Origin of the sequence: Streptomyces sp. NPDC126499, from assembly GCF_040302485.1 — a bacterium.
Classification (GTDB): domain Bacteria; phylum Actinomycetota; class Actinomycetes; order Streptomycetales; family Streptomycetaceae; genus Streptomyces.
The window spans coordinates 112,950-168,504 of the sequence record NZ_JBEOUO010000010.1 but is presented as its reverse complement, the minus strand read 5'-3'; the positions used below and the strand labels follow the sequence as shown (position 1 = coordinate 168,504).

At 72.3% G+C, this 55,555-nt stretch carries 54 protein-coding genes and 2 riboswitches (2 of these 56 only partly in view); of the genes, 21 read left to right on the top strand and 33 right to left on the bottom strand.

Annotation, left to right across the window (positions count from 1 at the left end; genetic code table 11):
* On the bottom strand, positions 1–302 hold the 5' portion of the coding sequence (locus ABTZ91_RS17445) for a hypothetical protein (RefSeq protein WP_352078026.1). It extends 40 nt beyond the left edge of the window; only the first 302 of its 342 coding nucleotides appear in the window; it begins with the start codon at positions 300–302; the stop codon falls past the left edge of the window.
* A gap of 53 nt (positions 303–355) precedes the next feature.
* Positions 356–468: riboswitch (TPP riboswitch) on the top strand.
* On the opposite strand from ABTZ91_RS17445, the gene thiO reads away from it, so the two are divergent.
* From thiO to ABTZ91_RS17415, 6 genes are all read left to right on the top strand, one after another.
* Entirely contained in the window at positions 466–1,629 is a 1,164-nt protein-coding gene (thiO, locus tag ABTZ91_RS17440) for a glycine oxidase ThiO (protein WP_352078025.1), read from the top strand. (Overlaps the previous riboswitch by 3 nt.)
* Positions 1,626–1,862, top strand: coding sequence for a sulfur carrier protein ThiS (gene thiS / locus ABTZ91_RS17435; RefSeq protein WP_352078024.1), 237 nt, complete (start codon positions 1,626–1,628; stop codon positions 1,860–1,862). The genes thiO and thiS overlap by 4 nt, the downstream gene beginning before the upstream one ends.
* A gap of 5 nt (positions 1,863–1,867) precedes the next feature.
* Complete coding sequence (locus tag ABTZ91_RS17430; RefSeq protein ID WP_352078023.1) at positions 1,868–2,662, top strand: thiazole synthase; 795 nt, start codon at positions 1,868–1,870, stop codon at positions 2,660–2,662.
* Positions 2,663–2,866: 204 nt separating this feature from the next.
* Positions 2,867–4,762, top strand: coding sequence for a Stk1 family PASTA domain-containing Ser/Thr kinase (gene pknB, locus ABTZ91_RS17425; RefSeq protein WP_352078022.1), 1,896 nt, complete (start codon positions 2,867–2,869; stop codon positions 4,760–4,762).
* Positions 4,763–4,768: 6 nt separating this feature from the next.
* Entirely contained in the window at positions 4,769–5,617 is an 849-nt protein-coding gene (locus tag ABTZ91_RS17420; RefSeq protein ID WP_352078021.1) for a deoxyribonuclease IV, read from the top strand.
* A gap of 91 nt (positions 5,618–5,708) precedes the next feature.
* Positions 5,709–6,263, top strand: a complete 555-nt coding sequence (locus ABTZ91_RS17415) for a DUF4396 domain-containing protein (RefSeq protein ID WP_352078020.1) — start codon at positions 5,709–5,711, stop codon at positions 6,261–6,263.
* A gap of 38 nt (positions 6,264–6,301) precedes the next feature.
* Here ABTZ91_RS17415 and ABTZ91_RS17410 read toward each other — a convergent pair whose 3' ends face one another.
* Complete coding sequence (locus ABTZ91_RS17410) at positions 6,302–6,946, bottom strand: sulfite oxidase-like oxidoreductase (protein ID WP_352078019.1); 645 nt, start codon at positions 6,944–6,946, stop codon at positions 6,302–6,304.
* A 188-nt stretch (positions 6,947–7,134) separates the two neighbouring features.
* Here ABTZ91_RS17410 and bfr point away from each other — a divergent pair, with 188 nt between their 5' ends.
* Entirely contained in the window at positions 7,135–7,611 is a 477-nt protein-coding gene (bfr, locus tag ABTZ91_RS17405) for a bacterioferritin (protein ID WP_309549481.1), read from the top strand.
* Positions 7,612–7,667: 56 nt separating this feature from the next.
* Here the strand turns inward: bfr and ABTZ91_RS17400 are convergent, their stop codons facing one another.
* Positions 7,668–7,952 (bottom strand): (2Fe-2S)-binding protein, encoded by a 285-nt coding sequence (locus tag ABTZ91_RS17400; protein ID WP_352078018.1) that lies wholly within the window; start codon positions 7,950–7,952, stop codon positions 7,668–7,670.
* Positions 7,953–8,074: 122 nt separating this feature from the next.
* Complete coding sequence (locus ABTZ91_RS17395; RefSeq protein WP_352078017.1) at positions 8,075–9,427, bottom strand: class II 3-deoxy-7-phosphoheptulonate synthase; 1,353 nt, start codon at positions 9,425–9,427, stop codon at positions 8,075–8,077.
* Between the two features lie 58 nt (positions 9,428–9,485).
* Between ABTZ91_RS17395 and ABTZ91_RS17390 the strand changes: the two genes are divergently transcribed.
* Together ABTZ91_RS17390 and ABTZ91_RS17385 are read left to right on the top strand one after the other, a co-directional pair.
* The gene (locus ABTZ91_RS17390; protein ID WP_352078016.1) at positions 9,486–9,584 is read left to right on the top strand and encodes a trp operon leader peptide; all 99 of its coding nucleotides are present in this window, start codon (positions 9,486–9,488) and stop codon (positions 9,582–9,584) included.
* 114 nt (positions 9,585–9,698) lie between these two features.
* Positions 9,699–11,660 carry an anthranilate synthase family protein gene (locus ABTZ91_RS17385; RefSeq protein ID WP_352078015.1) on the top strand — a complete coding sequence of 654 codons (1,962 nt, stop codon included), beginning with the start codon at positions 9,699–9,701 and terminating at the stop codon, positions 11,658–11,660.
* A 3-nt stretch (positions 11,661–11,663) separates the two neighbouring features.
* On the opposite strand, the gene ABTZ91_RS17380 is transcribed toward ABTZ91_RS17385, so the two are convergent.
* The 5 genes from ABTZ91_RS17380 to ABTZ91_RS17360 form a co-directional block, all read right to left on the bottom strand.
* Positions 11,664–12,662 carry a 2-hydroxyacid dehydrogenase gene (locus tag ABTZ91_RS17380; RefSeq protein WP_352078014.1) on the bottom strand — a complete coding sequence of 333 codons (999 nt, stop codon included), beginning with the start codon at positions 12,660–12,662 and terminating at the stop codon, positions 11,664–11,666.
* 68 nt (positions 12,663–12,730) lie between these two features.
* Complete coding sequence (locus ABTZ91_RS17375; RefSeq protein ID WP_352078013.1) at positions 12,731–13,720, bottom strand: ATP-dependent 6-phosphofructokinase; 990 nt, start codon at positions 13,718–13,720, stop codon at positions 12,731–12,733.
* Positions 13,721–13,911: 191 nt separating this feature from the next.
* Positions 13,912–14,559, bottom strand: a complete 648-nt coding sequence (locus ABTZ91_RS17370) for a response regulator transcription factor (RefSeq protein WP_352078149.1) — start codon at positions 14,557–14,559, stop codon at positions 13,912–13,914.
* Between the two features lie 92 nt (positions 14,560–14,651).
* Positions 14,652–15,878 carry a MacS family sensor histidine kinase gene (gene macS / locus ABTZ91_RS17365; RefSeq protein ID WP_352078012.1) on the bottom strand — a complete coding sequence of 409 codons (1,227 nt, stop codon included), beginning with the start codon at positions 15,876–15,878 and terminating at the stop codon, positions 14,652–14,654.
* 29 nt (positions 15,879–15,907) lie between these two features.
* Positions 15,908–16,639 carry a lysophospholipid acyltransferase family protein gene (locus ABTZ91_RS17360; RefSeq protein WP_407077969.1) on the bottom strand — a complete coding sequence of 244 codons (732 nt, stop codon included), beginning with the start codon at positions 16,637–16,639 and terminating at the stop codon, positions 15,908–15,910.
* Positions 16,640–16,865: 226 nt separating this feature from the next.
* On the opposite strand from ABTZ91_RS17360, the gene ABTZ91_RS17355 reads away from it, so the two are divergent.
* Together ABTZ91_RS17355 and ABTZ91_RS17350 are read left to right on the top strand one after the other, a co-directional pair.
* A complete protein-coding gene (locus ABTZ91_RS17355) occupies positions 16,866–17,648 on the top strand; it encodes an alpha/beta fold hydrolase (protein ID WP_352078010.1) in 783 nt (260 codons plus the stop codon).
* Positions 17,641–18,477: a hypothetical protein gene (locus tag ABTZ91_RS17350; RefSeq protein ID WP_352078009.1), complete on the top strand. Its 837-nt coding sequence runs from the start codon at positions 17,641–17,643 to the stop codon at positions 18,475–18,477. The genes ABTZ91_RS17355 and ABTZ91_RS17350 overlap by 8 nt, the downstream gene beginning before the upstream one ends.
* A gap of 14 nt (positions 18,478–18,491) precedes the next feature.
* Here ABTZ91_RS17350 and ABTZ91_RS17345 read toward each other — a convergent pair whose 3' ends face one another.
* From ABTZ91_RS17345 to ABTZ91_RS17320, 6 genes are all read right to left on the bottom strand, one after another.
* Positions 18,492–19,235, bottom strand: a complete 744-nt coding sequence (locus ABTZ91_RS17345; RefSeq protein WP_352078008.1) for an endonuclease/exonuclease/phosphatase family protein — start codon at positions 19,233–19,235, stop codon at positions 18,492–18,494.
* A 99-nt stretch (positions 19,236–19,334) separates the two neighbouring features.
* Positions 19,335–20,276, bottom strand: coding sequence for an ROK family glucokinase (locus ABTZ91_RS17340; RefSeq protein WP_345489138.1), 942 nt, complete (start codon positions 20,274–20,276; stop codon positions 19,335–19,337).
* Between the two features lie 112 nt (positions 20,277–20,388).
* The gene (locus ABTZ91_RS17335) at positions 20,389–20,886 is read right to left on the bottom strand and encodes a DUF5304 domain-containing protein (RefSeq protein ID WP_352078007.1); all 498 of its coding nucleotides are present in this window, start codon (positions 20,884–20,886) and stop codon (positions 20,389–20,391) included.
* Positions 20,887–20,937: 51 nt separating this feature from the next.
* The gene (locus ABTZ91_RS17330; RefSeq protein WP_352078006.1) at positions 20,938–22,149 is read right to left on the bottom strand and encodes an ArsA-related P-loop ATPase; all 1,212 of its coding nucleotides are present in this window, start codon (positions 22,147–22,149) and stop codon (positions 20,938–20,940) included.
* A gap of 1,125 nt (positions 22,150–23,274) precedes the next feature.
* A complete protein-coding gene (locus ABTZ91_RS17325) occupies positions 23,275–23,718 on the bottom strand; it encodes an SRPBCC family protein (protein WP_352078005.1) in 444 nt (147 codons plus the stop codon).
* 129 nt (positions 23,719–23,847) lie between these two features.
* A complete protein-coding gene (locus ABTZ91_RS17320; protein ID WP_352078004.1) occupies positions 23,848–24,615 on the bottom strand; it encodes a metallophosphoesterase in 768 nt (255 codons plus the stop codon).
* A 255-nt stretch (positions 24,616–24,870) separates the two neighbouring features.
* On the opposite strand from ABTZ91_RS17320, the gene ABTZ91_RS17315 reads away from it, so the two are divergent.
* Together ABTZ91_RS17315 and ABTZ91_RS17310 are read left to right on the top strand one after the other, a co-directional pair.
* Positions 24,871–26,667 (top strand): AMP-dependent synthetase/ligase, encoded by a 1,797-nt coding sequence (locus ABTZ91_RS17315; protein WP_352078003.1) that lies wholly within the window; start codon positions 24,871–24,873, stop codon positions 26,665–26,667.
* 193 nt (positions 26,668–26,860) lie between these two features.
* Entirely contained in the window at positions 26,861–27,385 is a 525-nt protein-coding gene (locus ABTZ91_RS17310; RefSeq protein WP_352078002.1) for a hypothetical protein, read from the top strand.
* A gap of 196 nt (positions 27,386–27,581) precedes the next feature.
* On the opposite strand, the gene ABTZ91_RS17305 is transcribed toward ABTZ91_RS17310, so the two are convergent.
* Positions 27,582–28,727, bottom strand: a complete 1,146-nt coding sequence (locus tag ABTZ91_RS17305; protein ID WP_352078001.1) for a glycosyltransferase family 4 protein — start codon at positions 28,725–28,727, stop codon at positions 27,582–27,584.
* 89 nt (positions 28,728–28,816) lie between these two features.
* Between ABTZ91_RS17305 and ABTZ91_RS17300 the strand changes: the two genes are divergently transcribed.
* Positions 28,817–30,139, top strand: coding sequence for a glycosyltransferase 87 family protein (locus tag ABTZ91_RS17300; RefSeq protein ID WP_352078000.1), 1,323 nt, complete (start codon positions 28,817–28,819; stop codon positions 30,137–30,139).
* Here the strand turns inward: ABTZ91_RS17300 and ABTZ91_RS17295 are convergent.
* The gene (locus tag ABTZ91_RS17295; protein WP_352077999.1) at positions 30,079–31,488 is read right to left on the bottom strand and encodes an MATE family efflux transporter; all 1,410 of its coding nucleotides are present in this window, start codon (positions 31,486–31,488) and stop codon (positions 30,079–30,081) included. The two genes, ABTZ91_RS17300 and ABTZ91_RS17295, sit on opposite strands and share 61 nt — an antisense overlap.
* Positions 31,489–31,595: 107 nt before the next feature.
* Here ABTZ91_RS17295 and ABTZ91_RS17290 point away from each other — a divergent pair, with 107 nt between their 5' ends.
* Positions 31,596–32,135, top strand: a complete 540-nt coding sequence (locus ABTZ91_RS17290; protein ID WP_352077998.1) for a PadR family transcriptional regulator — start codon at positions 31,596–31,598, stop codon at positions 32,133–32,135.
* 16 nt (positions 32,136–32,151) lie between these two features.
* On the opposite strand, the gene ABTZ91_RS17285 is transcribed toward ABTZ91_RS17290, so the two are convergent.
* The 5 genes from ABTZ91_RS17285 to ABTZ91_RS17265 all read right to left on the bottom strand — a co-directional run bounded on the left by ABTZ91_RS17285 (position 32,152) and on the right by ABTZ91_RS17265 (position 37,562).
* Entirely contained in the window at positions 32,152–33,393 is a 1,242-nt protein-coding gene (locus ABTZ91_RS17285) for a hypothetical protein (RefSeq protein WP_352077997.1), read from the bottom strand.
* 23 nt (positions 33,394–33,416) lie between these two features.
* Complete coding sequence (locus ABTZ91_RS17280) at positions 33,417–34,433, bottom strand: NlpC/P60 family protein (protein ID WP_352077996.1); 1,017 nt, start codon at positions 34,431–34,433, stop codon at positions 33,417–33,419.
* Between the two features lie 182 nt (positions 34,434–34,615).
* The gene (locus ABTZ91_RS17275; RefSeq protein ID WP_352077995.1) at positions 34,616–35,644 is read right to left on the bottom strand and encodes an NlpC/P60 family protein; all 1,029 of its coding nucleotides are present in this window, start codon (positions 35,642–35,644) and stop codon (positions 34,616–34,618) included.
* Positions 35,645–35,911: 267 nt separating this feature from the next.
* Positions 35,912–37,276 carry an NYN domain-containing protein gene (locus ABTZ91_RS17270; protein WP_352077994.1) on the bottom strand — a complete coding sequence of 455 codons (1,365 nt, stop codon included), beginning with the start codon at positions 37,274–37,276 and terminating at the stop codon, positions 35,912–35,914.
* 46 nt (positions 37,277–37,322) lie between these two features.
* Positions 37,323–37,562 (bottom strand): hypothetical protein, encoded by a 240-nt coding sequence (locus ABTZ91_RS17265; RefSeq protein ID WP_352077993.1) that lies wholly within the window; start codon positions 37,560–37,562, stop codon positions 37,323–37,325.
* A 149-nt stretch (positions 37,563–37,711) separates the two neighbouring features.
* On the opposite strand from ABTZ91_RS17265, the gene ABTZ91_RS17260 reads away from it, so the two are divergent.
* Positions 37,712–38,446, top strand: coding sequence for a rhomboid family intramembrane serine protease (locus ABTZ91_RS17260; RefSeq protein WP_352077992.1), 735 nt, complete (start codon positions 37,712–37,714; stop codon positions 38,444–38,446).
* Positions 38,443–38,724, top strand: coding sequence for an Lrp/AsnC ligand binding domain-containing protein (locus ABTZ91_RS17255; RefSeq protein WP_345489108.1), 282 nt, complete (start codon positions 38,443–38,445; stop codon positions 38,722–38,724). The genes ABTZ91_RS17260 and ABTZ91_RS17255 overlap by 4 nt, the downstream gene beginning before the upstream one ends.
* A gap of 82 nt (positions 38,725–38,806) precedes the next feature.
* Here ABTZ91_RS17255 and ABTZ91_RS17250 read toward each other — a convergent pair whose 3' ends face one another.
* The 6 genes from ABTZ91_RS17250 to ABTZ91_RS17225 all read right to left on the bottom strand — a co-directional run bounded on the left by ABTZ91_RS17250 (position 38,807) and on the right by ABTZ91_RS17225 (position 45,914).
* The gene (locus ABTZ91_RS17250; protein WP_352077991.1) at positions 38,807–40,171 is read right to left on the bottom strand and encodes an aminotransferase class V-fold PLP-dependent enzyme; all 1,365 of its coding nucleotides are present in this window, start codon (positions 40,169–40,171) and stop codon (positions 38,807–38,809) included.
* Between the two features lie 175 nt (positions 40,172–40,346).
* Positions 40,347–40,464, bottom strand: a riboswitch (SAM riboswitch).
* A 75-nt stretch (positions 40,465–40,539) separates the two neighbouring features.
* Positions 40,540–41,604, bottom strand: a complete 1,065-nt coding sequence (gene trpD / locus ABTZ91_RS17245; protein WP_352077990.1) for an anthranilate phosphoribosyltransferase — start codon at positions 41,602–41,604, stop codon at positions 40,540–40,542.
* Between the two features lie 134 nt (positions 41,605–41,738).
* A complete protein-coding gene (locus ABTZ91_RS17240; RefSeq protein ID WP_345489102.1) occupies positions 41,739–43,364 on the bottom strand; it encodes a cytochrome bc complex cytochrome b subunit in 1,626 nt (541 codons plus the stop codon).
* Entirely contained in the window at positions 43,361–44,413 is a 1,053-nt protein-coding gene (locus ABTZ91_RS17235; protein ID WP_352077989.1) for a Rieske 2Fe-2S domain-containing protein, read from the bottom strand. Before ABTZ91_RS17235 ends, ABTZ91_RS17240 begins: the two co-directional genes overlap by 4 nt.
* Complete coding sequence (locus tag ABTZ91_RS17230) at positions 44,410–45,219, bottom strand: c-type cytochrome (RefSeq protein WP_352077988.1); 810 nt, start codon at positions 45,217–45,219, stop codon at positions 44,410–44,412. Before ABTZ91_RS17230 ends, ABTZ91_RS17235 begins: the two co-directional genes overlap by 4 nt.
* A gap of 74 nt (positions 45,220–45,293) precedes the next feature.
* Complete coding sequence (locus tag ABTZ91_RS17225; protein ID WP_352077987.1) at positions 45,294–45,914, bottom strand: heme-copper oxidase subunit III; 621 nt, start codon at positions 45,912–45,914, stop codon at positions 45,294–45,296.
* 187 nt (positions 45,915–46,101) lie between these two features.
* On the opposite strand from ABTZ91_RS17225, the gene ABTZ91_RS17220 reads away from it, so the two are divergent.
* A complete protein-coding gene (locus ABTZ91_RS17220) occupies positions 46,102–46,506 on the top strand; it encodes a hypothetical protein (protein ID WP_352077986.1) in 405 nt (134 codons plus the stop codon).
* 140 nt (positions 46,507–46,646) lie between these two features.
* Here the strand turns inward: ABTZ91_RS17220 and ABTZ91_RS17215 are convergent, their stop codons facing one another.
* The 4 genes from ABTZ91_RS17215 to coxB form a co-directional block, all read right to left on the bottom strand.
* A complete protein-coding gene (locus ABTZ91_RS17215; protein WP_352077985.1) occupies positions 46,647–47,906 on the bottom strand; it encodes an Ig-like domain-containing protein in 1,260 nt (419 codons plus the stop codon).
* A 119-nt stretch (positions 47,907–48,025) separates the two neighbouring features.
* Entirely contained in the window at positions 48,026–48,424 is a 399-nt protein-coding gene (locus ABTZ91_RS17210; RefSeq protein ID WP_352077984.1) for a cytochrome c oxidase subunit 4, read from the bottom strand.
* The gene (ctaD, locus tag ABTZ91_RS17205) at positions 48,421–50,157 is read right to left on the bottom strand and encodes a cytochrome c oxidase subunit I (RefSeq protein WP_352077983.1); all 1,737 of its coding nucleotides are present in this window, start codon (positions 50,155–50,157) and stop codon (positions 48,421–48,423) included. The genes ABTZ91_RS17210 and ctaD overlap by 4 nt, the downstream gene beginning before the upstream one ends.
* Positions 50,154–51,119 carry a cytochrome c oxidase subunit II gene (gene coxB, locus ABTZ91_RS17200; protein ID WP_345489086.1) on the bottom strand — a complete coding sequence of 322 codons (966 nt, stop codon included), beginning with the start codon at positions 51,117–51,119 and terminating at the stop codon, positions 50,154–50,156. Before coxB ends, ctaD begins: the two co-directional genes overlap by 4 nt.
* A 368-nt stretch (positions 51,120–51,487) precedes the next feature.
* Between coxB and ABTZ91_RS17195 the strand changes: the two genes are divergently transcribed.
* Positions 51,488–52,870: an aminotransferase class V-fold PLP-dependent enzyme gene (locus ABTZ91_RS17195; RefSeq protein WP_352077982.1), complete on the top strand. Its 1,383-nt coding sequence runs from the start codon at positions 51,488–51,490 to the stop codon at positions 52,868–52,870.
* 63 nt (positions 52,871–52,933) lie between these two features.
* Here the strand turns inward: ABTZ91_RS17195 and ABTZ91_RS17190 are convergent, their stop codons facing one another.
* Positions 52,934–53,908, bottom strand: a complete 975-nt coding sequence (locus ABTZ91_RS17190) for a carbohydrate kinase family protein (RefSeq protein ID WP_352077981.1) — start codon at positions 53,906–53,908, stop codon at positions 52,934–52,936.
* 132 nt (positions 53,909–54,040) lie between these two features.
* Here ABTZ91_RS17190 and ABTZ91_RS17185 point away from each other — a divergent pair, with 132 nt between their 5' ends.
* Entirely contained in the window at positions 54,041–54,247 is a 207-nt protein-coding gene (locus tag ABTZ91_RS17185; RefSeq protein WP_352077980.1) for a hypothetical protein, read from the top strand.
* A 108-nt stretch (positions 54,248–54,355) separates the two neighbouring features.
* Positions 54,356–55,555 carry the 5' portion of a hypothetical protein gene (locus ABTZ91_RS17180; RefSeq protein ID WP_352077979.1) on the top strand. 207 nt of this gene lie beyond the right edge of the window, so the window shows 1,200 of its 1,407 coding nt (coding positions 1–1,200); it begins with the start codon at positions 54,356–54,358; its stop codon lies off the right edge, out of view.

Below are 55,555 nucleotides of genomic sequence, written 5' to 3'. Positions count from 1 at the left end.
TCCTGGGACTCCCATGCCCAGCTCTCCTCCAGCCGGAGGCGCCCGTCCGGCAGCTCCACCACGGTCGACACACAGTGCCCGGAAGAGGTGGATCCGTCCTGCTTCAACTGGACGTAGCGGAAGTCGAGCCGGTCCCCCGCGCGCGTGCCGACGAGACTTCCCCGGACCACGTCCCCGCCGGCGTACTCGGCCCAGATCCGGCCGTCCTCCTCGTGATACGTGAACCGGGTGCGGGTACCGACCTGGCCGGGGGCCTGGTCGGCGACGGGGGCGAAGACCAGTCCGTCGAGGGATCGCGCCACGTGGAGGCTCCCTTACGGGGTGTCGGGGGCGGGGGTTAGTCTGACCGTCAACGTAGAGCACTCGCGGGAGCCCGGACGCACCGGGCTGAGAGGGAGGCTGACCGGCCTCCGACCGTACGAACCTGATCCGGGTCATGCCGGCGAAGGGAGGGGCTGGACGCCCATGTCGCGTACACCGAGCACGTCCGACGTCCTCGTCATCGGGGGCGGCGTCATCGGTCTGGTCACGGCGTGGCGGGCCGCGCAGCGCGGGCTGCGCACCGCCGTGGCCGACCCCGAACCGGGCGGCGGGGCCGCCCGGGTGGCGGCGGGCATGCTCGCCGCCGTCACCGAGCTCCACTACGGCGAGGAGACCCTTCTCGGGCTCAACCTCGCCTCCGCCCGCCGCTATCCGGACTTCGTCGCCGAACTCGCCGAGACCACCGGCCACGACGTCGGCTACCGCGCGTGCGGCACCCTCGCCGTCGCGCTCGACGCCGACGACCGGGCCCACCTGCGCGAACTGCACGCCCTGCAGACCCGTTGCGGACTCGCCTCCGAGTGGCTGACCGGCCGCGAGTGCCGCCGCCTCGAACCGATGCTGGCCCCCGGCGTGCGGGGCGGGCTGCGCGTGGACGGCGACCACCAGGTCGATCCGCGCCGGCTCGCCGACGCGCTCGTGACCGCCTGCGAGCGGGCCGGGGTGGTCTTCCACCGTTCCACGGCGGAGCGGCTCACGGTGGTCGGCGACCGGGCCCGCGGCGCGGTCCTGGCCGACGGGACCGAGCGGGCGGCGGACCAGGTGGTGCTGGCCGCGGGCAGTCTGAGCGGCCGGCTCGCCGGCGTACCGGCGGACGTGCTGCCGCCCGTACGGCCCGTGAAGGGGCAGGTGCTGCGGCTGCGCGTGCCGCCCGCGTACGCGCCGTTCCTCTCCCGGACGGTCCGGGCGGTGGTGCGCGGCAGCCATGTCTACCTCGTCCCGCGCGAGAACGGCGAGCTCGTCGTCGGCGCCACCAGCGAGGAGCTCGGCTGGGACACGACCGTCACCGCGGGCGGGGTGTACGAGCTGCTGCGCGACGCGCACGAACTGGTGCCCGGCATCACCGAGCTGCCGCTCACCGAGACCCGCGCCGGGCTGCGGCCCGGCTCACCCGACAACGCGCCGCTGCTGGGCCCGAGCGCCCTGCCCGGACTGCACCTGGCCACCGGCCACTACCGCAACGGGGTGCTGCTCACCCCCGTCACCGGCGATGTCATGGCGGAGGCGCTCACGACCGGCACGCTGCCGGACGAGGCGCGCCCGTTCACCGCCCTTCGCTTCTCCTCCGCGCATCTGGAGCACGCATGAACGCATCCGTGAACACGTCCGCCGACGCATCCCTCACCGTGTCCGTCAATGGAGAGGCCCGCGTCCTGGCGGGCCCGGTCTCCCTCGACGCCCTCGTCGCCACCCTCACCACGGCCTCGGCCGGAGTGGCCGCCGCCGTCAACGAGACCGTCGTGCCGCGCGGCCGGTGGGCCACGACCGTGCTCGGCGACGGCGACCGGATCGAGGTCCTCACCGCGGTACAGGGAGGCTGAGCGCGATGTCCGACGACGTCTTCCTGCTCGGCGGTACGGAGTTCTCCTCCCGCCTGATCATGGGCACCGGCGGGGCGCCCAGCCTCGACGTGCTCGAACGCTCCCTCGTCGCCAGCGGCACGGAGCTGACCACCGTGGCCATGCGCCGCCTCGATCCGAACGTACGCGGCTCGGTGCTGTCGGTCCTGGAACGGCTGGGCATCCGGGTCCTGCCGAACACGGCGGGCTGCTACACGGCGGGCGAGGCGGTCCTGACGGCCCGGCTGGCCCGGGAGGCACTCGGCACGGAGTGGGTGAAGCTGGAGGTCATCGCCGACGAGCGGACCCTACTCCCGGACGGCGAGGAGCTGCTCGCGGCGGCGGAGACGCTGGTGGACGACGGTTTCATCGTCCTGCCGTACACGAATGACGACCCGGTGCTGGCCCGGAAGCTGGAGGACGCCGGCTGCGCCGCGATCATGCCGCTGGGTTCGCCCATCGGGTCCGGCCTCGGCATCCGCAACCCGCACAACTTCGAGCTGATCGTGGAGCGGGCGGGGGTGCCGGTGATCCTGGACGCGGGGGCGGGGACGGCGTCCGACGCGGCGCAGGCGATGGAGCTGGGGTGCGCGGCGGTGATGCTGGCCTCGGCCGTGACGCGGGCGCAGGAGCCGGTGCTGATGGCGGAGGCGATGCGGCACGCGGTCGAGGCGGGGCGCCTGGCGTACCGTGCGGGGCGCATCCCGCGCCGCCACTTCGCGGAGGCGTCGTCCCCGCGCGACGGCCGCGCCCACCTGGACCCCGAACGCCCGGCCTTCTGACCGACGGGTCTCCTCCCCCGCCCCCTTCCCGGGGGTGGGGGCGTTTCCCGGGGCTCCGCGGCCCGGCCCCCTTGCCAGGGCCGCCCCCTGGCCCGGCCCCTGGCCCCGCGCCAGGGCGGTCTCCCGCCGAGGCCCGCGTCACAGGTGCGCTGCAACCCCACGGGGGCGGGCCGGGAGGGTGGCCCGCCCTCGTAGACTCGACGGGTGGACACGACCCTCCAGGACCCCCTCGTCGGGCGGCTGCTCGACGGCCGCTACCGCGTCGAGGCGCGGGTGGCCGTCGGTGGGATGGCCACGGTCTACCGGGCCGTGGACACCCGACTCGACCGGGTGCTCGCGCTCAAGGTGATGCACCCGGACCTGGCCACGGACGCCGCGTTCGTGGAGCGGTTCATGCGCGAGGCCAAGTCCGTCGCGCGGCTCGCGCACCCGAACGTGGTCGGGGTCTTCGACCAGGGCGCGGACGGGGCGTACGTGTACCTGGCGATGGAGTACGTCGCCGGATGCACGCTGCGCGACGTGCTGCGCGAGCGCGGTGCGCTCCAGCCCCGTGCGGCGCTGGACGTGCTGGAGCCGGTGCTCGCCGCGCTGGGGGCCGCGCACCGGGCCGGGTTCGTGCACCGGGACATGAAGCCGGAGAACGTCCTGATCGGGGACGACGGCCGGGTGAAGGTGGCCGACTTCGGGCTGGTGCGCGCCGTGGGCTCGGCCACGGACACCACCGGTGCCGTCCTCGGCACCGTGTCGTACCTCGCGCCGGAGCAGATCGAGCACGGCACCGCCGACACCCGCGCCGACGTGTACGCGTGCGGTGTCGTCCTCTACGAGATGCTGACGGGCGCCAAGCCGCACTCCGGGGACACCCCCGCCCAGGTCCTGTACCGGCATCTGAACACCGACGTCCCGGCGCCCTCCGCCGTCGTCCCGGGCCTGCCCGCGGAGCTGGACGAGCTGGTGGCGAGCGCCACCGCGCGGGACCCCGAGGCCCGCCCGTACGACGCGGTCGCGCTGCTGGCCCTGACCCGTGAGGCGCGCGCCGCCCTCAGCGAGGAGCAGCTGGACGCCGTACCGCCGCAGGCCCGGGACGGGGCACGGAGCCACGCGGAGGACCGGACCAGCGTGATTCCGCGGATCCGTCCGCTGCCGGTCGAGCACACGAGCCGGCTGCCCGCTCCCCCGGTTCCCGATCCGGCCCCGGGCCCGGTCGCGGCGCCCCGCCGCCGGGCGTTCCTGGTCGTCGCCGCCGTCCTGCTGGCCCTCGGCCTCGGGACGGGTGTCTGGTACATCAACTCGGGCCAGTTCACGCGCGTCCCCGCCGTCCTCGGCCAGACCGAGGCGCAGGCCACGCAGCGGCTCGCCGACGCCGGTCTCGACGTCGGCACCACCGAGCGCGCGTACAGCGACGTGTACGAGCGCGGCACGGTCATGGCCGTCGACCCGGCGCCCGGCGAGCGGATCCGCGGCAACGACACGGTGACGCTCACCCTCTCGCGCGGGCCGAGGATCGTGAAGGTGCCGAACCTGAAGGGCACACCGCTCGCGGAGGCGAAGAAGACGCTGGCCGAGGAGGGCCTGGCGCCGGGCGTGATCACGTACGCCTTCAGCCCGTCCGTCGCCCAGGGCGCGGTGATCGGCTCCGATCCGGAGCCCGGCACCGAGCGGAGCCCGGACTCGGCGGTCGCCCTGGTGGTCAGCAAGGGCGTGCCGATCGAGATCCCGGACGTCACCGGCGAGTCGGTGCCGGACGCCACGGCCACGCTCCAGGCGGCGGGCCTCAAGGTGGCGGTGGCGGCGGAGCGGATCCACTCCCCGGAGGACCCGGGCGCGGTGGCCGCGCAGTCCCTCGCCGAGGGCAGCCGGGCCGCCAAGGGCGACACGATCACCCTGACCGTGTCCAAGGGGCCCCGGATGACCGAGGTCCCGGACGTCGTCGGCATGAAGACGGACGAGGCCCGCGGCGAGCTGGAGGCGGCCGGCTTCCAGGTGAAGGTCGAGAAGACCTTCCCGTTCCTCGGCGACACCGTCACCGGCCAGTCCGTCGAGGGCGGCTCGGACGCCGCCGAGGGCTCGACCATCACCATCACGATCAAGGGACTGTAGAGACTCATGCGCAACCCCGTCGGCGGCCATGTCCCCGTGGCCGGCGGCCTCGCCAGAACCGGTCTCGGCTACGCACGCGAGCTCGGGGCCGAGGCCGTGCAGGTCTTCGTCGCCAATCCGCGCGGCTGGGCCACCCCGGCCGGCAATCCGGCCCAGGACGAGCTGTTCCGGGCCGGCTGCGAGGCCGAGGGGATCTCCGCCTGGGTGCACGCCCCGTACCTGATCAACTTCGGCTCCCACACCGAGGCGACGGTGGACAGGTCGGTGGAGTCGCTGCGCCACTCGCTGCGCCGCGGCCGGGAGATCGGCGCGAAGGGGGTCGTGGTGCACACCGGTTCGGCGACCGGTGGCCGCCCGCGCGCGGAGGCGCTCGCGCAGGTGCGGGAGCGGATGCTGCCGCTGCTCGACGAGCTGACGCACGAGGACGACCCGTATCTGCTCATCGAGTCGACGGCCGGGCAGGGTTCCTCCCTGTGCTCGCGGGCGGAGGACTTCGGCCCGTACTTCGACGCCCTGGAGCGGCATCCGAAGCTGGGCATCTGCCTCGACACCTGCCACATCTTCGCCGCCGGCCACGACCTGACGGGCCCGGACGGCGCGACCCGCACCCTCGACGAGCTGGTGGAAGTGGTCGGCGAGGGCCGGCTGAAGCTCATCCACGCCAACGACTCGAAGGACGTCGTGGGGGCGCACAAGGACCGGCACGCGAACATCGGCGCGGGGCACATCGGACAGGAGGCCTTCGGGAACCTGCTGGGGCATCCGGCCACCGCGGGCGTCCCGTTGATCATCGAGACGCCGGGCGGGACGCAGGGGCACAAGGCGGACGTGGAGCTGCTGAAGAAGCTGCGGTGACGGACCGCGCGGAAAACCGCGTTGAGGAATACCCTAGGGGGGTATAAGTTCCTGCGTACGGAGGAACCGCTACCCGAACTTGGGGGCACCCATGCAGCACGACGCGCACGCCCACCACCAGCAGCACACCCCGGAACACCACCAGCAGCACCAGGGCCACCACCAGCACCACGGACACGGCGACGGACACGGACAGGGACACGGACACGGCCCCGTCTCCTGGGCCATGGCCGCCAAGGCCACCCTGCACTGCCTCACCGGCTGCGCCATCGGCGAGGTGCTCGGCATGATCATCGGCACCGCGCTGGGCTGGGGCAACGCCCCCACCATGGCGCTCGCGATCGTCCTGGCGTTCTTCTTCGGCTACTCGCTGACCCTCTGGGCGGTCGTACGGGCCGGACTGACCCTGAAGGCCGCGATCGGCGTCGCCCTGGCCGCCGACACCCTGTCCATCACCGTGATGGAGATCGTCGACAACGGGGTCCTGCTCCTCGTCCCCGGCGCGATGGACGCGCACCTCTCGGACGGGCTGTTCTGGGGCGCCCTGGCCTTCGCCTTCCTGGTCGCCTTCCTGGTCACGACCCCCGTCAACAAGTGGATGATCGGGCGCGGCAAGGGCCACGCCGTCGTCCACCAGTACCACTGACCACCGTCACCGCGACGGCCCGCTGGAGCGACGGCCCGCTAGAGCTCGGGGCCGTCGCCCGGCTCCTCCTGGTACGAGTAGCGCTGCTCCCGCCACGGGTCACCGATGTTGTGGTAGCCGCGCTCCTCCCAGAAGCCGCGCCGGTCGGCGGCCATGTACTCCACGCCCCGGACCCACTTGGGCCCCTTCCAGGCGTACAGGTGCGGCACCACGAGCCGCAGCGGGAAGCCGTGTTCGGCGGTGAGCAGTTCGCCGTCCTTGTGGGTGGCGAAGATCGTCTGCTCGGAGGCGAAGTCCGCGAGGCGCATGTTGGCGCTGTAGCCGTACTCCGCCCAGACCATCACATGGGTGACGCCGGGAGCGGGCGGGGCCAGCTCCAGGATCGTCCGGGCCGGCACTCCGCCCCATTCGGCCCCCAGCATGCTGAACTTCGTCACGCAGTGCAGGTCGGCCACGACGGTGGCGAAGGGCAGCGCCGAGAACTCCTCGTGGTTCCAGCAGTGCTTGTCGCCGTCGGCGGTCGCCCCGAAGACCCGGAACTCCCAGCGCTCCGGCTTGAAACGCGGCACGGGGCCGTAGTGGGTGACCGGCCAGCCGCGCTGGAGCCGCTGCCCCGGCGGAAGTTCCGACGCCGCCGACGCTGCTGCTTCGCGGCGTGCTCCGCCCTCCTCCGGCTGACCCATGTCATCCATGGTGACAGACCGCGAGGGGTGGTCATGACCAGCCATGCCCTGTTCATCCCGGCGATATTCTGACAATTAAGGCAACCCACAGTAAGCCTGCACTTACTGGACGCCACCCATGCGCGCTGCAAGGATGCGGCCATCCTGCCCAGTGGCGGCACCGACATGCGTGGAAGGATCCTGAAGCTATGCAGGGCGACCCCGAGGTCCTCGAGTTCCTCAACGAGCAGCTGACCGGCGAGCTGACGGCGATCAACCAGTACTGGCTGCACTACCGCATCCAGGACAACAAGGGCTGGACCAAGCTCGCGAAGTACACCCGCGAAGAGTCCATCGACGAGATGAAGCACGCGGACAAGCTGACCGAGCGCATCCTCATGCTCGACGGTCTGCCCAACTACCAGCGGCTCTTCCATGTCCGCGTGGGCCAGACGGTCAAGGAGATGTTCGAGGCCGACCGCCAGGTCGAGGTGGAGGCGATCGACCGCCTGAAGCGCGGGATCGAGGTCATGCGCGCCAAGGGCGACATCACCTCGGCGAACCTCTTCGAGGAGATCCTGGCGGACGAGGAGCACCACATCGACTACCTCGACACCCAGCTGGAACTCATCGAGCAGCTCGGTGAGGCGCTCTACTGCTCGACGCTGATCGAGCAGCCGAGCTAGACGGCCCCGGCGAGGCGGCCGCGGCCGCTCGGCCGGGCGGCTAGGCAGCCAGGCGGCTAGGCGGCCTCGGAGAGATCCTCGGCGAGGTCCTCCGCGGGGGCGAGGTCCTCCACGGTGAGGAGGTCGGCGCCGAGGGCCGGCATGCCCTGGTCGACGAGCTCGCGACGCGGGCAGTTGCCGCGCCCGAGAATGGCCTGAATGCGTCGTACACACGAGCCGCAGTCGGTGCCCGCCTTGCAGGCGGACGCGATCTGGCGGGGCGTACAGGCGCCGGCTTCCGCGTGCTCCTTGACCTGCTTCTCCGTCACTGCGAAGCATGAGCAGACGTACACGCGGTTCACCTCCCGCCGAGATCGATTAGGTTTACCTAACCTTACCCGGCGCCGGGTAGGCGCAAAAGTCCTGGAAACGACGATGGGGTGCGGATCACATGGATCCGCACCCCATCGTCGTAGGAAGCCACTTACTGATCGCGGTACATCTCCGCCACCAGGAACGCCAGGTCCAGCGACTGGCTGCGGTTCAGCCGCGGGTCGCAGGCCGTCTCGTAGCGCTGGTGCAGGTCGTCGACGAAGATCTCGTCGCCGCCGCCCACGCACTCGGTGACGTCGTCACCGGTGAGCTCGACGTGGATGCCGCCGGGGTGGGTGCCCAGCTCCTTGTGCACCTCGAAGAAGCCCTTGACCTCGTCGAGCACGTCGTCGAAGCGGCGGGTCTTGTGCCCGGAGGCGGCCTCGAAGGTGTTGCCGTGCATCGGGTCCGTCACCCAGGCGACGGTCGCGCCCGAGGCCGTGACCTTCTCGACCAGCTCGGGGAGCCGGTCGCGGACCTTGTCGGCGCCCATGCGGACGATGAAGGTCAGCCGGCCCGGCTCACGGTCGGGGTCAAGCCGGTCGATGTACGTCAGCGCCTCTTCGGCGGTGGTCGTCGGACCCAGCTTGATCCCGATCGGGTTCGCGATCTGCGCGGCGAACTCGATGTGGGCGTGGTCCAGCTGACGGGTGCGCTCACCGATCCACACCATGTGGCCGGAGGTGTCGTACAGCTTGCCGGTGCGCGAGTCCGTACGGGTCAGGGCGCCCTCGTAGTCGAGGAGCAGCGCCTCGTGGGACGCGTAGAACTCCACCGCGCGGAACTCGGCCGGGTCGGTGCCACAGGCCTTCATGAAGTTCAGCGCGTTGTCGATCTCGCGCGCCAGCTGCTCGTAGCGCTGACCCGAGGGGGAGGACTTCACGAAGTCCTGGTTCCAGGCGTGCACCTGGCGCAGGTCGGCGTAACCACCCGTGGTGAAGGCGCGGACCAGGTTCAGCGTCGAGGCGGAGGCGTGGTACATCCGCTTCAGGCGCTCGGGGTCCGGGACACGGGCGGCCTCGGTGAAGTCGAAGCCGTTGACGGAGTCGCCCCGGTAGGTCGGGAGCGTCACGCCGTCGCGGGTCTCGGTCGGCTTGGAGCGGGGCTTGGAGTACTGCCCGGCGATGCGGCCGACCTTCACGACGGGCACGGAGGCCGCGTACGTGAGGACGGCGCTCATCTGGAGCAGGGTCTTCAGCTTGGCGCGGATGTGGTCCGCGCTCACGGCGTCGAAGGCCTCGGCGCAGTCGCCACCCTGAAGCAGGAACGCCTCGCCACGGGCGACGGCTCCCATCCGGGCGCGCAGCTGGTCGCACTCGCCGGCGAAGACGAGCGGCGGATACGACTCGAGGTCCGCGATCACATCGCGCAGAGCCTCGGCATCGGGGTACTCGGGCTGCTGCGCCGCGGGCAGGTCTCGCCAGGTCGCCTTGGCGACGGCGTGGGTGTCAGCGTTCACGGTCACGCCACCACAGTACGTGGCGAAAACAACCGTCCACGACAGTGACCGCGTACTGAGACGAATGAGACGCGTTCCACCGGTTCCGTGGGCTACGATCGGCGCCATGTTCGCGCAGACGACCCAGTACTGGTGGTGGACCGCTCATCCGGCGGCCCACTGACTGCGCGTACCCGAACACACGCGAAGGCCGCCCGAGGGGCGGCCTTTCTCGTACCCGGAGCTCACGCCCGGCAGGCCGTTCCTCTCCGAACCCCACGGAAGGAACACCGAACCCATGGACCTCTCCACACTCCTCCCCCGTCTCCTCGACGACTCCTGCCCGCCCTTCGCGCTGCTGCGCCGGCGCACCCCGGGCCGGGACCACGACACCGTCGAGGTGCTGATCGGCGCGGTGCACGAGGCCGGGCGGCTGGCCGAGCTGCCGGTGGGCGACCGGCCGACGCTGGCCCTGGTGCCGTTCCGGCAGATCCGCGAGCGCGGCTTCGACGTGCGCGACGACGGCACCCCGCTGTCGGTGCTGGTCGCGAAGGAGACGTACGAGCTGCCGCTCGCCGACGTCCTCGGCGGGCTGCCCGCCCATGACGTACGGGTCGAGGACGGCGGCTTCGACGTCTCCGACGAGGAGTACGGGCGGATCGTGCGGCGGGTGATCGACGAGGAGATCGGGCGCGGCGAGGGCGCCAACTTCGTCATCCGCCGCACCTACACCGGCACCGTGCCCGGCTTCGGGCGGGCCGACGCGCTGGCCCTGTTCCGGCGGCTGCTGGCCGGCGAGCGGGGCGCGTACTGGACCTTCGTGGTGCACACCGGGGAGCGCACGCTGGTCGGGGCCAGCCCGGAGGTGCACGTGCGGATGTCGGGTGGGAGGAGCGAGCGCGAAGCGCTCTCGGTCGACGGCGGTGGCGGTGGCGGGGGACGGGTGGGCGGCACGGTGGTGATGAACCCGATCAGCGGCACCTACCGCTACCCGGCGGGCGCGGCGCCGACGCCCGAGGACCTGCTGGCCTTCCTGGCCGACCGCAAGGAGACCGAGGAGCTCTCCATGGTGGTCGACGAGGAGCTGAAGATGATGTGCACGGTCGGCGACATGGGCGGGGTGGTGATCGGGCCCCGGCTGAAGGAGATGGCGCACCTCGCGCACACGGAGTACGAGCTGCGCGGGCGTTCCTCGCTCGACGTGCGCGAGGTGCTGCGCGAGACGATGTTCGCCGCGACCGTCACCGGGTCGCCGGTGCAGAACGCCTGCCGCGTCATCGAGCGGCACGAGCCCCTCGGACCGGACGGGGTCGGACGCGGCTACTACGCGGGGGCGCTGGCGCTGCTCGGCACGGACGCGAACGGGGCGCAGACCCTGGACTCGCCGATCCTGATCCGTACCGCCGACATCTCCGCCGACGGCCGGCTGCGGGTCCCGGTGGGCGCGACCCTGGTCCGGCACTCCGATCCGGCGTCCGAGGTCGCCGAGACCCACGCCAAGGCGGCGGGCGTGCTGACGGCCCTGGGGGTGCGGGAGGGCCGGCCGGACGGTGAGCCTTCGGCGCCGGCGGTCCGGCTCGCCGACGACCCCCGGGTGCGGGCGGCGCTCGACGCGCGCCGGGCGGACCTGGCGCCGTTCTGGCTGAAGATGCAGGTCCGCTCGGCGCAGCTGTCCGGGCACGCGCTGGTGATCGACGCGGAGGACACCTTCACCGCGATGCTGGCGCACCTGCTGCGCTCCTCGGGTCTCGAGGTGTCGGTGCTGCGCTACGACGAGCCGGGTCTGCGGGAGCTGGCGCTCGCGCACGAGGGTCCGGTGGTGCTCGGGCCGGGGCCCGGCGACCCGTCGGACGCGGCCGACCCGAAGATGCGCCTCCTGCGCGGGCTGACGGCCGAGCTGCTGCGCGGGCACCGGCACGGCCTGCTCGGGGTGTGCCTGGGGCACGAGCTGATCGCGGCCGAACTGGGCCTGGAGATCGTCCGCAAGCGCACGCCGTTCCAGGGGGCGCAGGTGCGGATCGACCTGTTCGGGCAGGAGCGGACGGTCGGCTTCTACAACAGCTTCACGGCGCGGTGCGACGACCGTACGGCGACGGAGCTGGCGCTGCACCGGATCGAGGTGAGCCGGGACGCGGAGTCGGACGAGGTCCACGCGCTGCGCGGCCCGGGGTTCGCGGGCGTGCAGTTCCACCCGGAGTCGGTGCTGTCGCTGGACGGGGCGGCGCTGACCGCCTCGCTCCTGGCGGGCGTGCTGGTCTGACCTCTAGCCCGCCCTCGGTACCAGGACGTTCTCGCTGCGCCGCCCCGCGAGGTAGTCGAGGACGTTCTGGACCGTGGTGTCGACGATCTGCCCGACCGCCTCGGCCGTGTAGTACGCCTGGTGGGAGGTGACCAGCACGTGGGGGAAGGTCACCAGGCGGGCCAGGGTGTCGTCCTCGATGCCCGCGAGGGACTTGTCGAGGAAGAACAGGCCCGCCTCCGCCTCGTAGACGTCGAGCCCGACGCCGGTGAAGCGGCCGGCGCGCAGTTCGCGGACCAGGGCCTCGGTGTCGACGAGGCCGCCGCGGCTGGTGTTCACCAGGATCGCGTCGTCCTTCATGGAGCGCAGGGCGGCGGCGTCGATGAGGTGGTGGGTGGCCGGGAGCAGCGGCACGTGGAGGCTGACGAGGTCGGACTCGGCGAGGAGCCGGTCCTTGTCGACGTACTTCATGCCGAGGGCGGCGCAGGCCGGGTTCTCGGTGAGGTCCCAGCCGAGCAGGTGCATGCCGAAGCCGTGGGCGATCCGGGTGAAGGCCTCGCCGATCTTGCCGGTGCCGAGGACGCCGACGGTGCGGCCGCGCAGGTCGCGGCCCATCAGTCCGTCGAGCCGGAAGTCGAAGTCGCGGGTGCGGCCCGCGGCGCGGACGATCCTGCGGTTGACGGCCATCGCGAGGGTCCAGGCGAACTCGGCGACCGCGTACGGGGAGTAGAAGGAGACCCGGGCGACGGTGAGGCCGAGGCGCTCGGCGACGTCGAGGTCGATGTTGTTGAAGCCGGTGGAGCGCTGGGCGATCATCCGGGTGCCGCCGGCGCTGAGGATCTCCAGGACCCGCCGGTCGAGGGCCGCGTTGACGCTGGTCGAGACGATCTCGTGGCCTGCGGCGATGGGGGCCGTGTCCTGGTTGAGGAAGACATCCACGCAGCGCACGTCATGGTGTCCCGCGAAGGCCCGCTCGATCAGCGGCCGCTCGTCCGCCTGCACACCGAATGCCAGGATTTCCACGGATTTCCCCTTATCAGGCAGTGTCCGTCCGGATGAGGGCGAATATACGGCCCGTCGGGTGCGGGCGCTCAGCCGAAGAAGACCCCGGCCTCCGCGTACAGCGCCGGGTCGACCGTCTTGAGGCGGTCGGTCGCGGCGGCCAGCGGGACGCGGACCACGTCGGTGCCGCGCAGGGCGACCGTGGTGCCGTACGCCCGGTCCCGTACGGCGTCCACGGCGTGCAGCCCGAAGCGGGTGGCCAGCCAGCGGTCGAAGGCGCTGGGGCTGCCGCCGCGCTGGACGTGTCCGAGGACGGTGGTACGGGCCTCCTGGCCGGTGCGCCGCTGGATCTCGCCGGCCAGCCACTCCCCCACCGAGCCGGGCACGGGCGCGCCGTCGCTCGGCCGGGCGCCCTCGGCGACGACCAGGATCGGGGCGTAGGTGGCCTCGAAGCGGGAGGCGACCCAGGCGCAGACCTGGTCGAGGTCGAAGCGCTGTTCGGGGACGAGGATGACGTTGGCGCCGCCGGCGAGTCCGGCGTGCAGCGCGATCCAGCCGGTGTGCCGTCCCATGACCTCGACGACGAGGACCCGGCGGTGGGAGTCGGCGGTGGTGTGGAGGCGGTCGATGGCCTCGGTGGCGATGCCGACGGCGGTGTCGAAGCCGAAGGTCCAGTCGGTGGCCGGGAGGTCGTTGTCGATGGTCTTGGGCACGCCGACGCAGGGCACGCCGTGTTCGGTGTGCAGCCGGGCGGCGATGCCGAGGGTGCCGCGGCCGCCGATGACGACGAGGGCGTCGGTGCGCTGCTTGGCGAGGTTCTCCTTCAGCCGCCGGACGCCGTCGGGGACGGCGAAGGGGTCGGTGCGGGAGGAACCGAGCACGGTGCCGCCGCGCGGCAGGATGCCGCGGACGGCCGGCACGTCGAGCGGGACGGTGTCGCCGTCGACGACGCCGCGCCAGCCGTCCCGGAAGCCGGTGATGGTCCAGCCGTACTCCTGGACGCCCTTGCGGACGACGGCGCGGATGACCGCGTTGAGTCCGGGGCAGTCTCCGCCACCGGTCAGCACACCGACGCGCATGGGCACTCCTTCGCCGTACGAGGGGTGCGGCCCACGCTAGTGGTGACCGGGGTCACTCCGAGACAGCGAAGAGAGTGAATCAAGGGTCGCGTCGATCAGCCGTGGAGCCGATCAGCCGTGGAGCCGATCAGGCATCACGTCGATCAGGCACGGAGCCGACAAGGCGTCGCGTCGAGCAGGCATCGCGCGCGTCAGGCGTCGTCGAGCCCGCGTTCGATCGCGTAACGGACCAGCTCGACGCGGTTGTGCAGCTGGAGCTTGCCCAGGGTGTTCTGGACGTGGTTCTGCACGGTGCGGTGCGAGATGACGAGCCGTTCGGCGATCTGCTTGTAGCTCAGGCCCTTGGCGACCAGCCGCAGCACCTCGGTCTCGCGCTCGGTGAGCTGCGGGGCCTTCGGCTCGTCACGGCCCGCCGCCGGGGCGGGCTCGGAGGCGAGGCGCCGGTACTCGCCGAGGACGAGGCCGGCCAGGCCGGGCGTGAAGACGGGGTCGCCGACGGCGGTGCGGCGCACCGCGTCCAGGAGTTCCGCCGTGCTGGCCGACTTCAGCAGGTAGCCGGTGGCACCGGACTTCACGGCCTCCAGGACGTCGGCGTGCTCGCCGCTCGCCGAGAGCACGAGGACCCGCAGCCGCGGGTTGGCGCCGACGAGTTCCTTGCAGACCTGGACGCCGGGCTTGAGCGGCAGGTTCAGGTCGAGGACGAGGACGTCGGGGTCGGCCGCGGCGGCGCGGCGCACGGCCTGCTCGCCGTCGCCGGCGGTGGCGACCACGTCGAGGCCCGCCTCGGCCAGGTCGCGGGCGACCGCGTCCCGCCACATCGGGTGGTCGTCGACGACCATGACCCTGATCGGCCCGCGCGGCCGGCCGGCCGGTCCGTCCTGGCCGCCCTGGCCGCCCTGCTCGTGCTGCCCCTGCTGCCCGTGCTGCTCGTTCACTTCGCTCCTGCCTTCCCCCGCCGTTCCCGCGGTGTGCGCGGGACCTTCAGTTCCACTTCGGTGCCCTGGCCGGGGACCGAGACGAGTTCGGCGCTGCCGCCGAGGTCCCGCAGTCTGCCCCGGATGGACAGGGCGACGCCCATCCGGCCCTCGCCCTCGGCCTGGGCGAGCCGGCCCTCGGGGATGCCGGGGCCGTCGTCCCGTACGGTCACGATCACCTCGTCGCCCCAGTCCTCGACCAGGATCCACGCACGGGCTCCCTCACCCGCGTGCACCCGCACATTGTCCAGGGCGGCGCCCACCGCGGCGGCCAGTTCGCGGGCGGCGGGAGCCGGGAGGAGGACGGGGGTGCCCGGGTCGGAGAGGGTGACCCGGGATCCGGCGCGCGGGGCGAGCAGGGTGCGCAGGTCGACGTCCGTGCCGTCGTCCTCGTCGGGGACGTCGACGACCCGGACGACGGCGCCCTCGGACTCGTCCTCGGAGACGTGCGAGGGCCGGGTGAGGCCGCCGGCGACCAGGGTGCGCAGGGCGACCTCCTGCTCGCCGGCCATCCGGCCCAGCTCGGCCGCCTCGCCGCCGAGGGCGGTGCCGCGCCGCTGCACCATGGCGAGGACCTGGAGCACGCTGTCGTGGATGTCGCGGGCGAGGCGTTCCCGTTCGCGGGTGGCGGCCTCGATCTCCAGGGCGCGGGCGAGGGTGCGCTCGGAGGCGCGGGCGACCTCGACCACGTAGCCGATGGCGATGGAGGCGACCCAGACGAGCAGCACGTTGTGCAGGGTGTCGCGGCTGGGGTGGCCGCGCTCGATGATGTTGGCGACGGCGACCAGGGAGGAGGCCAAACCGGCCCAGCGCCAGCCGCCCTTGATGGCGTACGCGAGGACGGCGCCCGCGGTCCATATCGACGGCAGGGTGGGGTGGTCGACGGACTGGGCCTGGTGGTCGGCGAGCGGGGTGAGCAGGATGCCGGTCAGCGCGAGGGTGAGGTCGGCGACGAGGAAGCGCTTGGTGCAGCTGGCGGCGTTCGCCACCTTGGGGAGGGTGGCGAGGGTCCACACGCAGAGGACGGCGAGGAAGGCGACGGCGATCCAGGGCCGTTCGTAACCCTGGCGTCCGAAGAAGCCGAGCATCACCGCGTAGATCATCGTGAGGACGCGGTACGCGGTGAGCGCGCGCCACAGCGGCTGCTCGACCGACATGCGCACGACACGTTCGCGCCTGGCCATCTTCCCCACCCCCGAGCGCCCCCGCGGGGTCAGGCGCCGGACTCTTCCCGGGCCGCGATCTCGGCCTTGACGGCTTCCTTGGCGGCCTTCTCGGCCTCCGCGATCTGCCGCTTGGCGGCGGTCGCGTAGATGTCGACGTACTCCTGGCCGGACAGCTTCATGATCTCGTACATGACCTCGTCGGTCACCGAGCGCAGGATGAAGCGGTCGCCCTCCATGCCCTGGTAGCGGCTGAAATCGAGCGGCTTGCCGATCCGGATGCCCGGGCGCATCAGCTTGGGCACGATCTTGCCGGGCGGCTGGATCTTCTCGGTGTCGATCATGGCGACCGGGATCACGGGCGCGCCGGTGGCGAGGGCCACGCGGGCCAGCCCGCCGGGCTTGCCGCGGTAGAGCCGGCCGTCGGGCGAGCGGGTGCCCTCGGGGTAGATCCCGAACAGGCCGCCCTTCTCGATGACCTCGATGCCGGCCTTGATCGCCGCCTCGCCCGCGCCGCGCGCTCCGGAGCGGTCGACCGGGAGCTGTCCGACGCCCTTGAAGAAGGCGGCCGTCAGCTTGCCCTTGACGCCGGGGGTGGTGAAGTACTCGGCCTTGGCGATGAAGGTCACCTTGCGGTCGAGGACGGCGGGCAGGAAGAAGGAGTCCGAGAACGACAGGTGGTTGCTCGCGAGGATCGCCGGCCCCTCGGCGGGAATGTTCTCGAGGCCCTCCACCCAGGGCCTGAAGGCGATCTTCAGGGACCCTCCGAGGGAGAACTTCATTGCGCCGTAGATCAACTCGCCATGCCTTCCGTGTGCCGTCACGACGACCTTATCCCGTGCGGGCCCTGACCGGCCGCCGCGGCGGGGCGTCCCACCCCGCGCTTCGTGCGAACGCCCTGGTCGGTGTCGGTCCGGTCGCGTACGGTGAAAGCCTTCCCCTTACCGATGCCGCTTCGGGCCGGTCCGCGAGAGCGGGGGCCGAAGTCGAACCCGAACAGGAGACCCCGTGCCGGTCCTTCCTGGAGCCGAGCCGTACCGCCACGAGGGCGGAGAGGTCGGCGTCCTCCTCTGTCACGGATTCACCGGTTCCCCGCAGTCGATGCGCCCCTGGGCCGAGTACCTGGCCGGGCGCGGGCTGACGGTGTCGCTGCCGCTGCTGCCCGGGCACGGCACCCGCTGGCAGGACATGCAGCTCACCACGTGGCACGACTGGTACGCGGAGGTGGACCGCGCGCTGCGCGAGCTGACCGAGCGCTGCGAGCGGGTGTTCGTCATGGGCCTGTCGATGGGCGGCGCGCTGACGCTGCGCCTCGCGGCCAGGTACGGCGACGCGGTCGGCGGGATCGTGCTGGTCAACCCGGGCAACAAGGTGCACGGGGTCGCGGCGCGCGCGCTGCCGGTGGTGCGGCACTTCGTGCCGTCGACGAAGGGCATCGCGAGCGACATCGCCAAGCCGGGCGCGGTGGAGATCGGCTACGAGCGGGTGCCGCTGCACGCGGCGTACTCGCTGCGGCGCTTCTTCCGGATCGTCGACGCGGAGCTGCCGCAGGTCACGCAGCCGGTGCTGCTGCTGCACAGCCCGCAGGACCATGTGGTGCCGCCGGCCGACTCGGCGCGGATCCTCAGCCGGATCTCGTCGACGGACGTGAAGGAGATCCTGCTGGAACAGAGCTACCACGTGGCGACGTTGGACCACGATGCGGAGCGGATCTTCGAGGAGAGCTGGGCGTTCGTGGCCCGGCTCGCTCCGGAACTCGTCGGCGAGAAGGGAAGCGCGAGCGGTGGCTGAGCAGCAGGACGGGGAGCGCGAGCCCCAGCCCATCGACGAGGAGGCGGCCTGGGCCGCGATCGTCGCCGGGTACGGCGAGGAGCCCGCCGATCCGCCGGGCGCGCGTCCCTTCCGGCCGGTGGAGGACCTGGCGCTGCCGGAGATGCCGGAGGACGCGGGGTCGGCGGACGACGACCACCGGCGCGGTGCCGGCGGTCCGGCCCTGACCGGGAGCGGCGGGGTCGGCGGCGCCGTGGCCGGAGCCGCGGGGGCCACGGCCGGCGACGGCCCGGCGGAAGGACAGGCGAGCGGACCGGCGAAGGGCCCGGCTGACGGAGCGGCGAAGGGCTCCGCCGACGGACCGGCGGACGGGCCGGTGAAGCCGGACGGCGCCGACAAGCCCGACAAGTTCCGCAAGCGCGAGGAGGCCGGCGGCTCCGGCGAGCCGGAGACGCCCGACGAGGGTGGGAAGCCCGCGCTCGGCTCCTCGATCGTCTTCGCGCCGGGTGTCGGCGTCGGCGTGGGGGGCGGCGGCCCGCGCGACTACTCGCTGGCCGAACCGGACGAGACCTCCGGGGACGCGGACGGCGACGAGGGCCACTTCGTCCCGCCGGAGCCCCCGCCGCTGCCGGAGGCCGACACGACCACCAAGTTCGCGTGGCTCGGAGTGGTCGGCGGCCCGGTCCTGATGCTGATCGCCGTGCTCCTCCGCTGGGACATGACCTGGTGGCTGACCACCCTGTGCGTGGGCGGCTTCCTGGGCGGCTTCGTGACGCTGGTGGCCCGGATGAAGCACGACGACGAGGACGACGACGGCTTCGACGACCCGGGCCGCGGCGCGGTGGTGTAGCGGCGGGGCGGTCCCTACGCGGCCGGCACACGGACCACCGCCAGCACCGGCAGGTGGTCCGTCGCCGCCGTCAGGTCCCGACGGTCGAGACCGGTGGGGACGCCGCAGGCGAGGAACTCGACGCCCGGCGTGGCGAGGATCGCGTCGATGCGGCGGTCGGGTGCGGTGGCGGGCCAGGTGTGCTCCCCGCCCCAGGGGGCGGCCTCCCGGCCGTCCCGGAGCTCCTTCGTCAGCCGGGTCCAGGTCCGGCCGCCGGGCAGTTCGTTGAGGTCTCCGGCGACCACGGCGTACGGGGTGCCGAGCGCGGCCACCCGGTCCAGGAGCAGGCCCGCCTGGGCGTGGCGCTCGTCGGCGTACAGGCTGAGGTGGCAGCTGACCAGGCCCAGGCGCGCGCGGCCGATCCGGACGACGGCGGTGGCGAGGCCGCGCCGGTGCCGGCCCGGGGTGAGCGGCAGCAGGATGTCCTCGGTGTGCTCCACGGTGGCCCGCAGCGAGCACAGCAGCAGCGGACCCGCGGCGGTGGCGCCGCCGCTCAGCACGACCAGGTCGCTCTTGGCGGCCAGCCGGGCCGCGTGCTTGCGCCAGCGGAAGAAGCGCGGGGCCTCCTGGACGAAGACCAGGTCGGGGGCACAGGCCCGGATCACCCGGGCGAGGGCGTCCTCGTCGTCGCGCATCGAGCGCACGTTGTAGGAGAGGATCCGGACGACGGCCGAACCATCGGGTTCGGTACGGGAGTCGGGCAGCTCGCTCATCGCCATGGAGCCACCCTAAGCACGGTGCCCCAAGCACGGTGCCCGCCGCGCCCCGGAGGGCACGACGGGCACCGTCGGCCGGGACGGGGTGTCCCGGCCGGTGGCTCAGCCCTGGCGGGCGAGGTCGGCCGCGCCGACCAGGCCGGCCTTGTTGCCGAGCTGGGCGGCGAGGACCTGGGCGTGCGGGCGGTAGCGGCCGCCGATCAGCCAGCGCCGGAAGGACTTGCGGATCGGGTCGAGGACGAGCTCGCCCTCGTCGGAGACGCCGCCGCCGACGATGAAGGCCGACGGGTCGAACAGCGACGCCAGGTCCGCGAGGCCGGCACCGGCCCAGCGGGCGAGCTCCCGGAAGGAGTCGATGGCGACCGGGTCGCCCGCGCGGGCGGCCTCGCTGACGTGCCGGCCCTGGATGCCCTCGGGGGTGCCGTCGCCGAGACCGAGGAGCACCTCGGCGCGCTCGGGGGTGGCGTTGGCGCGCTGCTTGGCGTAGCGGACGAGGGCGCGGCCGGAGGCGTACTGCTCCCAGCAGCCCTGGCTGCCGCAGCCGCACAGCAGGCCGTCGGGGACGACCCGGATGTGGCCGAACTCGGCGGCCACGCCGAAGCGTCCGCGGCGCAGCTTGTTGCCGATGATGATGCCGCCGCCGAGGCCGGTGCCGAGGGTGATGCAGATGACGTCCTCGTGGCCCTGGCCGGCGCCGAAGCGGTACTCGCCCCAGGCGGCCGCGTTGGCGTCGTTCTCGACGACGACGGGGAGGCCGACGCGCTGTTCGACCTTGTCCTTCAGCGGCTCGTGCCGCCAGTCGATGTTCGGCGCGAAGAGGACGGTGGCGCGCTTGTCGTCGACGTAGCCCGCGGCTCCGATGCCGACGGCCTCGATCTGGTGGCCCTTGCCGGCCTCGGACACGGCGGCGCAGATGGCGTCGACGATGCCCTCGGGGGTCGGCGGGGTGGGCACGGTGTGCGTGTCGAGGATGTTGCCCTCCTCGTCGACCACGCCGGCCGCGATCTTCGTGCCGCCGATGTCGACGCCGATGGTGAGTCCCATGTGTCCCTCAGTTTTCGGTCGAGCCCCGCTAGGGCCCACCGTACCCGAGGAGGAGGACCGTACTGATCAGTCCGGGACGAGTACGGGAATCAGTCCGGGACGAGCACGGAAATCAGTCCAGGTCGATGTGCTGACCGGTCCCCGGACCGTCCTCGTCCTTCGGTTTCTCCGGCCCCTCCGACTTCTCCCGCCCCTCCGGCCTCTCCTGCCGCTCCGGCTCGTCGGCAGCGGCGCCGGTCGCCTGGCGGCTGTCGCCACGGGTCCAGCGGGCCTCCTGGCCCTGGACGGCGGAGCGGTACGCGGCGAGGAGCTCGTTCCCGGCGGCGGCGAGGTGGTCGAAGACCTGGGGGTTGCGTTCGATGACGGGCTCGACGAGGGCCTTCGCCTGGTCGACGACCTGCTGGACGGTCGCGGCGGCCTGCCCGCCGGCGAGGGATCCGCCGAGGGTGCCGCCCAGGGTCCCGGAGAGCTTGTCGGCGACGGCCTCGAAGAGCTTGCGGAACTCCTCGGCCGGGGTGCCGGGCTCCTCCCCGCGCCGGGCGCGGCGGCGGGCCTTCTCGGCCTCCAGGTCCTCGGCGCAGGCCTTGGCCCAGGCGTCCGAATCGCTCATGGCGTACTCCTTAGGGCTTCTACGGTCGACGGTACACGGCCCGCGCCGGGCTCAGGGACTGCTCTTCGGCCAGAGGCCCGGGTCGGGGGCGAAGCGGATGCGCAGGTCGCCGTCGACGAGGCCGGCGCCGGTGACGGTGCAGCGGCGCAGGGCGGCCGGGAGGGGGACGGCGCGGCGGAAGGGGCCGACGGCGAGGAGCAGTTCGGCGCCGCGGCGGACGAGCGAGAGGCCGTCCTTGACGGCGCCGGGCAGGGGGACGTGCCAGACCAGGATGCCGTCCTCGTCGCGGCGGTCCTCGACGGTCCAGGCGGGCGCGGCCTCGGGCGTTTCCCGGCCGGTGACGGCGAGCAGCACCAGGTCCTCGGGGCCGCGCGGGACGCGGCCGAGGTGCGGCAGCTCGTGGAGGCCGGGGTGGGCGGCGCGGAGGGCGGCGAGGTGGTGGTGCTGTTCGGCGGCGAGGGCCGCGAACCAGGGGTCGGGCGAGTCGGCGGGCAGGACGCGGTTGGCGACGACGGTGTCGAGGGCGAGTCCCTGGAGGGCGAGGCCGAGGCGGGCGGTGCGCAGGGCGTCGACGGCGGCGGGGCCGGGGTCGAGGACCAGGCGGACGGCGGTGTGCGGGGAGCCGATCACGTCCTGGACGGCGGCCAGTTCCCGCTCCCAGCGGGCGGTGGTCTCGTACAGCCACTGCGCGGGCAGCGGTACGCCGGCGAGCTGGGCGAGCATCGGGCGCAGGGCGCGGGCGGCCTGCCGCTCGGGCGGGAGCAGGCGGCGCAGGTAGCGGCGCAGCTGCTCGGGCAGGGCGAGCAGCGCGAGGGCCTCGGGCACCGGGGGCAGCTCGGCGACGACCAGGTCCCAGTCCCCCGCGGCCGCGTCCCGCAGGGCCCTGAGCAGCGCGACCTGCCCGCTGCCGGGCAGCTCGGTGAGCTCGGCGTCCTCGAAGGGCGCGGCACCGAGGAGCTCGAACGCGGTGCCGGAGCGGGCCTGGAAGGCGAGGAACTCGCGGCGGAAGTCGGCGGCGGGGTCGGGGGCGAGGAGGTGGAGGCTTCCGGGGGCGTCGTGGGTGCCGTGGGTGTCGCCCGTGAGGCGGACCGGCCGTGGGGTTCCGGCCGTCCCGGTCCGGTCGGCGTGGAGTCCCGCCGTGGTCTCGGCGTCCGCCGACACCAGCAGCACGCGGCGGCCGGCCCGTGCGTCGGCGAGGGCGGTGGCGAGGGCCGTGGTGGTGCGTCCGGCGCCGCCGGTCCCGCTGACAAGAATGATCCGCATGCGCCGACCGTACCGGCGCGCCTGACCAGGGTGGGGGGCCGGGCCCTGCGGGGGCGCCCGTCGGAGCGTTCGCCCGCCGGGGGCCCTGCGGGGGCGGGCCCTGCGGGGCGACCGTCGGAGCGTTCGCCCACCGGGGGCCCTGCGGGGGGGCCTGCGGGAGGGCGGGCCCTGCGCGGGGCGGGCCCTGCGGGCTGCGAGGGCCGGCGGCTGGCGCTGGCGGTGCGGGCCAGGTCCCGCCCCCGTGTGGGCAATCGTCCCGCCGTGGCAGGACGGGTGGGCACACGGGACGGCGCCCTTGCGGGCGCGTTCCGCACCTACACCTACCCGCACCACGAGAGCACGGCGCACTCGCGGTGCGGGTCAGAGCACCAGGAGCCTAGGCCCGGCAAAGGGCGCCGTCCGTTGTGCCCACCCGTCCCTCCCCCTAGGGCTTCGCCCTGGGGGGACCCCCAAGCGGGACGAATGCCCACAACGGCGGGCCGGAGGCCGCAACCGGGCGGTCAGCGCCACGGCGGGCCACCGCGCCAGCGGCGGGCCGGAGGCGCAACCAGGCGGTCAGCGCGACGGCGGGCCGGAGGCGGGCAGCGCCAGCGCCGCGTCGACGGCGGGCACCGCCCCAACAACCGGCGGGGCGAAGGCCCACCAGGCGGCAGGCGCCGCTCCAGCCGGCGGGCCGGAGGCGAGGGCAGCGCCACGACGGGCCGGAGGCGGGCAGCACCAGCACCTCGCCAGCGGCGGGCGGAGGCCGCAATCGGGCGGTCAACGCCAGCGGCGGGCCGGAGGCGAGGGCAGGCGCCGCGCCGACGGCGGGCCGGAGGCGGGCAGCGCTAGCGCCGGGTCGACGGCGGGCGCGGCCCCAACAACCGGCGAGGGCGAAGACCCACGGGGCAACAGGCACCGCCCCAACCGGCGGGGCGAAGGCCCACCCGGAGGGCGAAGGCCCACGCGGCGGCAGGCGCCACCCCAACCGGCCGGGCGAAGACCCACGCGGCGGCAGGCGCCACCCCGCCCGGAGGGCGAAGGCCCACCGGGCGGCAGGCGCCACCCCAGCCGGCCGGGCGAAGGCCCACGCGGCGGCAGGCGGCATCCCAGCCGGCGGGGCGCAGGCCAGTGAGCAGCAGGCCCCTACCTCGAGGCTTCCACGCGCTTCTTCAGGCCCGCCAGCGCCCGGTCGATGATGACCTTTTCCGCCTTGCGCTTGATCATGCCCAGCATGGGGATCTTGACGTCGACGGTCAGCTGGTACGTGACCTCCGTGCGTTCCCCTCCCGCCGTCGGGGTGAGGCGGTAGGAGCCGTCGAGGGCGCGGAGCATCTGGGACTTGACCAGGGTCCAGCTGACCTCGTTGTCGCCGGTCCAGGTGTAGGCGAGGGTGTGGTCGTCCTTGATGGCGCCCGCGTCGAGGAGGAGGCGGACCTTCTCCGCGCGGCCGGCCGCGTCCTTCTCCAGGACCTCGGCCTCCTTCACCTCGCCCGTCCACTCGGGGTAGCGGGCGAAGTCGGCGATCACCTGCATGACCTCGGCCGGGGCCGCCTCGATGGTGATGCTCGAGCTGGTGTGTTCCGCCATCGCGGGGGCTCCTCGTATGGACGCGACTCGTGGGGCGACTTTCTGCGTGCAGGCTATCGCGCCCTCGTCACGCGGCCGTACGAGGCCGTCACCGCCGACCGTCACCACCGAGCCGTCACCGCCGGGCGGTCACCACTGAAGCGTCCACGGCCGCCCGGTCGCCGCGAAGTGGCCGACGTTCACGCACTCGGTCGCGCCGACCCGCATGCGGCGGGCGAGCGGCTGGTGGACGTGGCCGAAGAGGGCGTAGCGGGGGCGGACGCGGTGGATGGCGTCGAGGAGGGCGCGGCTGCCGCGTTCGAAGCGGCGGGCGACGGTGTCGTAGGTGAGTTCGGGGACGTCCGGCGGGATGTGGGAGCAGAGCACGTCGACCTCGCCGAGGGCCTCGACCTTCGCCGCGTACTCCTCGTCGGAGATCTCGTACGGCGTGCGCATGGGGGTGCGCAGGCCGCCGCCGACGAAGCCGAAGACGAGGCCGTCGAGCTCGATCCGGTCGCCGTCGAGGACGGTGGTGCCGGGGCGGGCGTACTCGGGCCAGAGGCCGGGGATGTCGACGTTGCCGTAGGTGGCGTACGTGGGGGTGGGGAAGGCGGCGAACAGCTCGGCGTACTGGCGGCGGACGGCCCCCTCGATGGCGGTGGCGCGGTCGACGTCGAGCGCCGCCCACAGCGAGCGGCCGAACGCGCGGGCCTCGTCGAAGCGGCGGGCGGTGCGCAGCTCGACGATGCGGTCGGCGTTGTCGGCGCCGAAGAGGTCGGGGAAGATGCCGCGGCTGTGGTCGGCGTAGTCGAGGAAGAGCACCAGGTCGCCGAGGCATATGAGGGCGTCGGCGCCGTCCCCCGCCCGGGCGAGGGCTTCCGCGTTGCCGTGTACGTCGCTGACCACGTTGATCCTCATCCTGTCAGCCTAGGGGGTGCGACCTGCGGTTACTTGGGAGTCCGGAAAGCCGTGGACTACTGTGCGCGGAGCAACGCCATACATGTGTGACGCACGGAACATCTGCGCAGGACCCCCTATCGGGAACCGCGTACTGATGGGTAACGTCCGGGCAGTCCAGTCGTGCTCACCCCCACTGAGCACCTGCCCGATCTTGGACTTCACCGGTGCATCACACAGAGCCGTGGCGCCGGCGCCCGATGAGGAGCAGCAGTCTTGCGCGAGTTCAGCCTTCCGGCCCTGTACGAGGTCCCCACGGACGGCAACCTGACGGATCTCATCCGCCGCAACGCCTCCCAGCACCCAGATGTCGCCGTGATGGGGCGCAAGGTCGCCGGTGTCTGGACGGACGTCACCGCGAAGCAGTTCCTCGCCGAGGTCCGTGGGGCGGCGAAGGGCCTCGTCGCCGCCGGTGTCGAGCCGGGCGACCGGGTCGCGCTGCTGTCCCGCACGCGCTACGAGTGGGTGCTCCTGGACTTCGCGATCTGGAGCGCGGGCGCGGTGACCGTGCCGGTCTACGAGACGAGCTCGCCGGAGCAGATCCAGTGGATCCTCGGTGACTCGGGTGCCTCGCTGGCCCTCGTGGAGACCGCGGCGCACGAGGCCTCGGTGGAGTCGGTTCGGGCGAACCTGCCGGCCCTGAAGGGCGTCCGGCAGATCGACGCGGACGCGGTCGCGCGCCTCACCGCCGAAGGCGCGGACGTCTCCGACGAGCTGCTCGACCAGCGGATGTCCTCGGCGCACGCGGACGACCCGGCGACCATCGTCTACACCTCGGGCACCACCGGCCGCCCCAAGGGCTGTGTGCTGACCCACCGGGCCTTCTTCGCCGAGTGCGGCAACGTCGTCGAGCGGCTCAAGCCGCTGTTCCGTACGGGCGAGTGCTCGGTGCTGCTCTTCCTTCCGGCTGCGCACGTCTTCGGGCGGCTCGTCGAGGTCGCCTCGGTGATGGCGCCGATCAAGCTGGGCTGTCTGCCCGACATCAAGAACCTCACCGACGAGCTGGCGGCCTTCCGGCCGACGCTGATCCTCGGCGTGCCGCGGGTGTTCGAGAAGGTCTACAACTCGGCCCGGGCGAAGGCGCAGGCCGACGGCAAGGGCAAGATCTTCGACAAGGCCGCGCACACGGCGATCGCGTACAGCCGCGCGCTCGGCACCCCGCAGGGCCCGTCCTTCGGTCTGAAGCTGAAGCACAAGGTCTTCGACAAGCTGGTCTTCTCGAAGCTGCGCGCGGTGCTCGGCGGGCGCGGCGAGTACGCGATCTCCGGTGGTGCGCCGCTGGGCGAGCGGCTCGGCCACTTCTTCCGCGGCATCGGCTTCACGGTCCTGGAGGGCTACGGCCTGACGGAGTCCTGCGCGGCGACCGCGTTCAACCCGTGGGACCGGCAGAAGATCGGCACGGTCGGGCAGCCGCTGCCGGGTTCGGTGGTGCGGATCGCCGACGACGGCGAGGTGCTGCTGCACGGCGAGCACATCTTCTCCGGCTACTGGAACAACGAGGCGGCGACGGCCGAGGCGCTGGCGGACGGCTGGTTCCACACCGGTGACATCGGCACCCTGGACGAGGACGGCTACCTCGCCATCACGGGCCGCAAGAAGGAGATCCTGGTGACGGCGGGCGGCAAGAACGTCGCCCCGGCGGTCATCGAGGACCGGATCCGGGCGCACGCGCTGGTCGCCGAGTGCATGGTGGTCGGCGACGGGCGGCCGTTCGTGGGCGCGCTCGTCACCCTCGACGAGGAGTTCCTGGGCCGCTGGGCGGCGGAGCACGGCAAGCCGGCCGGCGCGACGGCGGCCACGCTGCGGGAGGACCCGGAGCTGTTGGCGGAGGTCCAGCGCGCGGTGGACGACGGCAACGCGGCGGTCTCGAAGGCGGAGTCGGTGCGGAAGTTCCGTATCCTGTCCGCGCAGTTCACGGAGGAGGCGGGGCACATCACCCCGTCGCTGAAGCTGAAGCGCAACGTCGTGGCGAAGGACTTCGCCGACGAGATCGAGGCGATCTACCGGGCCTGACGGGTCTTCGTCAACGCCCCTGGCCGGCCCGACTCCCGGGCCGGCCGGGGGCGTTCGCGCGCGTCAGGGCCGGAACGGACCATTCCGTACAGACGGAGACATCCGCACCCACGGAAAAGGCCCGTACGCAGGGACACTTCCGCGCACACGGGGACATCCGTGCGCACGGACACACACGAGAGGAAGAGCAGTCATGCGGCTCCAGCGCACCGCGGCCGTCCTGGGCGCGGCCCTCACCGCCCTCGTCGCCGTCACCGGGTGCGGCAGCACCTGGGGCGAGGACGTCGGGCTGCCGTCGGCCCCCGACATGGCGGCCATCGAGAAGCTGGTCGCCGCGCACACCATGTGCAGCGACCTGCGCCCCGGCACGAGCGGCAGCGGCGCGCTGGCCGCCGAGGCGAAGGATCCCGCCTGGGCGGTGAAGGAGCGGGCGGTGTGCGGCGACGACGCCCGGGACACCCTCACGCTGCTGTCCCTCTCCGACATGGAGAAGTTCCAGGAGGCGAACAAGGCCGCCGCCGCCAAGGGCCAGGGCGGCCGCTTCCTGATAGGCCAGGACTTCGCGCTGGTGGCGGCCGACGAGGCCACGGCGAAGGCGCTGCTGAAGTCCGAGGTCCTCCTCTTCACCTGCGAGAAGGGCTTCAAGGTGCCCGACGGCTACCGCAACGAGAAGCTCCTCGTCGACGGCTGCGCGCTGACGGATTACCTGCCGGCGTAAGGGCTGGGGCTGGGGTCGGGGCCAGTGGCGCGCCGGCCCCGCCGGCCGAAAGCCCGGCCGACACGGCCCGCCTGGGCCCAGCCCGGAACCGGCAAGCGGCCCACCCGGACCGAGCCCGGAACCGGCACAGCGCCACGGGCCGAGCGCGAGAACAGCACCCACCCGGGCCGGGCCCGGTCCCCCGGCCCCTCCCGCGCTAGCCCAGCAGTTCGCGCAGGCGCTCGGCCAGCAGGTCCCAGCGCCAGCGCTCCTCGACCCAGCGGCGGCCGCGTTCGCCCATGCGGGCGCGCAGCTCCGGGTCGAGCAGGAGGGTGGCGACGCGGTCGGCGGTGTCCTCGGCAGAGCCGCCGCGGACCACCCAGCCGGTCTCGCCGTCGAGGACGGCGTCGGGCGCGCCGCCCGAGTCGCCGGCGACGACCGGCAGGCCGGTCGCGGAGGCCTCCAGGTAGACGATGCCGAGGCCCTCGACGTCCAGGCCGCCGCGCCGGGTGCGGCAGGGCATGGCGAAGACGTCGCCGGCGCCGTAGTGCGCGGGCAGCTCGGACCACGGGACGGCGCCGGTGAAGCGTACGGATCCGGCCACGCCGGTACGGGCCGCGAGGCGCCGCAGGTCGGCCTCGTACGGGCCGCCGCCGACGATCAGCAGGACCGCGTCGGGCACCCGGCGCAGGATCTCCGGCATGGCGAGGATCAGGGTGTCCTGGCCCTTGCGCGGCACGAGCCGCGAGACGCACACGACGACCGGGCGGTCGCTGAGCCCGAGCCGCTCGCGCACCTCGGCGCCGCCGGAGTCGGGGTGGAAGGTCTTCTCGTCGACGCCGGGCGGCAGCTGCGTCATGCGGGCGGCGGCGGCCGGGCTGAGCGCGGTCGCGATCCGGGAGCGGGTGTACTCGCCGAGGTAGGTGAGCGTGTCCGTGCCCTCGCCGATCCGCCCGAGCAGCTGCCGGGCGGCGGGCAGCTGCGCCCAGCCCGCCTCGTGGCCGTGGGTCGTCGCGACGATGCGTCGCGCGCCCGCGCGGCGCAGCGCCGGGGCCATCAGGCCGAGCGGGGCGGCGGCGCCGAACCACACCGCCTCGCAGCCGTGCTCGCGCAGCAGCGCGGTGGCCCGCGCGGTCACCCGGGGGGTCGGCAGCAGCATGGTGGTGCGGTCGCGGACGACCGTGAAAGGCTGTTCGGCGTCGAACGCGGCGGTCGCCTCGATCCCCTCGCGGCTGCGCTTCCAGGTGGAGGCGTAGACCACGATCCGCTCGGGATCCAGGCGCAGCGCCATGTTGTGCAGGAAGGCCTGGATTCCGCCCGGACGGGGCGGAAAGTCGTTGGTTACGATCAGGGTCTTGTGCATCGTGGCCGACAGTACCGTGGTCGCGCCCCCAGCCCGGCACCACCACCCTCCGCCCCCGGGCGGACCGACAGAACAGGAACAGGACAGGTATGACGGGCGCGGTGGGGACGGCAGGCACGACCTTGGGCTCGTACGTCGGCACGCTGGGCCGGCCCGTCGGTCTGTGGGCGTTCACCCGGGTGCTGATCCTGCTGTGCGTCTTCAAGGTCGTGGTCATCCCGGGCCCGGACGTCACCAGTGACATCGAGCAGATCTACCAGGGCTGGTACGAGGTCCTGAAGACCGGCACGTATCCGATGGACGACGTCACCTGGCAGTATCCGCCGGCCGCGGCCCTGCCGATCCTGGCGCCGGCGCTGCTGCCCTTCCTCGGCTACTCGGCCGCGTTCTTCGTGCTCGCCCTGCTCTGCGACGCGCTCGTCTTCGGCCTGCTCGTGTACGCGGGGCGGCGGCCGGGCCGTTCGATGCGCGGGGCGTGGCTGTGGCTGGCGGGGGTGCCGCTGCTCGGCCCGACCGCGTACGCCCGGTACGACCTGATGGTGACGGCGGTGGCGGTGGCGGGGCTGCTCGCGGCGGTCCGCCGTCCGGCGGTGCTCGGCGCGCTCGCCGGGTTCGGGGCGACGCTCAAGGTGTGGCCGGTGCTGGTGCTCGTGGGCACGGCGCGCGGCCGGGCCACCTTCCGCTCGTGGACGGCGGCGGCGGGCGCGGCGGCCGGGGTGCTGCTGCTGTGCGTGCTCGCGGCGCCGGGGGCGCTGGCCTTCCTCGGCTTCCAGCGGGACCGGGGCACCGAGATCGAGTCGCTGGGGGCCATGGTCTTCCACGTGGCCCGGCACTTCGGCTGGCCGGGCGAGGCGCGGATGAACTACGGCTCGATCGAGTTCCTCGGTCCGGGCGTCCAGGCAGTGTCGACGGCGGCGATGGTGCTCACGGTTGCCGCGTTCGTCTGGCTGCTGGTGTGGCGGCTGCGGGCGCGCCGGCACACGACGACGACCACGGCGGACGCGGCCTTCGTGGCGGTGCTGCTGTTCACGGCGACGAGCCGGGTGATCAGCCCCCAGTACATGATCTGGCTGGTGGGGCTGGCCGCGGTGTGTCTGGTGTACCGGTCGAGCCGGATGCACCGGCCCGCGTATCTGGTGCTGTGGGCGACGGCGGTGACGCAGTTCGAGTTCCCGGTGTGGTTCTCGCACGTCGGGGACAGCGATCCGCTGGGCATCGCGCTGCTGCTCGTCCGCAACGGTCTGCTGGTGGCGGCCGTGGTCTCCGCCTGCCGGATCCTGTGGCGGCAGACGGTCACGGAGCCGCGCGAGGCGGCGGCGGGTCCGGCGGCCCGCCCGGCGAGGATCCCGGTTCAGGCCGACCGCGACACGGCGTCCGCGTCGGCTTCGGCGTCGGCGTCCGCGTCCTCCTGAGGCGGGAGCGGCCTGTTCCACGGCCGCCCGGTCCGGCGGCGCAGCAGTTCGAGGGCCGCGCACTGGGCCGCCATCGCGAGGGCCATCGCCAGGCAGATCCCGGCGAGTCCGAGGGCCGCGGAGAGCCCGTACGCGAGCGGTAGCTGGAGCAGGACGCCGATGACGGTGATCCGGGCGAGCCGCGGGGAGTCGCCGCTGCCCTCGAAGACGCCGGCGAGGGCGATGAATCCGGCCATCAGGAGCAGGTAGGGGCCGAGGCAGCGCAGGAACAGCGCACCGGCCTCGGCGACGGCCGGTTCGGCGCCGAAGCCGCGCATCACGGGTCCGGCGGCGAGGAACAGCAGCACGGCGGCGCCCGCGCCGAGCAGTCCGCCGAGGACGAGGGCCTGCCGGCCCACGGCCGCGCGCTCGTCGCGGCCTGCGCCCAGCAGGTGGGCGGTGTGGATGGCGGCGGCCTGCCGCACCGCGTAGAAGGCCATGGTGGCGACGTACATGGCCTTGGCGGCGATGCCGTAGGCGGCGATCTCGGTGACGCCGAGGCGGGCGACGACGGAGACGAGGGCGAGGGCCCCGGCCATGCGGACGGTGAAGTCGGCGGACATGGGCAGGCCGAGGGCGGCGGTGCGGCGCACGGCGGCCAGGGTGCCGGTCCTGTGGCGGGCGGCCCGCGTGGCCCGCGTGGCCTTGAGGAGGGTGTTGCGGCGCAGGGCGAGCAGTCCGGCGGCGAGGGCGGCGGTGCGTCCGAGGACGGTGGCGACGGCGGCGCCTTCCACTCCGTAGGCGTGGATCAGCGGCGGGTCGAGGACCAGGATCAGCCCGTTGGCGAGGAAGGCGAGCCGCATGGGGGTGCGGGTGTCGCCGGTGCCCTTGAGGATGCCGTCGAGGACGGTGGTGGCGAAGAACACGGCCGTGCCGGGCAGCGAGATCGCGAAGTAGGCGGTGGCGAGGGCGTGCGCGGGGTGGCCGGAGCCGCCGAGCAGGAGCGCGGCGAGCGGGTCGCGCAGCAGGAAGCCGCCGAGGGCGACGGGCGGGACGAGCACCGCGCCGAGGACGGCGCCGCCGCGGACGGCGGAGCGCAGGGCGGCGGGGTCGTCGGCGCCTCGGGCCCGGGCGACGAGGACGGTGGTGCCGGACGAGGCCATGAGGACGACGCCGAGGAGCAGGTTCTCGACGTTGGTGGCGACGGCGACGGCGGCCACGGCGTCCCCGCCGAGGCGGGCGACCCAGACCATGCCGATGACGCCCGCGGCGACTCCGGCGAGGAGTTCGAGGTAGACGGGTCCGGCGAGCCGGACGAGGGTGCGGCGGTGCGGGGTGGCGGTGGTCGTGGCGCTCGTGCGGTCCGTCATGCGGTGGTCATCCCCCTCGTTTCGCGGTACCTCGATTCGAGGCAGCTCGAAAAGAGGTAGCATGGCGGACGCGTACCCGACAAGCCGCGACCGCGAAGGAGCCCCCGGTGCTGGAGCTGTCGATCCTCGGCTTCCTCGACGAGAGGCCGCTGCACGGCTACGAGCTCAAGGAGCGCATCCAGGGCCTGAGCGGCCATGTCCGCCCGGTCAGCGACGGCGCGCTCTACCCGGCGATCACCCGGCTGGTGAAGAGCGGCCTGGTCGACAGCCGTACGGAACCGGGCACGGGCGCGGCCCCCCGGCGCACCCTCTCGCTGACCGACGCCGGCCGGGCCGAGCTCCGCGCCCGCCTGCGCTCCCCCAAGGACGCCGAGATCACCGACGGGCAGCGCTTCTTCACCCTGCTCGCCTTCCTGGGCCGGCTCCCCGACCCGGCCGAACAGGCCGCCGTCCTGCGCCGCCGCCTGGACTTCCTCACCACCCCCGCCAGCTTCTTCTACAAGGGCGACGCTCCGGTGCGCGCCGAGGACGAGCCCGACCCCTTCCGGCGCGGCATGCTCCGCATCGCCCGCGCCACGGGCACGGAGGAGAAGGCCTGGCTGGCGGAGACGCTGGAGGAGCTGGACCGTAAAGCGGCCGGGACGTAGGCCCTCGTGACCGGGCTCAGCCCAGCCGCTCCTCCAGATACCTCCGCCACCCTGCCGTGAACTCCTCGGGCGTGGTGCCCAGGACGTCCGCGAGGGCCTTCTCCACGGCGCCCTCCCGGCCGGGGTGGGCGCCGACCGCGCGGTAGAAGGCGGTGAGCTTCTCCTCGCCCCAGCGGTCGGCGATCAGCGCGCAGGCCAGCCAGCCGCCCTCGTAGGCGCGGGCCATGGTGTCCGCGTCGCCGCCGAAGGCGAAGGCGCCGTCGTCCGGCAGGGCGGCGGGGAGCCGGCCGGAGCGGACCTCGCGGGCGAGTTCGGGGGCGGCCTCGGCGGGGGTGCGGCCGGTGCCGCGGTAGGCGACCCAGTCGGCGAAGCCCTCGGAGAGCCAGACCGGGGTGGCCGCCGTGGTCTGCCGGCGGGTGGCGACGTGCGTGGTCTCGTGGGTGAGGACGAACTGCCGGCCGAAGCCGCCCAGCACCCCGTACGCGTCCGGGTTGACGATCACCCGGTCCGCGGGGGCCGGACGGCCGCCGCCGGTCTCGCCGGTGGTGACGGCCGCGATCCCCCGGTACGAGGCCGCGGGCGCGCCGAGCAGGCGGCCCATGGCGTCCACCGAGGCCGGGACCAGGACCACGATCCGCCCGGCCCACGGCACGGGCCAGGCCGCGCCGACGGCGGGTACGGCCCGGTCCGCCGCGTCGGCGATCTCCCGCAGCCGCTCGGGGGGCTGGCCGACGCCGAGGACGAGGCTGCGGCGGCCGGTGACCGCGCTGACCTCGCCCTGCTGCCACAGCTGCTGCGGGGCGCCCTCGGCGGCGCGGTCACCGGTGACGTACCAGCGGCCGTCCCGCTCGGCGAGGTCCACGATCCGCCGGGTGGTGGCCGGCGCGGAGTCGTAGCCCTCGACGCGGTAGCCGAGTTCGGCCTCGGCGACGGCCCGGCCCGCTCCGGCCGGATCGACGTCGGTGACGCGGTACGTCCAGCCGCCGAGCGGGAGCTTCGCCAGCCGCCCGAACTCGGTCCGCGCGGCGAGGGCCAGCGCCGGGTCGAGGGCGGCGAGGTAGCCGGCCTCGTCCCGCGTCAGCAGGGCCTCGGCACGCCGGTCGAGGAGGCGCTGCACCTCGGCGCGGGCGGGTCCTTCGGGTCCGGGGGCCGTGCAGCCGGTGAGGGCGAGCAGCCACGCCGACAGACCCACGGCGGCGCGCGCCGCCCGTCCGCCCCGGCCTGCCCCGCTCCGGCCCGCCCTGTCCCGATCCGCCATGCCGCGATCGTACGGGGACGGTCTCAGACCCGTGTCACGGTGGCGTGGGACATCATGTTCACCGGGTCGTAGCGGACCCGCGCGCCCGGGTAGGGGGCGTGGATGACCTGGCCGTTGCCGGCGTAGATCGCGACGTGGCTGGCGTCGCTGCGGTACGTGACGAGGTCGCCGGGCTGCGCCTGGGAGAGCGGGACGCGGCGGCCCGCGTTCCGCTGGGCCTGGGAGGTGCGGGGCAGGGCGATGCCGGCCTGGCGGTACGACCAGACCATGAGGCCCGAGCAGTCGAAGGCGGACGGGCCGGTGGCGCCCCACACGTAGGGCTTGCCGATGGCGGCGCGCGCGGCGATCACCGCGGCGGCGGCGCGCGAGGGGCCGAGGTCGCCGAGCGGCGGGAGTTCCTCGTCGAGGGCCGCGCGGCCGGAGCGGGAGGCCCGTTCGAAGCCGGCCCGTTCGTCGGCGGAGAGGGCGGCGAGCACCCGGCGGGCCTCGGCGAGCTTCCGTTCGACGGTGCGCTTGTGCCGGGCCACCTCGGCGCGACTGCGTTCCAGTTCGGCGAGGGCCAAGCTCGCCTCGGTCCGCTCCTGCGCCAGCTCGCGCAGTTCCCGCCGGAGTTCGGCGAGGGCGGCACCCTGGCGGGCGGTGGCCCGGTCCAGGACGGAGGCCCGGGCGAGATAGCTGTCCGGGTCGGAGGAGAGCAGCAGGGCGAGGGCCGGGTCCATGCCGCCGGAGCGGTACTGCGCGCCGGCCACCGCACCGAGCGCGCCGCGCATCCGGTTGATCCGCTCCTGGCCGCGGGCCAGGCTGTCCTGCGCCTGCGAGACCGTGGTGCGCAGCCGGTCGGCCTTCTCGTCGGCGCGGTTGTAGCCCTCGGTGGCCCGCTCGGCCTCCTCGAAGAGCCGGTCGACGGTGGCGCGGGTGGTCTCGGGCGCGCCCCCGCCCGGGTCGGCGTGCGCGGCGGGGACGGCTCCGAAGGCCGTGGCCGCGGTGGCCGCGGCCGCGGTGAGGACGGTGACCCTGGCGGGTCGTCGGTGGGTCGCCAAGGATCACGCTCCTGTTCGGCTCGACGGACTGGCGCGGCAGACAGTAGCCGCTCGCAGTGCCGCCTCCAACGAAGGCGCCGAACACACAAAGTGACGCCCCGCCGGAATCACAGGTCACCGGCGGGGCGTCAGGTCAGTTCAGGATCCGGCGAACCACCCGATCGGGGGCGTCGGCCGTGGCGTCAGATGCGGACGCCGAACTGGAAGGTGCCCATGTAGTCCATGGACTCGTAGCGGACCACCGCGCCCGGCTTGGGGGCGTGCAGGATGGTGTTGTTGCCCGCGTACAGGCCCACGTGGGAAAGGCCGTTGAAGAAGACCAGGTCGCCCGGCTTGAGCTGGCTGCGGCCGATCTTCACGCCGTCGTTCTGCTGCGTGTAGGTGGTGCGGCTGATGCTGACGCCGGCCTGGCGGTAGGACCACTGCGTGAGACCGGAGCAGTCGTACGAGTTGGGGCCCTCGGCGCCGGAGACGTACGGCTTGCCGAGCTGGGTGGCGGCGGCGTTCAGGGCGGCGGCGCCGCGCTGGGAGGCGGGCACCTCGTTGCCGAGGTCGACGCGGTCGCCGGCGGCGCGGCTGGCGCGCTGCTCCTCCTGCTGGATCTTGGCGCGCTCCGCGGCGGTCAGGGTGTTGAGGAGCTTCTGCGCCTCGGCGAGCTTGCCCTGGAACTTCTTCTTCTTCTCGCCGAGGGTCTTGCGGACGTCCTCGAGGTCGGCGAGCTTCGTGGTCGCCTCGGCCCGCTGCTGGGCGAGGGTGCGCTGCTTGGCCTGGATGGACTGCAGGACGTCGGCCTGCTTGGCGCCGAGCTGGTCGATCGCGGACGCCTTGTCGAGGTAGGTGTCCGGGTCGGAGGAGAGGAAGAGCTGGAGCGCCGGGTCGATGCCGCCGGAGCGGTACTGGGCGCTGGCGACCGAACCGATCTGGCCGCGCAGGGTGTTGAGCTCCTCCTGGCCGCGGGCGACCTTGTCCTGGAGGGCGCCGATCTCCTTCTGCAGCTTCTCCCTGCGCTCCTCGGCGAGGTTGTACTGCTCCGTGGCCTCCTCGGCCTCGTGGTGGAGCTTGTCGACCTTGGACTTGACCTCGTCGATCTTCGGCTTGGGGGCCGCCTGTGCGCCGGTCTGGGCGGACAGTGCGACGGCTGCCGCGGCGGTGGCGGTGAGCACGGTCACACGGGTGCGGCTGGGCTGCTTGGGTCGACGGTGGGACGCCACGAAGGCGAGCTCCTTCTTCCTCGAGCCGCCAGGCCAGAACTGCGGCAGGCGGGACCATCGCTGTCATCCCCGATGGATGATCAACCGCGCGAAGGTTCGAGGCCCGACCCTAGTGACCATCTTGTGATCAGTTCAAATCCCAACGGGCAAAATCTCGCTCGCTCGACAAGTTATTTACATACATCCCACGGGCAGTAGTGGTCACTTGACCCTGCGCGGACAACAATCCGGACATCGCGCCCAGGAGTGCTCAGCGGTGACGAGACGTCACGAGAGGCGCGAAAGCCGCTTCAGCAACAACGCGGAGGCCACGGGCCTGGCACCGGACTTGGCGACCCCGTCGGCGACCTCGCGGTCGGTGGAGACCACCACGACCGGACGCCCCGGCGGTTCGGCGCGCACCAGCTGCCGGATCAGCTCGTCGGCCGTCACGCCGGGCTTGGAGAACAGCACCCGCACCCCGCGCGGCGGGGCGAGCAGCACCGGCGCCGCGAGCTCGGCGCCGTCGAAGACACAGGTGATCTCCGCGCCGGAGCGGGCCGCGAGCGCGGACAGGCCGCCGAGCAGCCGCAGCCGCTGCTTCTCCAGCGGCATCGTCGGATAGCCGGTCTTGGTGACGTTGTAGCCGTCCACCACCAGGTGCGCCTGGGGCAGTTCGAGCAGCTGGTCCAGGAGTGCCGGGTCGGTCTCGGACAGGGCGCGGGCGGCGATGTCCTTCGGTGACATCCGGCCGGGCTCGACGGCGTCCACGGTGTCCGCGGGGTGCATCGACACCGGCGGCAGGGCCAGTTCGCGGCGCAGCCCCTGGGCGGCGTCGAGCACCGTGTCCAGGAGCAGCCGCAGCCGCATGTCCTCCACCGAGCGGCCCTCGCGGGCGGCCCGCCGGCTGGCCTCCAGGGCGGCCTCCACCTCGCCGAGCCGGGCCTTGAGGCGCCGGGTCTCGCTCTCGGCGGCCGACACCTGGGCGGCGGCCTCGGTCCGCGCGGTGTCGATCTCGGCCTGGGCGCGCCGCAGGGCCGCCTCGCCGCGCTTGACGTCGCTCTGGGCGCTGCGCAGCTTGCGGTGAAGCGATTCGGCTTCCTTGCGGGCGGCCTCCAGGTCGTGCCGGAGCTGCTCGGTCTCGGCCTTCGCCCGCTCCTTGGCGCCCGCGACCTCCTCGCGCAGCCGGGCCAGCTCGCGGCGGCTCGCCTCGTCGGCCCGTTCGGCGTCGGCGCGCTGTGCCTCCTCGCCGGCGGCGGCCACCAGCTTGCCCCAGCCGGCCGGGCGCAGCAGATAGGCCGCGGCGGCGATGTCGACGGGGTCGGCCGCGGCGGGCGGGGCGCCGGACTCCACGGCGCCGGCGAGCACGGGCTGGGACTCCTTGAACCGCTCGCCGATCCGCTGCCGGAACAGCGGCTCGCTCTCCAGGGCGGCGGCCATCGCGTTCCCGGCGAACTTGGCCCGCCGGGGGGCGGTGAAGCGGGCGTACTGCCGCAGCGGGGCGGGCAGCTCGGCGACGGTCAGCCCGCCGAAGGCGTCCGCGACCAGGGCGACGACCTTGCGCCGTACGGCCTCGGGAAGGGGCCGGTCGAGCGTCTCGGCGGTCTCGTCCGCCGAGCCCGTCGGCTCGTCACCGTGCGCGGGCCGCTCCACGATCCGTCACCCCTCTCCCTGTCGTCGCCCTCTCGGGGGCCGCTTCTCAGGAAGCGGCGCCCGGCCTGTCCACCAATTCGATCTGGTCCACCGCGTTGCACCAGCGGCAGCGGACCGACTCGATGGTCTCACTGACCACCTCGCGCTCCTCCACCTTGGGCTCTCCGGCGAGGTCCAGATGGACGTATTCGACGACCTTGGACGAGCGGGTCACGTCGAAGCGGGTCAGGTTGCCGCAGAGCGTGCAGCGCCAGCGGGTGTCGGCGGTCGGCAGGGGAACCGTCATCGTGCCGTCCTCTTTCGTACGAGCTTCACGGGCCCGCGGTGCGCCGTCGAACTGCGGGAGTACTGCCCGTAACCCTACGGCCTCGCGGGTACCCCGTGTCACGGCGAGGCACTCTGTCCAGGTGGGCACCGGTACGCCATGATCTGTCCATGATCGACTGGCGGGGCACGGCCCTCGGCGCCTGGCGGGGCGCCCGGAACGGACCGACGGTGACCTACGGCCTGATCGCCGGCTGCGTGCTGCTCTTCGCCGCGAGCCCGGTGGCGGGACTGAGCCCGGCGTACGGCACGGGCCACGAGCTGCTCGTGGCGCAGAGCGCGTACTTCCAGCGCTGGGGGGTGATCCCGGCCGAGCTGGTGGGCGGTGACCTTCGCGCCCTGCTCACCCCGCTGACCGCCCTCTTCGTGCACGGCAGCTGGCTGCACCTGCTCGGGAACATGCTGTTCCTGTACGTGTTCGGGGCGATGACCGAGGAGCGGATGGGCCCGGCCGGCTTCGTCCTCTTCTACCTGGGCTGCGGATATCTGGCCCTGCTCGGCTACGCGGCGGCGCACGCCGAGAGCCAGCAGACCCTGGTCGGGGCGTCGGGGGCGATCTCAGGGGTGCTCGGGGCCTTCCTCTATCTCTTCCCGCGCGCCCGGGTGACGAGCCTCTTCCCCTTCCTGTTCTTCCTGCCGCTGCGCTTCCCCGCCTGGATCGTGCTGATCTTCTGGTTCGTGCTCCAGTGGCTGGCGGCCCGCTCGGCGGGCTCGGGTCCCGGGGTGGCGTATCTGGCGCACGTGGTGGGCTTCGGGATCGGCTTCGTCTTCGCGTGGGCGCGGTACAGGGGTGCCGATAGAGTGAAGCCACCAGCCGCGGCCACCGAGGGAGAAAGCCAGCCGTGATCACCGCGATCGTGCTCATCAAGACCAGCGTGGACCGCATCCCCGAGATCGCCGAGGCGATCGCCGCGATCGACACCGTCAGCGAGGTCTTCTCCGTCACCGGTACGTACGACCTGATCGCGATGGTCCGGGTGGCGCGCCACGACGACCTGGCCGATGTGATCCCGGGCCGGATCTCCAAGATCCCGGGCGTCGAGGCCACCGACACGCACGTGGCGTTCCGGGCCTACTCGCAGCACGACCTGGACGCGGCCTTCGCCATCGGCCTGGAGTCCTGACCCGGTACCGGCCCCCGTACGGACACGGCTGAAGCCGGCCTCTCCCCCGCGGGAGGCCGGCTTCACCCGTACGAGGGAGCGGTCAGCCGCGGTCGGGGACGCAGCGGCCGTCCTCGGTGCGGTAGGTCCACCGGGCGCCGTCACGCACCAGCTCCTTCACCGCGCCGACGAACCGCTCCACGTGCTCGTCGGGAGTGCCCGCGCCGAAGCTCACCCGGATGGCGTTCAGCGACCTCTCGCCGGGGTTCGCCTCCGGGGCGCCGCACGCGCCCGGGTCCTGCGGGTCGCTGCCGAGCAGGGTGCGCACCAGCGGGTGGGCGCAGAACAGGCCGTCGCGGACGCCGATGCCGTACTCGGCGGAGAGCGCGGCGGCGAAGTGGGAGCTGTTCCAGCCCTCCACGACGAAGGAGATGACGCCGACCCGGGGGGCGTCGTCGCCGAAGAGCGAGAGGACCCGCACCTCGGGCACCTCGGCCAGGCCCTCGCGGACCTTCGCGATGAGGTGCCGCTCGCGGGCGACGAGCCGGTCGAAGCCGGCCTCGGTGAGCGCCTTGCAGGCGGAGGCGATGGAGTAGACGCCGATGACGTTGGGCGATCCGGCCTCGTGCCGGGCCGCGGTGGTGTGCCACTCCACGTCCACACCGCCGTCGGCCCGGCGCGCGACCGTACGGGAGGCGCCGCCGCCCGCGAGGTACGGCTCGGCGTCCCGCAGCCAGTCCGCCCGGCCGGCGAGGACGCCGGAGCCGAACGGCGCGTACAGCTTGTGCCCGGAGAAGGCGACCCAGTCGACGTCCGACTCCCGTACGGAGACGGGGTGGTGGGGCGCCAGCTGGGCGGCGTCGAGGACGATCCGGGCGCCGTGCGCGTGCGCGGCGGCGGCCAGTTCCCTCACCGGCCACAGCTCACCGGTCACGTTGGAGGCGCCGGTGACGCAGACCAGGGCCGGGCCGTAGGGGTCGCGTGCGGCGAGCGCGCGCTCCAGGATCTCGACGGCCCGGGCCGGGGTGCGCGGCGCGTCGAGGTAGGTCACGTGGGCGTCGCCCCAGGGCAGGAGGGACGCGTGGTGCTCGGTCTCGAAGACGAAGACCTGGCAGTCGGCGGGGAGCGCCCGGGCGAGCAGGTTGAGCGAGTCGGTGGTGGAGCGGGTGAAGACCACCTGGTCGTCGGGGCGGCAGTCGAGGAACTCGGCGACGGTGGCCCGGCTGTTCTCGAAGAGGTCGGTGGAGAGCTGGGAGAGGTATCCGGCACCGCGGTGGACGCTGCCGTAGTACGGGGCGTACGCGGCGACGTCGTCCCACACGCGCTGAAGGGCCGGGGCGCTGGCCGCGTAGTCGAGCGCCGCGTAGGTGACCTCGCCTCCGGTGACGAGCGGGACGGTGACGTCCCGGCCCAGAACGGGCAGAGGGGCACAAACGGACTGGTCGGCGGCAGCGGTGATCACGGACATGGCGAACTCCCGTACAAGGCAGGCGAATTCAGCGCCTCGACGCGACGGGGGCACGCGGCCGCGGAGGCACGGAAAAGGAAAAAGGGGGTGACGAAGAAGGGGCTTCGAGGCCCTAGCGCATTCGCTTGCTCACGAGACTGCTCCCTTGAGGACCAAGGACCCCAGGGTTCGCAGGGGTCCGCGCTTGCCGCGGACCTTTCTGTCCACGGCCTGGTCTTCACCCGGGGCACCCCGCCACGGACGGAGGGTTGCCGGACAGCCGGCCGGGGCCTTGATGGCTGTCACTCATGACCTGTTCAGAAGCTATGCCACGTGATCGTCGGCGCGCAACCCCGTCCGTATTCCGGACGGGGTTGCGCACCCGACGGCTACGCGTTGCTGACGGCGATCCACCGCTCCAGGGCCTGGCGCGCCGCGCCGGAGTCGATGGACTCGGCGGCCTTCTCGATGCCGGCCCGCAGCTGCTCCGCCAGGGTGCCCTCCCCCGGCTCCAGGGCGGTCAGCGCCGCCGCCGAGTTGAGCAGCACCGCGTCACGGACCGGACCGGTCTCGCCGGCCAGCAGCCGCCGGGCGACGTCGGCGTTGTACGAGGCGTCGGCGCCGCGCAGGGCCTCCACCGGCACCAGGTCGATGCCGACGTCCCTGGGGTCGAAGCGCTCCTCGCGTACGGTGCCGTCCCGGACGATCCAGACCCGCGAGGTGGCCGTGGTGGTCAGCTCGTCCAGGCCGTCGTCGCCCCGGAAGACCAGCGCGGAGGAGCCGCGCTCGGCGAGCACCCCGGCGACGATCGGGGCCATCCGGGCGTCGGCGACACCGGTGGCCTGGGCCCGGACGCGGGCCGGATTGGTCAGCGGGCCGAGGAAGTTGAACACCGTGCGGATGCCCAGCTCCTTGCGGGCCATCGCCACATGGCGCAGCGCCGGGTGGAACTTCACCGCGAAGCAGAAGGTGATCCCGGCCTCCTCGGCCACCTCCGCGACCCGCTTCGGGCTCAGCTCCAGGTTGACGCCGAGCTTCTCCAGGACGTCGGAGGCGCCGGAGGCCGAGGACGCGGCCCGGTTGCCGTGCTTGACGACCTTGGCACCCGTGCCCGCGACGACGATCGCCGACATGGTGGAGACGTTCACGGTCTTGGCGCCGTCGCCGCCGGTGCCGACGATGTCGACGGTGGCGCCGGGCACCTCGATGGTGTTGGCGTGCTCGTACATGGTCCGGACGAGACCGGTGATCTCCTCCACGGTCTCGCCCTTGGCGCGCAGGGCGACCACGAAGCCGGCGATCTGCGCGTCGGTGGCCTCGCCGCGCAGGATGCGGTCCATGGCCCAGGCCGTGTCCTCGGCGCTCTGGTCGCGGCCGCCGAGCAGACCGTCCAGGACGACGGGCCAGGAGCGGCCCGCCGCGGTCTCGCCTCCAGCGGGGTGCACAGCGCTCATGGTCGCTCCTGATGTGTCCGTACGTATCTCCAAGGCCACCCCCACCCTATCGATCCCCGGGAACGGCAAAGAGCCCCGTCCATCGAATGGACGGGGCTCTCGCCGTGGCGACCTACATCAGGAGGTCAAGGTGATCAGTGGTGGCCGTGGCCGCTCTGGATCTCCTTGTACTCCTCGACGGTGGGCTTGGCGATCTGGTTGTCCGCGCCGTAGTAACCCCGGTTGAGCTTGACCCGGAGCTTCTCCATGCGGCCGATCTTGCGCTCCACGCCGTTCTCGTCGACGGCCGGCGGCAGCTCCGCCGGCGCGTACTGCTCGTGCGCGGTGAGCTTGTGCAGCTCGCCCTGGCTGAGCGGGGTGTGGACCTCGACGAACTCACCGTGCGGCAGGCGCTTGATGATGCCGGACTCGCGACCGTGCAGCACCTTGTCCTTGTCCCGGCGCTGGAGGCCGAGGCAGATCCGCTTGGTGACGATGAACGCGATGACCGGTCCGACGAAGAAGAAGATCCGGACGAACCAGGTGATCGAGTTGATCGACAGGTGGAAGTGCGTGGCCCAGAGGTCGTTGCCACCACCGACGAGCATGATCATGTACGCGGTGATCCAGGCGACACCGAAGGCGGTGCGCGTCGGAGCGTTGCGCGGGCGCTGCGCGATGTGGTGCTCGCGCTTGTCGCCGGTGATCCAGGACTCGATGAACGGGTAGACCGCGATCGCGCCGAGCACCAGCGGGAAGATCACCAGCGGGATGAACACGCCCAGGACCAGGGTGTGGCCCCAGATGTTGATCTCCCAGCCCGGCATGACACGGATCAGACCCTCGGCGAAGCCCATGTACCAGTCGGGCTGGGCGCCGGTGGACACCTGGTCCGGGCGGTACGGGCCGAGGGCCCAGATCGGGTTGATCGAGGCGATCGCCGAGATGATGGCGATGACACCGAAGACCAGGAAGAAGAAGCCTCCGGCCTTGGCCATGTACACCGGCAGCAGCGGCATGCCGACGACGTTCTTGTTGGTGCGGCCGGGGCCCTCGAAGTGCGTGTGCTTGTGCACGAACACCAGGATCAGGTGGGCGACCACCAGGCCGAGCATGATGCCCGGGAGCAGCAGCACGTGCGCCGAGTAGAACCGGGCGACGAAGTCGCCGCCGGGGAACTCGCCGCCGAACAGGAACATCGACAGGTACGTGCCGACGACCGGCACGGACAGGATCGCGCCCTGCATGAAGCGGACACCGGTGCCGGAGAGCAGGTCGTCCGGGAGCGAGTAACCGGTGAAGCCGGTGAACATGCCCAGGAAGAACAGCAGGAAGCCGAACAGCCAGTTGATCTCACGCGGCTTGCGGAACGCGCCGGTGAAGAACACGCGCATCATGTGCACGAACATGCCGGCGAGGAAGATCAGCGCCGCCCAGTGGTGGATCTGCCGGATGAGCAGACCACCGCGCACCTCGAAGGAGATGTGCATGGTCGAGTTGAACGCCTCGGACATCAGCTGTCCCTGGAGCGGGACGTACGGTCCGGTGTACTCCACCTCGTTCATCGACGGGTGGAAGAACATCGTCAGGTAGACGCCCGTCAGGATGATGATGAGGAAGCTGTAGAGGCAGACCTCGCCCAGCATGAAGGACCAGTGGTCCGGGAAGATCTTCCGCATGTTGGCCTTGGCCAGCGTGTAGATCCCCAGGCGGCCGTCGGCCCAGTCGGCGACCCGCTCACCGGCGGGCGCCTTCTTCTGCGTATTGGTCACAGTGCTCATCCGCGCTCCCAGAAGGCAGGGCCGACGGGCTCGTCGAAGTCGCCGAGCGCCTCCAGGAAGCCCTTGTCGTTCACGCCGATCCGCAGCTGCGGGAGGGCGTGGCCGGCCGGGCCGAAGATGACGCGGGCGCCGTCGGACAGGTCGAAGGTGGACTGGTGGCACGGGCAGAGCACGTGGTGCGTCTGCTGCTCGTACAGGGAGATCGGGCAGCCGACGTGGGTGCAGATCTTCGAGAAGGCGACGATGCCGTCGTGCGACCACTCGAGCTCGCGCTTGTCCTTGATGTCCTCCGGCTGGATCCGGACGATCATCAGGGCGGCCTTGGCGATCTCGGTCTGGAAGTGGTGGTCGTGCTCCGAGAGGCCCTCGGGCATCGCGAAGGTCAGCGAACCGACCGCGACGTCCTCGGGACGCAGCGGCTCGTGCGTGTTCATGTTGATGAGCTGCTTGCCCTTGGCCCACATGGTGGTCCGGAGCTTCTTCTCGGGCAGCGGGCCCATGTCACGCAGCAGCACGATGCCGGAGAGCGGCACCATGGCCAGCGCGCCGAAGAGCGTGTTGCGGATCAGCTTGCGGCGGCCGAAGCCGGACTCGGCGGCACCGGCCGCGAAGTCCGCCATGACCTTCGCCTTGACCTCGGGCGACGCCTCGATCGGGTGACGGTCGTCGGCCACCTCGACATCGGACATGAGGGTACGGGCCCAGTGGACCGCGCCCGCGCCGATGAAGAACAGGGCCAGACCGAGCGTCCACCCGAGGGCGAAGTTGAGCGCGGACACCCGGCCGAAGGGCCAGATGTACACGATCTTGTCGACCGGGAAGATCACGTACGAGGCGATGAAGCCGATCGTGGCCAGCATCGACAGCGTGAACATGAAGGCGATCGCGCGCTCGGACCGCCGGGCGGCCCGCTCGTCGATGTCCTGGATGCGCGGCTTGTGGGGCGGGAGGCCCGGGTCGGCGAACGGGTCGTCGGCGACCTTCACCGCGCCGTGCGCGGTGTCCTGCGCGGAGGGCAGGTTCTCTTCAGAATTCTCTTGGGTACTCATGACTTCTTGGCCTTAGCGGTGTGGGCCGCGACCCAGATGGCAACTGCGATCAGTGCGCCCAGACCGAAGATCCACGCGAACAGACCCTCGCTGACGGGACCGAGGCCACCCAGCTTGAGACCACCCGGGTTGTCGGCCTTCTCACTGTTGACGGCCTGGACGTAGGCGATGATCTCCTTCTTCTGCTTCTCCGGCATGGTCGTGTCGGGGAAGGAGGGCATGTTCTGCGGGCCGGTCTGCATGGCCTCGTAGAGGTGCTTCGGGCTGACGCCTTCCAGGCTGGGGGCGTACTTGCCGTGGGTCAGCGCGCCACCTTCACCGGTGAAGTTGTGGCACTGGGCACAGTTGGAGCGGAAGAGCTCGCCACCCTTGGCCGCGTCGGCACCCGCGGGGTTGTACTGGTCTTCGGTCGGCGTGATCGGGCCGGCACCGAGCGAGGCGATGTACGCCGCGAGCTGATCGATCTCAGCCTGCGAGTAGATGACCTTCTTCCTCGGAACCTGGGCGCCGGGCTGCTGGGCCGGCATGCGGCCGGTGCCGACCTGGAAGTCCACTGCCGCCGAGCCGACGCCGACCAGGGACGGGCCGTCAGAGGTGCCCTGACCGCCGGTTCCGTGGCAGCTGGCGCAACCGACGGAGTAGAGCTTCTTGCCCTCCTCGATGGCGAGGGACTGGGCGGTTTCATCGGCCTTGGCCGTGCCCGCCGGCGCGAACGCGGCGTACAGCCCCCCAGTTGCCGCCAGCGCGAGAAGTAGGACGACGACCGCCGCCAGCGGATGGCGTCGTCGTGCGGAGAGCTTTTTCACGGATTACCCCGGTGTCAGGATCTTCTGCGTCGATACGTGCTGGATGTGTCGGCCCGCCCGGAGGCGGAACCCGATTACTTGATCAAGTAGATCGTGGCGAAGAGGCCGATCCAGACGACATCGACGAAGTGCCAGTAGTAGGACACGACGATGGCGGCGGTTGCCTGCTCGTGGGTGAACCTCCTGGCGGCGTACGTCCGGCCCAGGACCAGCAGGAAGGCGATGAGACCGCCCGTCACGTGCAGGCCGTGGAAGCCGGTGGTCAGGTAGAACACCGTGCCGTACGGGTCCGAGGACAGCGAGAGGCCCTCGTGCTTGACCAGCTCGGTGTACTCGAAGACCTGGCCGCCGATGAAGATCGCGCCCATCACGAACGTGATGATGAACCACGTCCGGAGCTTCTTCACATCGCCCCGCTCGGCGGCGAAGACGCCGAGCTGGCAGGTGAGGGAGGAGAGCACCAGGATCGTGGTGTTCGTCGCGGAGAACGGGAGGTTCAAGGCGTCTGCCTTTTCCGCCCAGTACTCCGCGCCCATCACGGATCGCAGGGTGAAGTACATCGCGAAGAGGGCCGCGAAGAACATCAGCTCGGAGCTCAACCAGATGATGGTTCCGACGCTGGTGAGGTTCGGTCGATTGACCGACGGGTGCGCGTGCCCGGTTTCTACTGTCGTTACTGTCGCCACGACCGACATTATGTCGGTCGCTTATCCCGCCCTCACTCCGGGGGGTGCCGTTCGGAGTGTCCGGGGCACTTGTCCAGCCCGAACGGCCCATCGGAGCGGGGTTCCGCCACCCTTCGAACAGGTGTTGAACGGGTGTTGACGGGCTGTGGAGCGGAGTAGCATCCGCGCAACGACCGACCACCTTCACGGAGGAACGATGCAGTCGAGCGCCACGGTCCTGGTCTACAGCGACGACGCGAACACCCGCGCGCAGGTCCGGCTCGCGGCCGGCCGCAGGCCCGCGGCCGATGTTCCCCCGGTCGAGTTCGTCGAGTGCGCGACGCTTCCGGCGGTGCTGTCGGCCCTGGAGGAGGGCGGCATCGACGTCTGCGTACTCGACGGCGAGGCGGTGCCGGCCGGCGGCATGGGCGTGTGCCGGCAGATCAAGGACGAGGTCTTCCACTGCCCTCCGGTCCTGCTGCTGATCGGCCGCCCGCAGGACGCCTGGCTGGCCACGTGGAGCCGCGCGGACGCCGCGGTCACCCTTCCGGTGGAACCGGTGGAGTTCGCGGCGTCCCTGGCGTCCCTGCTCCGCTCACGCCTGTCGCTGCCCTGTTCTTGACGCTCGGCGCGGCTTGGCGAGTGAGCCGAAGGGCGCCGCGGGTGCCGAAAGGAAGAGCGCGCGGAGGTCCCGAGGAACGAGGGACCGAGCACGGTCGACCGTCGGCACACGCTGGAGGCGCCCGGAGGTGAACCGAGCCACTAGAAAGACGACGGCCGTAGGCGGGCCTTGGCGTCCTCGGTGGCCAGCGGGTTGCCCGTGTCGGCCACCAGGGCGCTGCCCTTGCGCCATTTGTCCCAGGGCAGGTTCCAGTCGCCGAAGCCGTTGCCGAAGGTGTCCATCATCTCGCCGTAGCTGTTGACGACGCGGACGATGTCGCCGGGCCGGACGGTCTTGTAGAACCAGGCGGCGTTGCCGGTCGACATGCCGACGCAGCCGTGGCTGACGTTGGCGACGCCCTGGGAGCCGACGGACCAGGGGGCGGCGTGGACGTACTCGCCGCTCCAGGTCACCCGGGTGGCGTAGTAGACGGGCAGGTCGTAGGACTCGGAGCTGCCCTCGGCGATGCCGATGCTGGTGCCGCGCATCCGGACGTAGTACTCCTTGCCGAGCACCACCTTGATCCCGTTACGGGTGGAGAAGCCCGGTTTTCCGGTGGTCACCGGAATGGTTTTGATCACTTCTCCGTTGCGGCGGACCGTCATGTGGTGGGAGGCCGCGTCCGCGACCGCCTCGATGTGGTCGCCGATGGTGAGCGTCAGCGGCTTGGAGTCGCCGCCGTAGAGCTTGTCGCCGACCTTGATGCCCGCGAGGTTGCCGGTGACGGTGACGGTGGCGCCGGTGGGCCAGTACTCCTTCGGCCGGTAGTGCAGCTTCTTGTCGTCCACCCAGTGCCAGGAGCCCTCGACGGCCGGTACGGAGCGGACCTTGAGGGCCCGCTCGACGACCGCGCGGGCCGCCTTGTCCTTCACCGGGAGGCTCAGGTCGGCGGTGACGGGCTGCCCGACGCCGTACTTGCCCGCCTCCGGGCCGAACGTGACGGTCAGGGCCCGTTTGGCCGGTGCCGTCTCGAAGGTGAACGTACGGGCCCCCGGAGCGCCGTCCTCGTCCTCGGTGGACACCCGGACGGTGTAGCGGGCGCCGGCCGCCAGGGCGGCCGTGGAGCGCCACTTGCGCCCGTCCGCGGTGAGCTCGCCGGCCAGGTGGCGCCCGGCCTCGTCGAGGGCGGTGACGTCGGTGAGCCGCCCCTCCTCGCCCTTGGCGGTGATCTCCAGGGGCTTGTCGGGGTCGGCCTTCCTCCCCTGGGCGGGGGCGTTGAAGGCGACCTGGTCGGCCGCGTCGTAGGGCCTCGCCGACAGCGGATGCTCCTGTGAGCCCGCGCACGCGGTGGTGCCCGCGGCGACGGTGAGGGCCAGAAGAGTGCAGATCGGAACGGTCCGATTGCGCGGCGTGTCGTTCATGACCTCACGGTAAGAACTTTCCTCGCGCTCAGCGCGCCGAGCGGGGCAAACGAGGGGCCCGGCCGCTTCGTCGGACGAAGTGACCGGGCCCCTCGGGGTGTTACGGGGTGCTGCTCCCGCTACTGGTTCTGGTTCTCACCGCGGTAGAACTCGAAGACCCAGCCGAAGATGCCGACCAGGATCAGCGGGGTGGAGAAGTACAGCAGCCACCAGCCGACCGCGATCGCGGCGAAGGCCAGCGCACCGCCGAGGGCCAGCGAGAGCGGCTGCCAGCTGTGGGGGGCGAAGAAGCCCACCTCGCCGGCCTCGTCCGCGACGTCGGCCTCCTTGTCGTCCTGCGCCATGGCGTCGACCCGCTTGGCCGTGAAGGCCAGGTAGTAGCCGACCATGATGCACAGGCCGAAGGCCAGGAAGAGCGCCGTCGTGCCGACCGGCTCCTTGGACCAGACGCCGTAGAGGACCGCCATGGCAAGGATGAAGACGCTCAGCCAGATGAACATCTTGCCCTGGATCTTCACTTGCCGGCCTCCTTGCCGCCGCTGAGGGCCGCCACCTCGTGAGGCTTGTTCTCGAGCTGGTCGAGAGCCGCGATCTCAGGGTGGTGCAGGTCGAACGCCGGGGATTCGGAACGGATCCGCGGCAGGGTGAGGAAGTTGTGCCGCGGCGGCGGGCAGGACGTCGCCCATTCGAGCGAACGGCCGTAGCCCCACGGGTCGTCGACCTCGATCTTCTTGCCGTACTTGGCGGTCTTCCAGATGTTGTAGAAGAACGGCAGGATCGACAGACCGAGCACGAAGGACGAGATCGTCGAGATCGTGTTCAGGGCGGTGAAGCCGTCGGCGTCCAGGTAGTCCGCGTAACGGCGCGGCATGCCCTCGGCGCCCAGCCAGTGCTGCACCAGGAACGTGCCGTGGAAGCCCACGAAGAGCGTCCAGAACGTGATCTTGCCGAGGCGCTCGTCCAGCATCTTGCCGGTGAACTTCGGCCACCAGAAGTGGAAGCCGGAGAACATCGCGAAGACCACGGTGCCGAAGACGACGTAGTGGAAGTGCGCGACCACGAAGTACGAGTCGGAGATGTGGAAGTCCATCGGGGGCGAGGCCAGGATGACGCCGGTCAGACCACCGAAGGTGAAGGTGATCAGGAAGCCGACGGCCCAGAGCATCGGGGTCTCGAAGGACAGCGAGCCCTTCCACATCGTTCCGATCCAGTTGAAGAACTTCACGCCGGTCGGTACGGCGATGAGGAACGTCATGAAGGAGAAGAACGGGAGGAGCACGCCACCGGTGACGTACATGTGGTGCGCCCACACGGTCACGGACAGACCGGCGATCGCGATGGTCGCGGCCACCAGACCGATGTAGCCGAACATCGGCTTACGGCTGAAGACCGGGATGACCTCGGAGATGATGCCGAAGAACGGCAGGGCGATGATGTACACCTCGGGGTGTCCGAAGAACCAGAAGAGGTGCTGCCACAGCAGGGCACCGCCGTTGGCCGCGTCGAAGACGTGGGCACCGAACTTGCGGTCCGCCTCCAGGGCGAACAGCGCGGCGGCCAGGACCGGGAAGGCGAGCAGGACCAGGACACCGGTCAGCAGCACGTTCCAGGTGAAGATCGGCATGCGGAACATCGTCATGCCCGGAGCGCGCATGCAGATGATCGTGGTGATGAAGTTGACCGAGCCGAGGATGGTGCCGAAGCCGGAGAAGGCCAGACCCATGATCCACAGGTCGGCGCCGATGCCCGGCGAGCGGACCGCGTCCGACAGCGGGGCGTAGGCGAACCAGCCGAAGTCGGCGGCACCCTGCGGGGTGAGGAAGCCGGCCACCGCGATGAGCGAGCCGAACAGGTACAGCCAGTAGGCGAACATGTTCAGTCGCGGGAACGCGACGTCGGGGGCGCCGATCTGGAGCGGCATGATCCAGTTGGCGAAACCGGCGAACAGCGGCGTCGCGAACATCAGCAGCATGATCGTGCCGTGCATCGTGAACGCCTGGTTGAACTGCTCGTTCGACATGATCTGCGTGCCGGGACGGGCCAGCTCGGCGCGCATGAAGAGCGCCATCAGGCCGCCGATGCAGAAGAAGGCGAACGACGTGACCAGGTACATCGTACCGATGGTCTTGTGGTCGGTGGTCGTCAGCCACTTCACCACGACGTTGCCGGGCTGCTTGCGGCGTACGGGGAGCTCGTTCTCGTACGGCTTCTCAGCCGCGGCCGCACCCTGGGGTTCGTTGAGGATGCTCACAGTTGCTTCTTCTCCGCATTCCTGGCCGGGTCCGTCTGCGCAATGCCCGACGGGATGTAGCCGGTCTGCCCCTTCTCCGCCAGCTCCTTCAGGTGCTGCTGGTAGCGCTCCGGGGAGACCACCTTGACGTTGAAGAGCATCCGGGAGTGGTCGACACCGCACAGCTCGGCGCACTTGCCGAGGAAGGTGCCCTCCTGGGTCGGGGTGACCTCGAAGGCGTTCGGGTGACCCGGGATGACGTCCTGCTTCATCAGGAAGGGGACCACCCAGAACGAGTGGATGACGTCACGGGAGGTCAGGACGAACCGGACCTTCTCGCCCTTGGGCAGCCACAGGGTCGGGCCCGGGTTGCCGGTCTGCGGGTTCCGGGTGCCGGGGATGCCGTAGTCGTAGACGCCGCCGGCGTTGTCCGGCAGCGCGTTCTTGTACCGGTCCGGAAGCGTCGCGAGGTTCTTGTCCGTCTTCGCGTCGCCGGTCACACCGGGCACGTTCTCGATGTAGTTGAAGCCCCAGCTCCACTGGTAGCCGACCACGTTGATGGTGTGGGCGGGCTTGGCGGAGAGAGCGAGGAGCTTGGACTCGTCACGCGCGGTGAAGTAGAAGAGCACCGAGACGATGATGAGCGGGGTGACCGTGTACAGCGCCTCGATGGGCATGTTGTACCGGGTCTGCGGAGGTACCTCGACCTTGGTGCGGCTGCGCCGGTGGAAGATGGTGGCCCACAGGATCAGGCCCCACACCAGGACGCCGGTGGCGAGCGCAGCCGCCCACGAGCCCTGCCAGAGGGAGAGGATCCGCGGAGCCTCTTCCGTCACCGGGGTGGGCATGCCCAGCCGGGGGAAGTCTTCCCAGTTGTACGAGCAGCCGGTGGCTGTCGCCAGGATCAGGCCCGCAGTCAGCACCTGCGGCAGCTTCCGCCGCATCGGGCGCCGCGACGAGCGGTCGGAGCCGTTGGGACTCACGTAGCGCCTTCCCGAGAGTCTCGGCCCGCGTTGGTCGGCCACGGCCGTCCGTCTCGCTGGTCGGTCGCCGCCCCGGCCGCGGGCAGGGGTTTGGATGTTTATGCGGACCAAACCCTACTGGACGCTATTTGGGGTCGCGCGGGGAGGGTGCCCAACGCGCCGTCCGAGTCCCCGAAGGAGTGGACTCCGCCCTTCCGCGGCCGTGGCCCGCGGGGCCGTCCGGGGGTGCGGCGGGCGCGGACGGAGGGCGCGGCCGGGGGTGCGGCGGGGCCGGACGGGCGGCGCGTCCGGAGACGGGGCGGGGCCGGACGGGCGGCGCGTCCGGGGCTTCTGACGGGGGATTACGCGTGCGGGGTTAGCGTGGGCGGATGCCGTACTTCGACGCCGCCTCCGCGGCCCCGCTGCACCCCGTCGCCCGTCAGGCGCTGCTCGCCGCCCTGGACGAGGGCTGGGCCGATCCGGCCCGGCTGTACCGGGAGGGGCGGCGGGCCCGGATGCTGCTCGACGCGGCGCGGGAGGCGGCGGCCGAGGCGGTGGGGTGCCGTGCGGACGAGCTGGTGTTCACTCCTTCGGGGACGCGCGCGGTTCACGCCGGAATCTCCGGGGCGCTCGCGGGGCGTCGGCGTGTCGGGGACCGGCTCGTGGTGTCGGCGGTCGAACACTCCTCCGTGCTGCACGCCGGCGAGGCGCACACGGCGGCCGGGGGCACGGTGACCGAGGTGCCGGTGGGGCGGTCCGGGGCGGTGGACCCGGAGGTCTTCGCGGCCGCGCTCGACTCCCGTACGGCGCTGGCCTGTCTGCAGTCGGCCAACCACGAGGTGGGCACCGAGCAGCCGGTGGCACAGGTCGCGGAGGCGTGCCGGGCGGCCGGGGTGCCGCTGCTGGTGGACGCGGCGCAGTCGCTGGGCTGGGGTCCGGTGCCGGAGGGCTGGTCGCTGCTGGCGGCGAGCGCGCACAAGTGGGGCGGTCCGGCCGGGGTCGGGCTGCTCGCGGTGCGCAAGGGCGTCCGGTTCGCGCCGCAGGGTCCGGCGGACGAGCGGGAGTCGGGGCGGGCGCCCGGTTTCGAGAACCTGCCGGCGATCGTGGCGGCGGCGGCCTCGCTGCGGGCGGTGCGGGCGGAGGCGGCGGCGGAGGCGGCGCGTCTCCGGGATCTGGTGGACCGGATCCGGGTGCGGGTGCCGGAGCTGGTGCCGGACGTGGAGGTGGTGGGCGATCCGGTGCGCCGGCTCCCCCATCTCGTCACCTTCTCCTGTCTCTATGTCGACGGGGAGACGCTGCTGCACGAGCTGGACCGGGAGGGTTTCTCCGTTTCGTCCGGTTCCTCGTGTACGAGTTCGACGCTGACGCCCAGCCATGTGCTGCGGGCCATGGGGGTGCTGAGCGAGGGGAACGTCCGGGTGTCGCTGCCGGCCGGCACGACCGGGGAGGACGTGGACCGCTTCCTGGAGGTGCTGCCCGGTCTGGTCGGGTCCCTGCGGGACCGGCTCGGCGCCCCGGAACCGGCGGCGGCGAGCGGTGCGGCCGAGACGCTCGTGGTCGACTCGCTCGGCAAGCGCTGCCCGATCCCGGTGATCGAGCTGGCCAAGGTGATCGGCCGGGTCCCGGTGGGCGGCACGGTCACGGTGCTGTCGGACGACGAGGCGGCGCGGCTGGACATCCCGGCGTGGTGCGAGATGCGGGGGCAGGAGTACGTGGGCGAGGAGGCGTCGCCGAAGGGCGGCACCGCGTACGTGGTGCGGCGGGTCTCCTGAGGGCCGGCCCCGCGGCGTGCGGGAGCCCCCGGGAACCGCTCCCGGGGGCTCGCGCGTGGCGGGTCAGGCCAGGTGGGCCTGGACCTCGGCGGCGGCCTCGTGGCCGTATGCCTTGGTGAAGCGCTCCATGAAGTTGGTGCGGCGCAGGGTGTACTCCTGGGTGCCCAGGGTCTCGATCACCAGCGTGGCGAGCATGCAGCCGACCTGGGCGGCGCGCTCCAGGCCGACGCCCCAGGACAGACCGGTCAGGAAGCCGGCGCGGAAGGCGTCGCCGACGCCGGTCGGGTCGACCTTGGCCTCCTCCTCGGGGCAGCCGACCTCGATCGGGTCCTCGCCGACGCGCTCGATGCGCACGCCGCGGGAGCCGAGGGTGGTGACGCGGTGGCCGACGCGCTCCAGGATCTCCTGCTCGCTCCAGCCGGTCTTGGACTCGATGAGGCCCTTCTCGTACTCGTTGGAGAAGAGGTAGGTGGCCCCGTCGAGCAGCGTGCGGATCTCCTCGCCGTCCATGCGGGCGATCTGCTGCGAGAAGTCGGCGGCGAAGGGGATCTCGCGGGCGCGGCACTCCTCGGTGTGGCGCAGCATCGCCTCCGGGTCGTCGGCGCCGATGAGGACCAGGTCCAGGCCGCCCACGCGGTCGGCGACGGCCTTCAGCTCGATGAGGCGGGCCTCGCTCATGGCGCCGGTGTAGAAGGAGCCGATCTGGTTGTGGTCCTTGTCGGTGGTGCACACGAAACGGGCGGTGTGCAGGACCTCGGAGATCCGGACCGAGGCGGTGTCGACGCCGTGCCGGTCCAGCCAGGCGCGGTACTCGTCGAAGTCGTAACCGGCCGCACCCACGAGGATCGGGTTGCCACCGAGCTGGCCCATGCCGAAGCAGATGTTCGGGCCGACGCCACCCCGCCGGATGTCGAGGTTGTCGACGAGGAAGGAGAGCGAGACCGTGTGGAGCTGGTCCGCCACGAGCTGGTCGGCGAACCGGCCCGGGAAGGTCATGAGGTGGTCGGTGGCGATGGAGCCGGTGACTGCGATACGCACGGCTGGGACGCTCCTGCGGGGAGGACGGTAATGACAGTTCACGCTACCGGGTGCGAACGCGGATGCCGAACAGCGGAAACTACCCCAGAGTAGGGCTTTTCCCCGGAGCCCGGGCGTGCGTACGGTGCCGCCATGACCCAGTACCCCGCTCCCCGTGAGCCCCAGGAGTCCGAGTTCAGCCTCGCCGAGCTGTGCGGGGACGGTGCGCGGATGGCCCCGCACTGGGTGACTCCGTCCGTACCCGTGACCGCGCCGGTCTCCCCCGCGTTGATCCACGGCGTCGACGTCCCGGCCGATTCGGCCCGGCTGATCGCCGCCACCCCCGAGTACGGGGCCTGACGGGACCCGACGGGACCCGACGGGGCCGGTCGGGCCCGTCGGGCACCGGCTGCGGAACCGAACGGTCCCCGCTCCCGTCCCAGGGGTGTCCTTGGGAAGGAGCATGTGGTGAGCAGTACGGAGATCCGGCCGGAGTCCCGGCCGAAGAGGCGCGGCCCGCTGCTCGTCGCCTCGGTGGCGACGGGTGTGCTCCTCGTGGGCGGCGGAGGCGTGTACTACGCCGCCACGGCGTCCGGGAGCGGCGAGGCGGTACGGGAGGCCCCGGCGGGGCAGGACGCGGCGGCGAAGGGCGGCGACGGCCCGGGGATCGCGCCGGGTGAGCCCGACCCGGGCGGCGGCTCGGGCGGCACCGTCTACCAGGCCAGGGGCCCACTCCCCCAGGGGCCCTCCTCGGCCGCGGTCCACCGGCCCGAGGGCCGGGTCACCTCGGCGGAGGTGACCCGGCTGGCGCGGGCGCTGGGCATCGTGGGCACCCCGCGGCTCGTGGGCGAGGTGTGGCGGCTGGCCCCGGAGAAGGACGGGTCGGGCCTGCGTCTGGACGTCTCGGCGAAGGCGCCGGGCAGCTGGACGCTCAGCCGGCAGGACGGCGGGCCGATCGACGACAGCTGCCTGAAGGGCAAGGCCTGCCCGCCGCCGGGCGAGGCGAAGCCGCCGAGCGGCGGCGGTTCGCCGGTGAGCGAGGCCGCGGCGAAGGCGGCGGTGGCGCCGGTGCTCAAGGCGGTCGGCCAGGACGACGCGAAGCTGGACGCGAGCCAGCTGATGAACGGCTCGGTGCGGGTGGTCAACGCGGACCCGGTGGTGGACGGCCTGCCCACGTACGGCTGGTCGACCGGCCTCCACGTGGGGCCGGACGGCTCGGTGATCGCCGGCAGCGGCCGCCTGAAGGAGCCGGTGAAGGGCGAGTCGCGGCCGGTGGTGGGGGCGCGGCAGGCCCTCGACGCGCTGAACGAGGACGCGAAGGGAGCCGGCTCCGTGGGCATCGGCGGCTGCGCGACGGCCCCGCCGGCGAGCACGGCGGACGGTCCTGACGCGCCCTGCGAGCCGTCGGGCAAGGCCGCCTCGCCGCACGTCGTGGAGGTCACCGGCGCGGTCTTCGGGCTTGCCGCGCAGGACGTGAAGGGCGAGCAGGCGCTCGTACCGGCGTGGCTGTTCCAGGCGCGGGAGAAGCCGGGCGCGAAGCCGTTCACGGTGGTGCGGACGGCGGTGGCCGAGGAGAGCCCGGCGCCGCCCACGGAGTCGAAGGAGCCGGTGCGGCGGATCGACTCGTACCGGACGGAGACGGACGGCCGGAAGCTGTCGGTGACCTTC

Excerpts from the sequence above, each read along its gene's own strand:
- ABTZ91_RS17345 (WP_352078008.1), bottom strand. The coding sequence starts at position 19,235 with ATGGCGATGAGCGAGCTGCCCGACTCCCGTACCGAACCCGATGGTTCG.
- ABTZ91_RS17310 (WP_352078002.1), top strand. The coding sequence starts at position 26,861 with ATGCGGCTCCAGCGCACCGCGGCCGTCCTGGGCGCGGCCCTCACCGCC.
- ABTZ91_RS17250 (WP_352077991.1), bottom strand. The coding sequence starts at position 40,171 with ATGTCCGTGATCACCGCTGCCGCCGACCAGTCCGTTTGTGCCCCTCTG.
- ABTZ91_RS17295 (WP_352077999.1), bottom strand. The coding sequence starts at position 31,488 with ATGACGGACCGCACGAGCGCCACGACCACCGCCACCCCGCACCGCCGC.
- thiO (WP_352078025.1), top strand. The coding sequence starts at position 466 with ATGTCGCGTACACCGAGCACGTCCGACGTCCTCGTCATCGGGGGCGGC.
- trpD (WP_352077990.1), bottom strand. The coding sequence starts at position 41,604 with ATGAGCGCTGTGCACCCCGCTGGAGGCGAGACCGCGGCGGGCCGCTCC.
- ABTZ91_RS17335 (WP_352078007.1), bottom strand. The coding sequence starts at position 20,886 with ATGAGCGATTCGGACGCCTGGGCCAAGGCCTGCGCCGAGGACCTGGAG.
- ABTZ91_RS17420 (WP_352078021.1), top strand. The coding sequence starts at position 4,769 with ATGCGCAACCCCGTCGGCGGCCATGTCCCCGTGGCCGGCGGCCTCGCC.
- ABTZ91_RS17390 (WP_352078016.1), top strand. The coding sequence starts at position 9,486 with ATGAGACGCGTTCCACCGGTTCCGTGGGCTACGATCGGCGCCATGTTC.
- ABTZ91_RS17410 (WP_352078019.1), bottom strand. The coding sequence starts at position 6,946 with ATGGGTCAGCCGGAGGAGGGCGGAGCACGCCGCGAAGCAGCAGCGTCG.
- ABTZ91_RS17285 (WP_352077997.1), bottom strand. The coding sequence starts at position 33,393 with ATGGCGGATCGGGACAGGGCGGGCCGGAGCGGGGCAGGCCGGGGCGGA.
- ABTZ91_RS17320 (WP_352078004.1), bottom strand. The coding sequence starts at position 24,615 with ATGAGGATCAACGTGGTCAGCGACGTACACGGCAACGCGGAAGCCCTC.
- ABTZ91_RS17340 (WP_345489138.1), bottom strand. The coding sequence starts at position 20,276 with ATGGGACTCACCATCGGCGTCGACATCGGCGGCACGAAGATCGCGGCC.
- ABTZ91_RS17225 (WP_352077987.1), bottom strand. The coding sequence starts at position 45,914 with ATGTCGGTCGTGGCGACAGTAACGACAGTAGAAACCGGGCACGCGCAC.
- ABTZ91_RS17415 (WP_352078020.1), top strand. The coding sequence starts at position 5,709 with ATGCAGCACGACGCGCACGCCCACCACCAGCAGCACACCCCGGAACAC.
- ABTZ91_RS17215 (WP_352077985.1), bottom strand. The coding sequence starts at position 47,906 with ATGAACGACACGCCGCGCAATCGGACCGTTCCGATCTGCACTCTTCTG.
- ABTZ91_RS17220 (WP_352077986.1), top strand. The coding sequence starts at position 46,102 with ATGCAGTCGAGCGCCACGGTCCTGGTCTACAGCGACGACGCGAACACC.
- thiS (WP_352078024.1), top strand. The coding sequence starts at position 1,626 with ATGAACGCATCCGTGAACACGTCCGCCGACGCATCCCTCACCGTGTCC.
- ABTZ91_RS17305 (WP_352078001.1), bottom strand. The coding sequence starts at position 28,727 with ATGCACAAGACCCTGATCGTAACCAACGACTTTCCGCCCCGTCCGGGC.
- ABTZ91_RS17240 (WP_345489102.1), bottom strand. The coding sequence starts at position 43,364 with ATGAGCACTGTGACCAATACGCAGAAGAAGGCGCCCGCCGGTGAGCGG.
- ABTZ91_RS17235 (WP_352077989.1), bottom strand. The coding sequence starts at position 44,413 with ATGAGTACCCAAGAGAATTCTGAAGAGAACCTGCCCTCCGCGCAGGAC.
- macS (WP_352078012.1), bottom strand. The coding sequence starts at position 15,878 with ATGGCCAGGCGCGAACGTGTCGTGCGCATGTCGGTCGAGCAGCCGCTG.
- bfr (WP_309549481.1), top strand. The coding sequence starts at position 7,135 with ATGCAGGGCGACCCCGAGGTCCTCGAGTTCCTCAACGAGCAGCTGACC.
- ABTZ91_RS17360 (WP_407077969.1), bottom strand. The coding sequence starts at position 16,639 with ATGAAGTTCTCCCTCGGAGGGTCCCTGAAGATCGCCTTCAGGCCCTGG.
- ABTZ91_RS17370 (WP_352078149.1), bottom strand. The coding sequence starts at position 14,559 with ATGGTCGTCGACGACCACCCGATGTGGCGGGACGCGGTCGCCCGCGAC.
- ABTZ91_RS17385 (WP_352078015.1), top strand. The coding sequence starts at position 9,699 with ATGGACCTCTCCACACTCCTCCCCCGTCTCCTCGACGACTCCTGCCCG.
- ABTZ91_RS17325 (WP_352078005.1), bottom strand. The coding sequence starts at position 23,718 with ATGGCGGAACACACCAGCTCGAGCATCACCATCGAGGCGGCCCCGGCC.
- ABTZ91_RS17260 (WP_352077992.1), top strand. The coding sequence starts at position 37,712 with ATGATCGACTGGCGGGGCACGGCCCTCGGCGCCTGGCGGGGCGCCCGG.
- ABTZ91_RS17375 (WP_352078013.1), bottom strand. The coding sequence starts at position 13,720 with ATGCGCGTCGGTGTGCTGACCGGTGGCGGAGACTGCCCCGGACTCAAC.
- ABTZ91_RS17300 (WP_352078000.1), top strand. The coding sequence starts at position 28,817 with ATGACGGGCGCGGTGGGGACGGCAGGCACGACCTTGGGCTCGTACGTC.
- ABTZ91_RS17430 (WP_352078023.1), top strand. The coding sequence starts at position 1,868 with ATGTCCGACGACGTCTTCCTGCTCGGCGGTACGGAGTTCTCCTCCCGC.
- ABTZ91_RS17195 (WP_352077982.1), top strand. The coding sequence starts at position 51,488 with ATGCCGTACTTCGACGCCGCCTCCGCGGCCCCGCTGCACCCCGTCGCC.
- ABTZ91_RS17185 (WP_352077980.1), top strand. The coding sequence starts at position 54,041 with ATGACCCAGTACCCCGCTCCCCGTGAGCCCCAGGAGTCCGAGTTCAGC.
- ABTZ91_RS17330 (WP_352078006.1), bottom strand. The coding sequence starts at position 22,149 with ATGCGGATCATTCTTGTCAGCGGGACCGGCGGCGCCGGACGCACCACC.
- ABTZ91_RS17265 (WP_352077993.1), bottom strand. The coding sequence starts at position 37,562 with ATGACGGTTCCCCTGCCGACCGCCGACACCCGCTGGCGCTGCACGCTC.